Annotated in this window: 52 protein-coding genes (2 of these 52 only partly in view); 16 read left to right on the top strand and 36 right to left on the bottom strand. The window is 37.1% G+C overall.

Annotated features, from left to right (window positions below):
• The 6 genes in view from RHP76_RS23035 to RHP76_RS23010 are tightly spaced (at most 21 nt apart) and all read right to left on the bottom strand, a layout consistent with a single transcriptional unit that may run on beyond the window.
• Positions 1 to 64, bottom strand: the beginning of a protein-coding gene (locus RHP76_RS23035; protein WP_216445007.1) for a class I SAM-dependent methyltransferase. Its footprint begins 587 nt before the window's first position; the window shows 64 of its 651 coding nt (coding positions 1–64); the start codon lies at positions 62 to 64; the stop codon falls past the left edge of the window.
• Between the two features lie 2 nt (positions 65 to 66).
• Complete coding sequence (locus RHP76_RS23030; RefSeq protein ID WP_280212382.1) at positions 67 to 840, bottom strand: heme ABC transporter ATP-binding protein; 774 nt, start codon at positions 838 to 840, stop codon at positions 67 to 69.
• Positions 840 to 1,880, bottom strand: coding sequence for a FecCD family ABC transporter permease (locus RHP76_RS23025; RefSeq protein ID WP_120230506.1), 1,041 nt, complete (start codon positions 1,878 to 1,880; stop codon positions 840 to 842). Before RHP76_RS23025 ends, RHP76_RS23030 begins: the two co-directional genes overlap by 1 nt.
• Positions 1,864 to 2,742: a heme/hemin ABC transporter substrate-binding protein gene (locus RHP76_RS23020; RefSeq protein WP_288442309.1), complete on the bottom strand. Its 879-nt coding sequence runs from the start codon at positions 2,740 to 2,742 to the stop codon at positions 1,864 to 1,866. The genes RHP76_RS23025 and RHP76_RS23020 overlap by 17 nt, the downstream gene beginning before the upstream one ends.
• 21 nt (positions 2,743 to 2,763) lie before the next feature.
• A complete protein-coding gene (locus tag RHP76_RS23015; RefSeq protein ID WP_311229162.1) occupies positions 2,764 to 3,879 on the bottom strand; it encodes an HmuY family protein in 1,116 nt (371 codons plus the stop codon).
• 16 nt (positions 3,880 to 3,895) lie between these two features.
• The gene (locus tag RHP76_RS23010) at positions 3,896 to 6,001 is read right to left on the bottom strand and encodes a TonB-dependent receptor plug domain-containing protein (RefSeq protein WP_311229161.1); all 2,106 of its coding nucleotides are present in this window, start codon (positions 5,999 to 6,001) and stop codon (positions 3,896 to 3,898) included.
• A 95-nt stretch (positions 6,002 to 6,096) separates the two neighbouring features.
• Here RHP76_RS23010 and RHP76_RS23005 point away from each other — a divergent pair, with 95 nt between their 5' ends.
• Together RHP76_RS23005 and RHP76_RS23000 are read left to right on the top strand one after the other, a co-directional pair.
• On the top strand, positions 6,097 to 6,903 hold the full coding sequence (locus RHP76_RS23005; protein ID WP_120230503.1) for a T9SS-dependent choice-of-anchor J family protein: 807 nt from the start codon (positions 6,097 to 6,099) through the stop codon (positions 6,901 to 6,903).
• Positions 6,904 to 7,100: 197 nt separating this feature from the next.
• Complete coding sequence (locus RHP76_RS23000) at positions 7,101 to 8,393, top strand: T9SS type A sorting domain-containing protein (RefSeq protein ID WP_311229160.1); 1,293 nt, start codon at positions 7,101 to 7,103, stop codon at positions 8,391 to 8,393.
• Positions 8,394 to 8,565: 172 nt separating this feature from the next.
• On the opposite strand, the gene RHP76_RS22995 is transcribed toward RHP76_RS23000, so the two are convergent.
• The 3 genes from RHP76_RS22995 to RHP76_RS22985 form a co-directional block, all read right to left on the bottom strand.
• On the bottom strand, positions 8,566 to 8,856 hold the full coding sequence (locus RHP76_RS22995) for a putative quinol monooxygenase (protein ID WP_277694429.1): 291 nt from the start codon (positions 8,854 to 8,856) through the stop codon (positions 8,566 to 8,568).
• A gap of 88 nt (positions 8,857 to 8,944) precedes the next feature.
• Positions 8,945 to 9,832, bottom strand: coding sequence for a sulfite exporter TauE/SafE family protein (locus tag RHP76_RS22990; protein ID WP_062670991.1), 888 nt, complete (start codon positions 9,830 to 9,832; stop codon positions 8,945 to 8,947).
• Positions 9,833 to 10,113: 281 nt separating this feature from the next.
• The gene (locus tag RHP76_RS22985; protein ID WP_062670996.1) at positions 10,114 to 10,521 is read right to left on the bottom strand and encodes an RrF2 family transcriptional regulator; all 408 of its coding nucleotides are present in this window, start codon (positions 10,519 to 10,521) and stop codon (positions 10,114 to 10,116) included.
• Positions 10,522 to 10,672: 151 nt separating this feature from the next.
• Between RHP76_RS22985 and RHP76_RS22980 the strand changes: the two genes are divergently transcribed.
• From RHP76_RS22980 to RHP76_RS22970, 3 genes are all read left to right on the top strand, one after another.
• Positions 10,673 to 11,101 (top strand): DUF4268 domain-containing protein, encoded by a 429-nt coding sequence (locus RHP76_RS22980; RefSeq protein WP_062670998.1) that lies wholly within the window; start codon positions 10,673 to 10,675, stop codon positions 11,099 to 11,101.
• A 110-nt stretch (positions 11,102 to 11,211) separates the two neighbouring features.
• Positions 11,212 to 11,850, top strand: coding sequence for a hypothetical protein (locus RHP76_RS22975; protein WP_216445012.1), 639 nt, complete (start codon positions 11,212 to 11,214; stop codon positions 11,848 to 11,850).
• A 36-nt stretch (positions 11,851 to 11,886) separates the two neighbouring features.
• On the top strand, positions 11,887 to 12,705 hold the full coding sequence (locus RHP76_RS22970; RefSeq protein WP_062671001.1) for a DUF2314 domain-containing protein: 819 nt from the start codon (positions 11,887 to 11,889) through the stop codon (positions 12,703 to 12,705).
• A gap of 85 nt (positions 12,706 to 12,790) precedes the next feature.
• Here the strand turns inward: RHP76_RS22970 and gldG are convergent, their stop codons facing one another.
• The 5 genes from gldG to kbl form a co-directional block, all read right to left on the bottom strand.
• Positions 12,791 to 14,461, bottom strand: coding sequence for a gliding motility-associated ABC transporter substrate-binding protein GldG (gene gldG, locus RHP76_RS22965; RefSeq protein WP_216445013.1), 1,671 nt, complete (start codon positions 14,459 to 14,461; stop codon positions 12,791 to 12,793).
• Between the two features lie 4 nt (positions 14,462 to 14,465).
• A complete protein-coding gene (locus RHP76_RS22960) occupies positions 14,466 to 15,194 on the bottom strand; it encodes an ABC transporter permease (protein WP_062671005.1) in 729 nt (242 codons plus the stop codon).
• Positions 15,195 to 15,253: 59 nt separating this feature from the next.
• Positions 15,254 to 15,805, bottom strand: coding sequence for a CopD family protein (locus tag RHP76_RS22955; protein WP_062671007.1), 552 nt, complete (start codon positions 15,803 to 15,805; stop codon positions 15,254 to 15,256).
• 1 nt (position 15,806) lies between these two features.
• Entirely contained in the window at positions 15,807 to 16,277 is a 471-nt protein-coding gene (locus RHP76_RS22950; RefSeq protein WP_120230497.1) for a hypothetical protein, read from the bottom strand.
• Positions 16,278 to 16,449: 172 nt separating this feature from the next.
• A complete protein-coding gene (gene kbl, locus RHP76_RS22945) occupies positions 16,450 to 17,646 on the bottom strand; it encodes a glycine C-acetyltransferase (protein WP_062671009.1) in 1,197 nt (398 codons plus the stop codon).
• 158 nt (positions 17,647 to 17,804) lie between these two features.
• Between kbl and RHP76_RS22940 the strand changes: the two genes are divergently transcribed.
• A complete protein-coding gene (locus RHP76_RS22940) occupies positions 17,805 to 18,683 on the top strand; it encodes a cupin-like domain-containing protein (RefSeq protein WP_311229159.1) in 879 nt (292 codons plus the stop codon).
• A gap of 68 nt (positions 18,684 to 18,751) precedes the next feature.
• On the opposite strand, the gene RHP76_RS22935 is transcribed toward RHP76_RS22940, so the two are convergent.
• The 8 genes from RHP76_RS22935 to RHP76_RS22900 all read right to left on the bottom strand — a co-directional run bounded on the left by RHP76_RS22935 (position 18,752) and on the right by RHP76_RS22900 (position 31,141).
• Positions 18,752 to 20,683 carry a M1 family metallopeptidase gene (locus RHP76_RS22935; protein ID WP_311229158.1) on the bottom strand — a complete coding sequence of 644 codons (1,932 nt, stop codon included), beginning with the start codon at positions 20,681 to 20,683 and terminating at the stop codon, positions 18,752 to 18,754.
• Between the two features lie 83 nt (positions 20,684 to 20,766).
• Positions 20,767 to 22,236, bottom strand: coding sequence for a D-alanyl-D-alanine carboxypeptidase/D-alanyl-D-alanine endopeptidase (gene dacB / locus RHP76_RS22930; protein ID WP_062671015.1), 1,470 nt, complete (start codon positions 22,234 to 22,236; stop codon positions 20,767 to 20,769).
• Between the two features lie 161 nt (positions 22,237 to 22,397).
• Positions 22,398 to 24,845 carry a replication restart helicase PriA gene (gene priA / locus RHP76_RS22925; RefSeq protein WP_311229157.1) on the bottom strand — a complete coding sequence of 816 codons (2,448 nt, stop codon included), beginning with the start codon at positions 24,843 to 24,845 and terminating at the stop codon, positions 22,398 to 22,400.
• A gap of 290 nt (positions 24,846 to 25,135) precedes the next feature.
• On the bottom strand, positions 25,136 to 26,044 hold the full coding sequence (locus tag RHP76_RS22920; protein ID WP_311229156.1) for an AEC family transporter: 909 nt from the start codon (positions 26,042 to 26,044) through the stop codon (positions 25,136 to 25,138).
• Between the two features lie 192 nt (positions 26,045 to 26,236).
• Positions 26,237 to 28,705, bottom strand: coding sequence for a beta-mannosidase (locus tag RHP76_RS22915; protein ID WP_311229155.1), 2,469 nt, complete (start codon positions 28,703 to 28,705; stop codon positions 26,237 to 26,239).
• A gap of 119 nt (positions 28,706 to 28,824) precedes the next feature.
• On the bottom strand, positions 28,825 to 29,487 hold the full coding sequence (locus RHP76_RS22910) for a copper homeostasis protein CutC (protein ID WP_311229154.1): 663 nt from the start codon (positions 29,485 to 29,487) through the stop codon (positions 28,825 to 28,827).
• 20 nt (positions 29,488 to 29,507) lie between these two features.
• A complete protein-coding gene (locus tag RHP76_RS22905) occupies positions 29,508 to 30,062 on the bottom strand; it encodes a hypothetical protein (protein ID WP_123278035.1) in 555 nt (184 codons plus the stop codon).
• An 83-nt stretch (positions 30,063 to 30,145) separates the two neighbouring features.
• On the bottom strand, positions 30,146 to 31,141 hold the full coding sequence (locus RHP76_RS22900) for an isoaspartyl peptidase/L-asparaginase family protein (protein WP_062671028.1): 996 nt from the start codon (positions 31,139 to 31,141) through the stop codon (positions 30,146 to 30,148).
• 149 nt (positions 31,142 to 31,290) lie between these two features.
• Here RHP76_RS22900 and RHP76_RS22895 point away from each other — a divergent pair, with 149 nt between their 5' ends.
• The 4 genes from RHP76_RS22895 to RHP76_RS22880 all read left to right on the top strand — a co-directional run bounded on the left by RHP76_RS22895 (position 31,291) and on the right by RHP76_RS22880 (position 34,985).
• The gene (locus RHP76_RS22895; RefSeq protein ID WP_276834085.1) at positions 31,291 to 31,869 is read left to right on the top strand and encodes a Crp/Fnr family transcriptional regulator; all 579 of its coding nucleotides are present in this window, start codon (positions 31,291 to 31,293) and stop codon (positions 31,867 to 31,869) included.
• 230 nt (positions 31,870 to 32,099) lie between these two features.
• Positions 32,100 to 32,465, top strand: coding sequence for a DUF3302 domain-containing protein (locus tag RHP76_RS22890; RefSeq protein WP_062671030.1), 366 nt, complete (start codon positions 32,100 to 32,102; stop codon positions 32,463 to 32,465).
• Between the two features lie 5 nt (positions 32,466 to 32,470).
• Entirely contained in the window at positions 32,471 to 33,628 is a 1,158-nt protein-coding gene (locus tag RHP76_RS22885) for an HlyD family secretion protein (RefSeq protein WP_311229153.1), read from the top strand.
• 1 nt (position 33,629) lies between these two features.
• On the top strand, positions 33,630 to 34,985 hold the full coding sequence (locus RHP76_RS22880) for a TolC family protein (RefSeq protein ID WP_311229152.1): 1,356 nt from the start codon (positions 33,630 to 33,632) through the stop codon (positions 34,983 to 34,985).
• A gap of 59 nt (positions 34,986 to 35,044) precedes the next feature.
• Here the strand turns inward: RHP76_RS22880 and RHP76_RS22875 are convergent, their stop codons facing one another.
• The 6 genes from RHP76_RS22875 to RHP76_RS22850 all read right to left on the bottom strand — a co-directional run bounded on the left by RHP76_RS22875 (position 35,045) and on the right by RHP76_RS22850 (position 41,591).
• The gene (locus RHP76_RS22875; RefSeq protein WP_123278038.1) at positions 35,045 to 35,524 is read right to left on the bottom strand and encodes a DUF6691 family protein; all 480 of its coding nucleotides are present in this window, start codon (positions 35,522 to 35,524) and stop codon (positions 35,045 to 35,047) included.
• 26 nt (positions 35,525 to 35,550) lie between these two features.
• A complete protein-coding gene (locus RHP76_RS22870; protein WP_120230488.1) occupies positions 35,551 to 36,114 on the bottom strand; it encodes a YeeE/YedE family protein in 564 nt (187 codons plus the stop codon).
• 4 nt (positions 36,115 to 36,118) lie between these two features.
• Positions 36,119 to 37,534: an MBL fold metallo-hydrolase gene (locus tag RHP76_RS22865; RefSeq protein ID WP_311229151.1), complete on the bottom strand. Its 1,416-nt coding sequence runs from the start codon at positions 37,532 to 37,534 to the stop codon at positions 36,119 to 36,121.
• Positions 37,535 to 37,616: 82 nt separating this feature from the next.
• Positions 37,617 to 38,411, bottom strand: coding sequence for a sulfite exporter TauE/SafE family protein (locus RHP76_RS22860; protein ID WP_120230486.1), 795 nt, complete (start codon positions 38,409 to 38,411; stop codon positions 37,617 to 37,619).
• Between the two features lie 264 nt (positions 38,412 to 38,675).
• Complete coding sequence (locus tag RHP76_RS22855; protein ID WP_062671045.1) at positions 38,676 to 39,317, bottom strand: Crp/Fnr family transcriptional regulator; 642 nt, start codon at positions 39,315 to 39,317, stop codon at positions 38,676 to 38,678.
• 9 nt (positions 39,318 to 39,326) lie between these two features.
• Positions 39,327 to 41,591 (bottom strand): glycoside hydrolase family 20 protein, encoded by a 2,265-nt coding sequence (locus tag RHP76_RS22850; RefSeq protein WP_311229150.1) that lies wholly within the window; start codon positions 41,589 to 41,591, stop codon positions 39,327 to 39,329.
• A 227-nt stretch (positions 41,592 to 41,818) separates the two neighbouring features.
• On the opposite strand from RHP76_RS22850, the gene RHP76_RS22845 reads away from it, so the two are divergent.
• Entirely contained in the window at positions 41,819 to 42,628 is an 810-nt protein-coding gene (locus RHP76_RS22845) for a DUF4197 domain-containing protein (RefSeq protein ID WP_120230484.1), read from the top strand.
• A gap of 860 nt (positions 42,629 to 43,488) precedes the next feature.
• Here RHP76_RS22845 and RHP76_RS22840 read toward each other — a convergent pair.
• Positions 43,489 to 44,142, bottom strand: a complete 654-nt coding sequence (locus tag RHP76_RS22840; RefSeq protein ID WP_002980639.1) for a CoA transferase subunit B — start codon at positions 44,140 to 44,142, stop codon at positions 43,489 to 43,491.
• A gap of 124 nt (positions 44,143 to 44,266) precedes the next feature.
• Between RHP76_RS22840 and RHP76_RS22835 the strand changes: the two genes are divergently transcribed.
• Positions 44,267 to 46,069: an ABC transporter ATP-binding protein gene (locus tag RHP76_RS22835; RefSeq protein ID WP_120230483.1), complete on the top strand. Its 1,803-nt coding sequence runs from the start codon at positions 44,267 to 44,269 to the stop codon at positions 46,067 to 46,069.
• A 50-nt stretch (positions 46,070 to 46,119) separates the two neighbouring features.
• Here the strand turns inward: RHP76_RS22835 and RHP76_RS22830 are convergent, their stop codons facing one another.
• On the bottom strand, positions 46,120 to 46,821 hold the full coding sequence (locus RHP76_RS22830) for a CoA transferase subunit A (RefSeq protein ID WP_311229149.1): 702 nt from the start codon (positions 46,819 to 46,821) through the stop codon (positions 46,120 to 46,122).
• 381 nt (positions 46,822 to 47,202) lie between these two features.
• Between RHP76_RS22830 and RHP76_RS22825 the strand changes: the two genes are divergently transcribed.
• Positions 47,203 to 47,532, top strand: coding sequence for a hypothetical protein (locus RHP76_RS22825; protein WP_311229148.1), 330 nt, complete (start codon positions 47,203 to 47,205; stop codon positions 47,530 to 47,532).
• A 1-nt stretch (position 47,533) separates the two neighbouring features.
• A complete protein-coding gene (locus RHP76_RS22820; RefSeq protein ID WP_311229147.1) occupies positions 47,534 to 48,745 on the top strand; it encodes a toxin-antitoxin system YwqK family antitoxin in 1,212 nt (403 codons plus the stop codon).
• A gap of 173 nt (positions 48,746 to 48,918) precedes the next feature.
• Here RHP76_RS22820 and RHP76_RS22815 read toward each other — a convergent pair whose 3' ends face one another.
• Positions 48,919 to 51,657, bottom strand: coding sequence for a fibronectin type III domain-containing protein (locus tag RHP76_RS22815; RefSeq protein ID WP_120230481.1), 2,739 nt, complete (start codon positions 51,655 to 51,657; stop codon positions 48,919 to 48,921).
• A 295-nt stretch (positions 51,658 to 51,952) separates the two neighbouring features.
• On the opposite strand from RHP76_RS22815, the gene rplS reads away from it, so the two are divergent.
• Positions 51,953 to 52,309, top strand: a complete 357-nt coding sequence (rplS, locus tag RHP76_RS22810) for a 50S ribosomal protein L19 (protein ID WP_002980648.1) — start codon at positions 51,953 to 51,955, stop codon at positions 52,307 to 52,309.
• Positions 52,310 to 52,378: 69 nt separating this feature from the next.
• Here the strand turns inward: rplS and RHP76_RS22805 are convergent, their stop codons facing one another.
• Both RHP76_RS22805 and RHP76_RS22800 read right to left on the bottom strand, forming a co-directional pair.
• On the bottom strand, positions 52,379 to 52,846 hold the full coding sequence (locus tag RHP76_RS22805) for an SRPBCC family protein (RefSeq protein WP_311229146.1): 468 nt from the start codon (positions 52,844 to 52,846) through the stop codon (positions 52,379 to 52,381).
• A 184-nt stretch (positions 52,847 to 53,030) separates the two neighbouring features.
• Positions 53,031 to 53,813, bottom strand: a complete 783-nt coding sequence (locus RHP76_RS22800) for an AraC family transcriptional regulator (RefSeq protein ID WP_288442274.1) — start codon at positions 53,811 to 53,813, stop codon at positions 53,031 to 53,033.
• Between the two features lie 75 nt (positions 53,814 to 53,888).
• Between RHP76_RS22800 and RHP76_RS22795 the strand changes: the two genes are divergently transcribed.
• Positions 53,889 to 55,031, top strand: coding sequence for a multidrug effflux MFS transporter (locus RHP76_RS22795; protein ID WP_311229145.1), 1,143 nt, complete (start codon positions 53,889 to 53,891; stop codon positions 55,029 to 55,031).
• A 145-nt stretch (positions 55,032 to 55,176) separates the two neighbouring features.
• Here the strand turns inward: RHP76_RS22795 and RHP76_RS22790 are convergent, their stop codons facing one another.
• The 3 genes from RHP76_RS22790 to RHP76_RS22780 form a co-directional block, all read right to left on the bottom strand.
• On the bottom strand, positions 55,177 to 56,169 hold the full coding sequence (locus RHP76_RS22790) for an alpha/beta fold hydrolase (RefSeq protein ID WP_311229144.1): 993 nt from the start codon (positions 56,167 to 56,169) through the stop codon (positions 55,177 to 55,179).
• A gap of 90 nt (positions 56,170 to 56,259) precedes the next feature.
• Complete coding sequence (locus tag RHP76_RS22785; RefSeq protein WP_062671065.1) at positions 56,260 to 57,237, bottom strand: EamA family transporter; 978 nt, start codon at positions 57,235 to 57,237, stop codon at positions 56,260 to 56,262.
• Positions 57,238 to 57,363: 126 nt separating this feature from the next.
• Positions 57,364 to 57,671 carry the final stretch of a T9SS-dependent M36 family metallopeptidase gene (locus tag RHP76_RS22780; protein WP_311229143.1) on the bottom strand. Its footprint extends 2,323 nt past the window's final position, so the window shows 308 of its 2,631 coding nt (coding positions 2,324–2,631); its start codon lies beyond the right edge, outside the window; it ends in the stop codon at positions 57,364 to 57,366.

The raw sequence follows: 57,671 nt of genomic DNA, 5'->3' as shown, positions 1-57,671 counted from the left end.
TGCCTTTTTCACCCTGAGGATTGGCAAGATTCTGTGCGAGGATTTTGAGTTCTTCTTTTTCCATGGTTATCCAAAAATGATCATTGGGTTATTGGTAATAGGGTGTCCGCAGATGGTACAGGGAAAATTATAGGCATTACTGATATTTTCTTCAGTAAAAACTTCCTGTGGAGTTCCATAGGCAGAGACTTGTCCTGATTTCATTAATAAAATCTTATCTGCAAACTGTGCAGCAAGGTTCAGATCATGCAAAACAACAATAGCACTGTTGGCTTTTTTGGTGAAATTTTTGATAATTTCCAATGCTTTGTACTGATGTTTTATATCTAAATTATTCAACGGTTCGTCCAGAAAAACCAGTTTATGGGCAATTTCATTTTCAAGCTGTGCCATCACTCTTGACAGATGTACACGCTGCTTTTCTCCTCCCGAAAGGGTATTATATTCTCTTTCTTTGAGATGAAAAATATCGGTTTCGTACATCATATTGTTCATGGCTTCAAGATCTTCTTTTCCTGGTTGGGCATCAAAATAAGGATATCTTCCCATCATGATCACGTCCTTCACTTCAAGCGGAATATCATTGCTGTTATGCTGCGAGAACTTGGCTTTGTGTTTAGAAAGTTCCCGGATATTCCATTCTCTGATGGGTTTATCTTTAAACAGAACTTTGTTATTTCCGGATTTCACTTCATCTGCCAATACGCTCAGAAGACTTGATTTTCCTGCTCCATTGGGTCCCACAATGGCCAGGAATTCACCATATTCCAGTGAGACATTTACCCCGTCCAGAATTCGGAATTCTTTATGTTGATAATTAATCTGATGTGCCTTGATCATTACAGTGATTTTTTAAATTTAACCAAAATAGCGATAAAAATAGGGCCTCCCATTAAGGCTGTTAAAATCCCTATCGGCAGTTCTGACGGTGCCACAATACTTCTGCTGAAGGTATCTGCCGTTAATAACAAAATGCTTCCGCACATTGCCGATAATGGCAAAATAAAAACATAATTGGATTTGAATAAAAGCCTTAAAATATAAGGTACAATAAGCCCTACAAAACCAATGGTACCTGAAAATGCCACGCAGGTTCCCACCATTAATGCCACGGTGATGATGATCTGCTTTTTCAGTCTTTCCACATTGATCCCCAGATGCTGTGCATCTTTTTCTCCCAGCATCATTGCATTTAAGGCTTTTCCTTTGGGTAATAAAATGATGTAGGCGATGGTGATCACAATGGCGAGAATGATATTCTTCGTCCATGTTGCTGCGGCCAGGCTTCCCAGGTTCCAGAAAGTAAGATCTCTGAGCTGTTCATCTTTTGAGATATAGATCAAAAATCCGGTTATCGAAAACCCGATAGCCGTTATGGCAACTCCGGTAAGCAGCATCATCACTACATTGGTTTTCCCTCCGCTTGTTGAAATTCTGTAGACCAGCATCATGGATAAAAAAGAACCGATAAAAGCGGCTATTCCTACCAGTGAAAATTGTACAGCTTCAGGAAGATATTCTTTGAAATGTCCTCCTAAAACAATCGCAATGGCTGCCAGCAATGTTGCTCCTGATGTAAGTCCTATTAAATCGCCGGTTGCCAGAGGATTCTTGAAAAGTCCCTGAAGGCTCGTCCCGGAAACCGACAACATACTTCCCACTAAAATGGCCATGATAATCCTGGCTGCTCTTACGTCCCAGATCACATATTTATCACTCAGCGATAAACCGGGATCTTCTTTTATCAATTGCCACAGAGCCCTGAACGGAGAGTTTTCTCCGAAATCATAAACTCCTGTATTAAGTGACAGTACTGCTATAATGATAAGCAGTACCGCACTTATAATAAGATAAAAGTATAGTTTACTTTGTGCTTTCAATTAAAAGTTTGTTTAATCCTACTGCTGCTTCTCCTACTCTTGGTCCAAAACCTGATACCAAACCTCCGTCCATTGCAATGATTTTCTTGTTCTTACCTGCATTGGTCTGAGATACTCCCGGCATTTTTAGCGCACCTTCGTTTCCTCCTGCTCCCTGTAAACCGGTTTCAAAGAAGAATAATACATCAGGATTAGCTTTTACAACCGCTTCCGGTGTCAATGGTTTGAAATCTTCAAAATCGGTTACTGCATTTTCTCCCCCTGCAAGGGTGATCAATGAAGCCATTGGGGTACTTTTACCACTTACCATCAACATATTTCCTCGGGCGTAGATGAACAATACTTTTGGTTTTTTAGCGATAGGCTGTACCTGCTTAAGGTCAGCATCAATTTTATCGTTTAGTTTCTGATAATCTGTATTTCCTATAGCTTTTGCTACCTGCTCGATCAGTTTTTTAGTTCCTTCAACCGTATATTCCTGTTTAAAAACTTCGGTTTGAATCCCTGAAGATTTAATTTTCCCCATTAGTTCCGGATTGATATCTTTATCAGAAGCCAGAATCAAAGTAGGGTTTACAGCCATGATCGGTTCAATTGTCATTGATCTCATGTGGCCTAAATCTTTCGCTGTAGCTTTTAATGAGGCAGGATAGGTGCTGGTAACATCAGTTCCTACGATTTCTTTTTCGTGGCCTAAAGCAGCTACGATTTCAGTAATTCCTCCGTTTAATGTTACTATTTTATTGTTGGTTTTGGGTGCTTCTGAACTGGCTTCTGTTGTATTTTCTTTTGCTCCTGTCTCTGCTTTTTTGCAAGAATATACTGCTACAAGAACAGAAGCTGCAAGGATGAATTTTTTCATGATATACTATTATTTGATTATTTATAAAGGTTCGAATTCAAAATTGGTGTATCCTCTTTCTCCTTTTGTATTTTTCATGGTATTGAATCTCAGCTTGAAATAAAAGCCTTCAGCATCTTTCAATACAAAAAAACGGTCTGCATACACAAAAGGAACAGGATTGGATGCTGTACCGGTAGTGGTTCTCCATTTATCCCCGATAGCCCTCTGGTCATTGAAAACAAATTTTGAAGACTCTACATCTTTTAATTTAAATGCATTGTAAGCAGCATCAAGATTTCCTGTAACCGTTACCTGGTAAGCACCTACTCCATTCAAAGTATTGGTTGTTACAAAATCTGCATAAAAATAGCTTCCTGCACTGGTTGTAGGTCCCATGAACACTTCATTGGTAAATGTTGTGAATGCCAGATCCCATTTCTTTTTCTTTGGCTGAATCTTTACCGGCGTTCCTGTTTTCAGGTTGAAGAATGAGAAGCTGTATTCTGTATCTTTGGTAATGATATATTCTTTGATGTCTGCTTCTGCTGCATTCACGTCAGCATAACGGATTTTGTATCCATTCTGAGCTCTCAGGATCTGAATTTTTTTCCATCCTCTCGGATCACCGGACAATGAAACTGAACCTGCCCCGATATTGGCAGCAGAAGGTATTTCTCTCCCAAGATTGATCAGATAAACTGGGTTATCAGCATCATTTTCTTTGATGGCATCAATTCCTGAAGTCTGATTCAGGAAGTCACCATTAGGATTGTCAACATATTTCATATTGGCAGCATCAAATGTTCCTACCTGAGCAATATCTTTTAAACTTGAAATATCAGCTTCCTTTACTTTACTGATGTCTGATGCGTTGGGTATTTTGATCACCGTCATGGCAAGAGATCCGTTCATGATCACTCTGTAGGCATCGCCGCTGTAAAAACCAAGATCCCAGTCTGTCCTGCTGTTGACCGCCGGATTGGTGTAGTCACTTAAATCGATCCAAACCTGGTTAGGTTCTGTAGGGCCGCCAATTGGCACACTTACTTCAGATCCCGTCATAGGCGGAACCGGAACCGGATCTTCGTCTGCAGAAAGACAAGACTGTGTGGCTGCCATGATGGAAAGAACAGATACTATTTTTAAATACTTCATAATCGTAACTTATTATTTAAAATTGAAACATTAATCGGGCAAAATAGCTTCTGCCATAATATAAATTAACAAACCCATTGGCAGCTGTATGAGCTGAACCGGCCACTGCCGTAGAGTTTAATCTTGTTACATCAAATATATTTTTCACTCCTGCAGAAATTTCAAAATGTTTCTTCCAGAAAGGCTGGCTTACAATAAAATCCATCATATGGAAACTATCTATTTTTCCAAGGCGGAAGTCATTAGCTCCATCGGACACATAAATTCTGTCCGGACCTGTGAATTTGTAGTAAAGGGTAAAATTAGTGTCGGTACTTTTCAGTTTGTAAGTTGCTGAAGCGCCTGCCTGTACCAGATACTGAAAGTCTGTTGGGGAAGAAGATTTCAAATCAATCATCGATACTGATGTTCCGTTTACTGATCCTCTTAAAGACAGGGCAAACTGATCTTTTCTGAAATCTACATTAGCAGAGAATAGTAGATTTTTATAGGTATTAAGGTTCATATATTTATAGGTGGAAGGCTCCTTTACCATTACCATTTCAATCCTGTCACGTACATCGAGGTATAATGCGTCTACTCCATAAGCGATCTTCCAGCCATTATCTGCTGAAAAGTTCTGATTCCAGAAAAGTCCTGCAGAGAATCCCTTTTCAGGATTCAAGTCCGGATTTCCCTGTACATCATGGTTAAGATTCACAAAATAGGTGTACAACTCGTCATATTTTGGGAAGCGGTTAGCCGATCCCACCACTGCTCTAAGATTTGAATTCTCAGAGGTTTTATATCTTGCTGATAAAGAGTAGTTGTATTGATTATTAAAGTTTTCGCTAAGAGAAAGTCTTACTCCCGGTCTTAAAGAGAATTTGTCTGACACATTCCATTCTGCAGAAAGGAAATTGGAATAGGTGAAGATCTTTCTTTTTACCGCTTCACCAAAGAAATCTCCGGCAATTAAAGCAGCATAGCCATTGGTATAGTCTAATTCATATCCTAACTGAAAATCAAAAACTTTGCTGTCGAGGAAGTTGCTGAACATCCCTCTTGAATAGATGACATCGGTCTTATAATAAGACTTTTCTTCCTGACGGCTTTTGATTTGTCTGTTCGGGATATCGTAATTATAGTCGTAGTATTTCCTATCCTGGTTCTGATACGAGAAGTCTCCCATGTATCGGATATGTCCCAGATTAGTCTGAATATTGAACTGGTGAATCCATCGATCGGTGTTATATCTTCTGTCTCTGCTTTCATACGAAACACCGCCCAATCCATCATTAAGAGGATTTCTGTTTACTTCCGGATTATAGAAATTGAATTTTTCGTCAAGATAAGATAACTTGTAAAAGAATGTCGTTTTATTTTTGGTATATCTTAATAAAGCAGACGCATCATACTGATCTTTCGGGTTCCATTCATACCCTCTCTGGTTATCCTGCCCGAAATATTTGTAGCCTTTGCTTTCTCCTTCATATCCCATAAACTGATTATGGTTGAAATTGATACTGGCAAACCATTCATTGCTGATGTTATAATCTACATTAAGGTTCTGAATATGCCTTCCGTTTCCTCTTTTCTTAAGATCATAGTTGTCCCTTACTGTTTCTTCCTGTATCGAACTTCTAACACTGATCTTTTTTGTACTGTTTTTTTTGGTAATAATGTTGATAACCCCGGCAACGGCACCATTTCCATATTCAACCCCCATACTTCCTTTTACAATTTCTATTCTTTCGATATTGCTTAGAGTAATTTTGGTAAGGTCTATATTACTTCCCAGTCCTGTATCCCCTACTACCGGTATATTGTCTATAAGGATTTTCACATAGTCTCCGTTAAGTCCCATGATGTTGGCGGTGGAATTTCCTGAACGCGTATCCGGAGTGATCTGTATATTCAGACTTTGATTCAGAACCTCGGCAACATTCGTTGCTGCCATATTTTTGATCTGTTCTGCATCAATAACATCAACCTTATATATCGATTTGTTAATGGACTGTTGCATATACTGTCCTGTAATAACAACTTCTTCAATTTTCTTTTGATTAAGAGAATCCTTTTCTTGTGCATTTATCCATAAGGCCACGGATAACGATAGAACGGAAAGCACTTTCTTCTTCATAAGGGTACAAATTTTCAGCAAATATAAAACTTTATTTAGACTCATTAAAAATAATTATATATTTTTGTGGAATAATTCTAAATAAAAATAATCTCATGAAATTACAATTACTTTTAGGAGCTCTGATGTTTACAGCCTTAACGGCGAATGCTCAGGTATCTAACATCAATGAAAATTTCAACAATTTTACCGCTGGGAATACTACTTTCCCTCAGTTTGGATGGTCTGCCATCGTTGCACCAATAACCGGTGAGTTCCCTCCTGTACCTCCAAGAATGATTGTAGCAGGAGATTCCAACAGATTCGTTCAGTCGTATGCAGGAAACAATGCAACAGGTTCTTCTTATCTGATTACGCCGCAGATTGAGACTCCAACAGGAAATAAAACTTTGACTTTTGATACTACCCTGGTATCTCCATCTCCTGGTCCGGGAAGCATTCAGATAGGAGTAGCCTCCAACCCTGCAGACATGTCAACATTCGTTCCTGTAGGAAGCCCTATCAATGTATCGGTTATTGGTACAGTACAGAATATCAGTGTTAATATTCCGGCATCCACAGGCTCATACATTGTATTTAAGTTCACTCCTACTGCTACTCACGTAGCAATCCAGATAGATAATGTAGTGTATAATACAACTGCTTCTTTAGGCGTATCAGACAACAATAAATCAACAGAAAATTTCAGATTTGCCTTAAATTCTGATCAGTCTGCAATAGAATTCATTGTCAAAAAAGATCCTAAAAACATTCAGATCTATTCTGCTGCAGGACAAAAAGCAGCGGAAGGGAAACTGAACGGACAAAGATTTGATATCAGCACACTTCAGACAGGAGTATATTATATGAATATTGAAACAGCAGAAGGAAAATTCATTCAATCAAAATTCATTAAAAAATAAGGTTCATCAGACTATTATTGGCCTTTATTAAAGCCGGTAGGACTGTTCTTACCGGCTTTTCTATGCTTTGATTTTTATTATTTTCTGGTAGTGATTAAAATAAAAACACGATAAAAATCATGTTTTTATTTAGACTGATTAAAAATAATTATATAATTTTGTGGAATCATTCTAAATAAGGATTTAAAAAATAAATTATGAAAACAAAACTATTATTGGCATCAGTACTGGCACTGTCTGTTCAGCAGACTGTTTTGGCGCAGACTGACGCGTTGGGATATTCACAGGTCAATATGACCATGGGAAGCGGATATCAAAACCGCGTGTTTGTGAACCTTGCAGATGGTAATATGGTTTCTCAGCCAGCCAATACGTGGGATATTGCTTTTTATAGGAACTCAAACTATGCGTTCGGATCAAGAGTCAATGATGCTAAAGATATTGAAGTATTCACTGTATCAACCAACTTAGCAGACTGGGATAACATCAGCATCAGCAATGAAGCTTCATGGGGCGATCCTCTTTATAATCCGGACCAGACCACTGACTGGAGCCAGGGCGCTTTTGAACAGGGACCAGTAACCTCTCCAAACCCCAATATTCCTTCAACCGGCTGGGGCGTTTATAACCCGGTGAACCACCACATTCAGGGGAAAGCAATTTTTGTTTTAAAATATGCTTCAGGAACCTATATCAAGTTTGCCATTGAAGATGCTTTTGCAGGATATACCTTCAGATATTCAAAATGGAACGGGACTTCATGGGGAGCTACAGAAACCAGAACCATCGCCAATGGAACAGATGATTCATATTTCAACTATTTCTCATTTGATACCGGAGAAAAAGTTCCCAATCTTGAGCCTTCCAGAACGGCATGGGATTTCGTATTCACCAAATATTACACATTCTATATGGGTGTACAGATGTACCCGCTTTCCGGAGCGATTCAAAGTCCGAACGTAAAAGTGGCAATGGTTCAGCCTGAAACACAGCAAACAGCATCGTATGCAATTCCTGCTAATGCAAGTTTCTCATCTGCTATTACCACAGTAGGACATTCATGGAAAGGGATCGGGACAGTGAAAAATGATGTGGTCTACTACGTCAAAAAAGGAAATGATTACTACAGAATGTACTTCACAACCAATGGTGGTGCCAGTACAGGAAATATGTATTTCAAATACAAAAAGATCACGGAAACGTTAGGGATAACTGAAGTTGGAAAAAAAGCATCATTCGGTATTTATCCTAATCCAGCTACTGCGGATAAAAAAGTAACGGTTCTTTTTGATGTTAAAGAAAAAACAAGCAACAAAGGGAATGTAGAAGTGTATGACCTTACCGGGAAAAAGGTATATTCGGATGAACTTACAAACCAGGCAGGATTCTACAAGCAGGACCTGAACCTTTCTACACTTCCATCAGGAAATTACCTTGTAAAAATTACTTACGGTGGTCATTCGGAGACGAAAAAGCTTATCGTGAAATAAACTTTCTATTTTAATACTTTCTATTTTTTCTAATAAAAAGGCGGTTTCAGATTGTTGAAACCGCCTTTTATTTTTTCTTCATTAAAGAACTTAAAAATATATAAAACAAATAGTTATATAAGATTCTTCTTTAAATCATTAAATTTTTAAATCTTTAAACCCTTCAATACCATTAATATATTTTAAATCCTTTATAAACCTCTGCTGAGCTCTCCATAATTTTGGAAGCATCTTTACGGAAATCTAAAAGGTGATCCTGCCCATTATGCCTGTTGTGATGCTCAACACTTTCCCAAAGCTCGATCAGGAAGAAATTTCCTTTATTATCTTTATCTTCAATAAGATCGTACTGCAGACAGCCTTCTTCTTTTCTTGTTTCTTTCACAAGTTTCTGAAACAGCTCTACAGCGTCCATCAGATAATTTTCATTAAACTTAAAAAGTGCAATGATATGTAAATTCATGTTCTAATATTTAGTGATGTAAAAGTAAAATATTTTCAAAGCCAAATATCTTTTTAGCCCTTTTATTTTTCCACACCAAGTGTAATTTTTAATTAAAAACTGATTTATAAATAGTTATAGAACTCATCACAATCACCAGAGTTCCGATAATCACAAACATTTTCTTCACAGGAAGCCTGGCAGTAAGCATTGCTGAAAAAGGAGCGGTCACAATTCCTCCGATCAAAAGCCCGAGAATGATATTCCAGTGCTGGATTCCCAGGGTAAAGAAAAAGGTAACGGCAGCCGTGATGGTAAGAATAAATTTGGCCACTGTAGAGCTTCCTACGGCAAATCTTGGAGTGAAAGCATTTTTAATGAGTGTTCCGGTTACCAAAGGTCCCCAGCCTCCTCCTGCAAAGGAATCTATAAAGCCTCCTATCACACCCAGCCTGGTCAGATTGGTTTTTCTTTTCAGGGCTTTGCTTTGTTTTTCTTTAAATGCATTTGATAGAATCTGGAATCCGAGGTATAAAGTGTAAAAAGCAATGAGTGTTTTCGTGATCTTCGCATAATACTCTCCCAGATAAGTAAGACATACTGCACCAATAACAGCACCAATAACAGCCGGAATGGCGAGCTTTTTCACCAGACTTTTGCTTACATTTTTCAATTTAATGTGGCTGAGACTTCCTGCGGCGGTGGTAAAACTTTCCGCAGAATGAATACTTGCGCTTACAATATGCGGTGGAATATTGAGCAGCATAAGGGTTGTAGTACAAATAACACCATATCCCATTCCCATGGAACCTGCAACAATTTCAGCAAAAACACCTACCAGAAGCATCCAGTAAAAAATATAATTATCTTTTGCCAGAATGGTCTGCAGTTCTTCCAGATATCCGAGTTCGTACATGGAAAAAACAGCAATGGATATAATAGCAGCCGTCACCAAAAGGACATTCAACCTTACCTGAATTTTTCTTGAAATCACCATATTACAAGTGTTTTAATCCATACTCCTTCAGCATCGGGGCGTCATTGACAACTGAGGCATTTAAAGTTGTGATGTTCTCTGTAGTTCTGTGCGAGGAAATATTTCCGGATATAATACATGCAGCCACGGAATGCACTGCGGTAATAGAGGGTGTAAGCTTTTGTAATTCGGTTACCTCTTCTTTTGAAATCATAGTTTATTCATTTGAAGTAGTGCAAATATCTGATAAAATATTTATCCTACAAAACAAGTAGACTATTAATTCAAAAAAAAGGATCAGGTTAATCTACCAGATCCATTAAAGTTTTACTTTCCAGAATATTCAGAGAGGCATCGCGAACTTCTATCAGGACATCATGAAGCCCGCAGTGATCTTCATTGCAGTCATCACATTTTTCATAAAAATTGAGACTTACACAGGGAAGCATTGCAATAGGGCCGTTTACAAGACGGATGATCTTTGCCAGTTTCACATTTTCCGGACTTTCTTTGAAAAAGTATCCTCCACCCTTTCCTTTTTTACTGTCGAGAATTTCCGCTTTTTTCAGTTCAAGAAGGATGTTTTCCAAAAACTTTAAAGGAATCTTTTTATGTTCCGCAATTTCAGAAATAAGAATCGGGCCTTCATTTCTTTTTTCTACAAGATATGAAAGCGCCTTAAACGCATATTGAGATTTTTTTGAAAGCATTAGAGCAAAAATACGAAAATTGTTTAATATTTGAAAAAACCTGAAAACAGGAATAATAAACGAATAAAAAGGTAAGCTTGTCTATCCGTAATTTTACGGTTTTAGGTACCACACTTTTGCCTTTCTCCTATTAAATCATTATGTTTGCGCTATGTTCAGTAAACAAGAGGCACAGCAATTAAAAAAGGAATTTTGGACAGCTTTTGGAAGATCATTTCCCAGAAAATGGATTCTTTATGATACCAAAATCAAGGACATGGCATTTAAATTTTCTGCCGACAACAAAAAAGCAGAAGTTTCTCTGGATATCGAAATGAAAGATGAAATCTTCCGAAACGCTTATTACGAGAAGATCTGGTCTTTGGAAGATATTTTAAAAGATTTTATTGGAGATTTTCAGAAAGAAGAATATTTCACCCTTGAAAACGGTAAGGTCATCAGCAGGATATGGGTTGAAAAACATAATGTTTCTATTTTTAACAAAAACACCTGGCAAGAAATTTTTGAATTCTTTGTGGACAAAATGGACGGTTTTGAAAGGTTTTACTACGAATATGAGGATTTTATAAAGGATATATAGAATACTTACGAAATAAATACTACTTTACACTTCAGGTTAAGATAAAAAAGAAAACTTATCTTTGCCCTACCACTTAAACTAATAGATGAAACAAACTAACATGATTAAAAATGAGAAAAGTGTACAAAAACATTTTTGGAGAGATCATCTCCAAAAGTAATGCTGTGAAGCTGAGCGAATATCATCTGTATTATTATGAGGAAGGTTCCGATTTCCTGAAAGAAATTGAATTTATTAACGAAGACAGTGTTTATAACATCAATTATTTTTTAAGTGACGAAGAAGACGAAACTCAGGTAGTCAATTATCTTAAAGAAAAGTCTGACTTTTTTGATATTGAAAAAAAAGAAACCACCGAGGGCTTTATTATTTCTACCAATAAATTGTATTCCTTATCCGTAGATGAACTGCCTTTAATTTCTAAAACTGTTTTTAAAACAGAAGATCCTGAAAATTTTATCTGTTCACAGGTTATCGATAACGAAACCCATCAACCACAGCTTGAAAGAACCATAAAATGCTGGTATACCAACGACGAAAGCGGTGAAAAATATGCTGCCATAGAATGCAGCTATCAGGAAGACGGAAAACTGGAACTGGCTGTAGATAAAACACCCGACCCGGACAATGAAGAAAACTGGATTCATTATGATTATGACACTTTCCACAACCTTCAGGCACAGATCCCTAGCGACATCAGCTATTACAAAACAGCTGCCTTACTCCCAAAAGAAGCCTATCAGCAGTAATCTATATTCTTTAACACACCACAACCCGATTATTAAATGGAAGAGAACCCAATTTTTTTTGCAGACGGAAATGATCCGGAAATGATTAAAGCTTACAGAAAAGCTCAGGAAACCTTTAAGTATTTCTGGCGCGAACAGTCCTGGGAATACAGAAGAATCATTCCCGGACTTAATGTATCGTGCGTTAAAACGGCTTTTGAAGAACAGGATGAAGAAACCGGAGAAAGCCTGGTAGAACATATGTGGATTAATGAAATATTCTTTGACGGAGATCACGTGAGAGGATATTTGATTAATGAACCTAACAGCCTTAAAAGCATCCAGGTGGGTGATTATGTGGAAATCCCTTTAAGCAATATCAGCGACTGGCTTTTTGCCATCACTCCGAGTGTACAAAAACCCAAGGGACTTTCCAAGCTATTTTCATCATCATCTTCTCCACTTCCGAAAGCTTACGGAGGGTTTACCATCCAGAAAATGCGTGCTGACATGTCTGATGCAGAAAGAAAAGAACACGATAATGCCTGGCAGCTGGATTTCGGAGACTTTAATGATATCCTCGTTGTGAATAACCAGAAAGAAAATCCGGAAAATCTTATTGAACATCCGATGAGTAAAAATATGAAGGAAGAATTTGCAAAGTTTTTACAACAATATCCGGATGAACTTACCCAAACCGATGAAGACGGACTGACGCTTCTTCACAAAGAAACCATTGCCGGGAATCTAACCACTGTAAAAGTTGCTTTAGAAGCCGGAGCGGATAAAAATATCCAGTCTAAAAAAGGAAAAACAGCTTTGGATTATGCAAAACAGCTGAACTGGGAACACCTTATTCCTGTATTGGAAGGGTAAATTATTAATTAAGATGGTTACAACTCAATAATAAAGTTGTCAAAATAAAAATTCCGGAAGATTTTCTTCCGGAATTTTTTATGTTTTATCCAAATTTCTTTTTCCTTAGCCAGAAGAACAGTCCTCCGATAAGACCGATAATAGCCAGTGGAAGCAGTAAATTGATCCACTGCCAGGTCGATTTCTCTTCAGTGATTCTTTGCCTGTCGAGAAGTCTTTCTTCAATGTTTCTGTTTCTCAGTTCCATCAGATTGCTGTCATCAAGAAGATAATCTAAAGCATTTCTCAGAAACTGTTCGTTTCCAAACTGTTCGTTCGTTAACAGATCTACCCCTAATGGAAGTGGTTTTCCTTTGATTACTTTGTTCCTTCCTACATCTCCGTCTGCAATCACGATCATTTTGTTTTCCGGGCTGGAGGTTTTGAATCCAGGGTACGATTTTCTCTCAATTCTCGATGCATAGGCAGAATTGAATTTTCCTTCCAATGCAACAGCGAAGATCTTCGGTGTACTTGGTTTCTCCATTTGTCCAAGACTGTCTACGCTTGCAATTTCCTTCAGATCCACATAATTGGGAACCTGTTTCAATAAAGTTCTTTCACTCGATTCGAAAAGGACTTTTGTTTTGATATTCTTTCTTCCTCCTAAAGTATCAATAGAAGTCGGGAATTCAAATTTTACAGGGTTGATATTCTTTGTAACCGGATTATTATTTTCGGCAATTCCAAGCGGATAATAAGGCCAGGGTAAGCTTGTGTACTGAGGATTTCCACTCACTTCTCCTGTAACCAGCCTTAACAGGGCAAACTTTTTAACGTCTTTTACCAACGCGGGATTGATTCTCAGCCCGTAATTAAAAAAGAAGTCTGTCATATTGATATCGACAGGGAAAGGCATTACTTTTTTGGATCTTGTCAGCGTATCCATTTCAGCATTTACGGCATCAATCATCCAAAGGGTTTTCCCTCCGTTCATGATGTACTGGTCCAGAATTACTTTTTCATTATCTGTAAAAGCTTTTCTTGGTTTTGCAATCACCAAAGCACTCATCTGCTTTAATAGCGGAACATCTTCCAGTGAAAGTTCAGTCTGATTTTTAGGAATTATAGGTCCTGCATCATAGTTTTCCATTGCCAATTGTACAAATCCCTGGAATTCATCCGGATTCAATTCATCGTGGTTGACAAGAATCCCGATTTTCTTTCTCTTGGCAGCTGCAATATTTTTAATATTGGAAACAAGATTGTACTCCAGTCCTTCAATCGATCTTGTCAGCTGCTGATCGGCATCAATTCCGGCCTGCTGAACCACTAAAGGAATAGAAACCCCGTCATTTCCATATTTAATCACAGCGTAAGGGAAAAGCGTGATCTGTGAGATTTTCCCGTCTTTTACATCCGGAAGAATAGACGGCTGCATTCCCATGGCCATCAAAGTGTCCTGAGACATTTTTGTTTTAATCGGATCGATGAATTTAAAATCAATCTTCGGATTAATTTTTCTGAATTCTTCCAGCATGAATTTCGTTTCGCTTTGCAGCTGTTTGAAACTTGCCGGAAAGTCACCTTCCAGATACACTTCTACCGTCAGAGGCTTTTTAACAGACTCCAGTACTTTGATGGTGTTATCAGAAAGGGTATATCTTTTTTCTTTTGTTAAGTCTAATCTGATTCCCGAATAGGTCAGGATAATAACCAAAGGAACAATTGCAATTAAGAAAATTCCCAGTGGAGATTTAGCATTGAACTTCTTCATACTTCTACTTCTTTTTGTTAATAAAATGATTAGCCAATACTAATGAAGCGCCGATGACAAGTACAAAATACGCCACATCTTTAGCATCAATAAGTCCTCTTGTGAAGCCTAAGAAATGCTGATAGAAGCCAATATTCTGCAGGATAAAATCTGCACCTCCCAATAGTTTATAGCTCGCCAGCTGTTCAATTCCAAAATACATAATAAAGCACATGAAAACACCCAGCAGATAAGCCATAATCTGATTCTGAGAGAGAGAGGAAGCAAGAATTCCCACTGCTGAAAATGCTGCAATTAAGATAATCAGTCCGATATAGCTTCCGAAAGTCATTCCCAGATCAATATTTCCTGCAGGAACTCCCAAAACATATACCGTATAAAGATAAATTAATGATGGAATAAGACATAAAATTCCTACAATCCATACGGAAAGGAATTTACCTGTTACCAGTTCTGAAACTTTTAACGGTTGTGAGAAAAGCCAGTTTAATGTTCCGGTTTGCTGTTCTTCCGCAAAAGTTTTCATGGAAAGGGCGGGGATGATAAACATTAACAGCCATGGAACCAATACGAAATAGCTCTGCAATGAGGCCATTCCAATCTCAAAAATATTAGAATCGTTGTCGAAAAAGAACAGAAAAAGAGTCGCTATCAAACTGAAAGCGGCAATGATCACCCATGCACTCCAGTTTCCAAAGTAACTCCAAAGTTCTTTCTTTAAAATTGCAATCATAGTTTTTTTGTAAGATGTAGAAAGGATGCATGTTTCAAGACATACGCCCTACTGTACAATTATTTGTTTTTTTTATTTTTATTAACCAGTTTCACTGTCATCATAATCAGAAATACAAGAACGAAAAATCCTGCAATTAATTGCCACCAGTATTCGATCACCATTGATTTTAATATAACGGTAAATACCACCAGAAACAGAATGAACGTTGCAATTTCATTCGCCTGTCTCAGTTTGATATTGGCAATCGGCAGTGTATCTCCATGTAATTCTTTTAAATGAAGGACTTTTTTCCAGCACCAGTAATGGTAGATGGCAAGCCCGATCAGGAAGGTCAGTTTCAAATGAAACCACGGCATTTTCATCAGCCCGGTATTTAAAAAGATCATGACCAATCCGCAAACTGCCATGATTATCCCCGCAGGAACGGTGATAATATTCCACAGCCTTCTGGCCATAAAAGTGTACTGCTCTCTCAGAATTTTCTTTTTTTCTTCCGGAAATTCATCGGTATCTTTATAGTATACGAAAATCCTCACGAGGTAAAAAATTCCCGCAAAGTAGCTTACCATAAAAATAATGTGCAGCGCTTTGATTATTGTATAAAGCATTTTAATAAATAAATTTATTGATAGAAATAATTTTACAGTCCTGGTCGAAATTCTTCAGTACATCAAAAAAAATCTTTTTCATATCCTTTACATTATTGTAATAAGAATATCCCATAAAAATAGCCAGCCCAAGAGAGATCAATATAATTCCATACGTGGTTCCAGAATTTTCATCCGTATAAAAAGGAACAAAAATCCCTAAAAGAAGAACAAGAATGAGTACATCAAAATATTTAACTCCAATGGATACTTTAAGAAGCTCTTCATTATTTTTGTCTGAAACAAATTTTCCTATAAAAGACAAGTATTCATTCCCCATCACTTTTACTTCAAATCCATCATCAGTTACTTCACCTTTAAATTTTTTGCCATTATAATCAGGAAAGCTCTTAAATATACTTTCTTCAATGTTAGATAGTATTGCTTTTTTTGGCTTCGAAAAGACAACCTGATATTTGGACCTTAAAAACATATCAATTTTAATCAGGCACAAAGATAAGTTTTTATCTAATTCTTAAAAATAAATTTCTTTTGATCAGGAAAATATAAGTAAAATAGATTTTATATAAAAAATAGTTCGGCTCGGGGCAGCAAAGCTGCCCGAGCCGAACATTATATTTTCATTGCTGTTACTCATTCAACGATTAAGAGATCACTCCTAATTCTTTTCCAACCTTTTCAAAAGCAGCAATCGCTTTATCCAGATGTTCTCTGGTGTGAGCAGCTGATAACTGCACTCTGATTCTTGCTTTTCCTTTCGGTACCACAGGATAGAAGAATCCGATAACGTAGATGCCTTCATCCATAAGCTTTTCAGCCATTTTCTGAGAAAGTGGTGCATCGTAAAGCATTACCGGAACAATGGCAGCATCTCCATCAGGAATATCAAAACCTTTTGCTTTCATTTCCGTTCTGAAATATTCTGCATTTTCCATTACTTTATCACGGAGAGAAGTATCATCAGAAATCATATCCAATACTTTCAAAGCAGCTCCTACGATACCCGGTGCCAGAGAGTTGGAGAATAAATAAGGCCTTGAACGCTGTCTCAGCATATCAATGATCTCTTTTTTACCGGAAGTAAATCCTCCTAAAGCTCCTCCTAAAGCTTTTCCTAAAGTAGAAGTAATGATGTCTACTCTACCCATTACTTCATTAGCTTCGTGAGTTCCACGACCTGTTTTTCCGATGAAACCTGTTGCGTGAGAATCATCTACCATTACCAAGGCATCATATTTATCGGCAAGGTCACAAACTCCTTTTAAGTCTGCTACGATACCGTCCATTGAAAATACTCCGTCCGTAACGATGATTTTAAAACGGTGATTTTTTTCAGAAGCTGCAATCAACTGAGCTTCCAGATCAGCCATATTATTGTTTTTATATCTGTATCTCGCTGCTTTACACAAACGAACACCATCAATGATTGATGCGTGATTCAGCTCATCTGAAATAATAGCATCTTCTTCTGTAAACAATGGCTCAAAAACACCTCCGTTGGCATCAAATGCTGCTGCGTAAAGAATAGTATCCTCAAGACCTAAGAAATCAGCAATTTTTTTCTCCAAATCCTTGTGAATATCCTGTGTTCCGCAGATAAAACGTACAGAAGACATTCCGTATCCGTGAGATTGGATCATTTCCTGAGAAGCTTTCATCACTTCCGGATGGTTGGATAATCCCAGATAATTGTTCGCACAGAAGTTCAAAAGCTTTTTTCCGTTTGCTTCTATTTCTGCGCTCTGCTGAGAAGTGATAATTCTTTCTCTTTTGTAAAGTCCGTCATTCTCAATATTCTGAAGTTCGTTCTGTAAATGTTGAAGGTATTTTTCAGAGATCATTTTTAGTAATTTTTTAGATGTGCTAATTTACTAAAAAGGCAGTAAAATAAAACCTTTTATATGCTTAATTCTAAAAAATGAATATAGATTTCAGTTTTAACATTATTAGTCTACAAATTTAGTAGGATAATATTTATATTTGTTTAAAATTTTAATGCATGAGATTAAAGCCGGTACAAAAAATAAAGATGATCAGTTCAGGAACCTTTATCAATAACCATATGAAGCCGGGAGTTCCGGTTATTATTGAGGACTTTGTGCATCCGGAGAGTCCAGCTTTCAAAAAGTGGAATTATGAGTATTTCAAAGAAATTGCAGGAGATCATAGGGTGAATATCTACGGCAGTGAGCTTGATTCCCTGGACAGGGTAGCCAGTGATCCTATTGCACAGACTACATTTTCAGAATATCTGGATCTCATCCAATCTGCTCCCACTGAACACAGGCTTTTCTTATTTAATTTATTAAAAATAAAACCTGAATTGAAGAATGATCTCATCTACAATGATGTAACGAATGGTAAAATACTGAAATGGCTGCCATTTATGTTTTTTGGAGGAGAAGGTTCTGTCACCAGAAATCATATTGATATTGACATGTCCCATGTTTTTATCACCCAATTTCAGGGAATCAAAAGAATCTGGCTCTTCCCGTGGGAACAGTCTGATTTTATGTATAAACTCCCCTACAACTTCCACAGTCTGGCTCAAATTAAAAATCCAGATTACAGAAAATATCCGGCGCTACTTTATTTAAATGGTTATGAAGCTGTCATTCATCCTGGCGAAACCCTTTATATTCCTTCCGGCTGGTGGCATTATATTCAATATGATACGGAAGGTTATTCGATATCAGTAAGAGCGCTGCCGTCAAGTGCCCTTGAAAAATGGCGTGGATTTAAAAATCTGGTCATTACCAGACATTTTGATAATCTCATGAGAAAAGTGTTCAAAGAAAAATGGTTTGAGTATAAAGTGAAAACAGCCAGAAAAAGGGGAGCCAGAGCAGCAAGAAAACAAAGAAGCTTTCAAATCTGAAAGCTTCTTTTGTGATATTTTGATTGATTTTGGTAAAAGTAATCATTCATACTTTACCGTTTTTCATTTTAATGTTTGATAAATTTAATATTCTTTTCATCAATCGTAATGAAATAAGCTCCCGGAACCAATTCTGCTATTCCAATCGCTTTACCTGGATGATATGTTCCTTTTCCTACCAGTTTTCCGTCTATGGCATGAATCGTAAAGTCCATAGCCTTATTAATTCCTTTCAGATTAATTTCATTTTTTGAAGGGTTCGGATACAAACCAAATTCTTCTTTCTCAACAGAAGAAACACTTAATGTATTATCCTGAACAACAGTAGAGTTCTTCTCAAGAATCTGGTATTCATAATTAAACTGAACACTTGCGATCGGGAATGTTACCGATTGTAAAAAGCTTTGGTTATTGGATGTATTATTAAGAACAAAATAAGCAGTCTGACCTGCAGTTCCGGTTACTTTAATAGGTAAAGGCATTTCAAAAAAGCTAACGTTAGCACTGCTTTGCGTCTGAGAAACTTTAAATAAAGCTTGATTTCCGCCCTGCATCCACTTGATGGTGTAAGAAGGATATCCTTCGCCATAAACCCAGTCATTGAAAAATTCTGTAAAGTCTTTTCCGGTAGACTGAAGCAAAGAAGCGTTAAAATCAGCAGTACGTGCGTAGCTGTAGGCAAGGTTCGGTCTTGCATGATAATCTTTAAGTGCCTGATAAAATGCAGCATCACCTAAAATCCACTTCAGCATTCTCAAAACATATCCTCCTTTAGCATAAGACAATCTGCTGTCAAATATCCTGTTGATGCTGGAAAGTCCGGAATCCGGGACATACACAGTTCCTATTGTACTTGCAGTAATGTAGTTAGATTGACCTTGTAAGTAATTCAAAAATTCTGTATTGGTCATCAATAGTTTTTCATTGGCAAGGTGTTCTCCAAAAGTTGCAAAACCTTCATTCAGCCAGATATCATTCCATGCACCACAGGTTACTTTATCTCCAAACCACTGGTGAGTAAGCTCATGGGCAATCAGCTGCTTGCTCCATCCACCCATGGAAGACATGGTCTGATGCTCCATTCCTCCACCATACATAAATTCCATGTGTCCGTATTTTTCATTACGGAAAGGATAAGTCCCAAAATAGGTTTCAAAAGTATCCATTACCTGCTTTGTCCAGTTGATATTCGCAATGCTTGTTGCATTTGAATTTGTGGACGGATAGATATAGTTGACAAAAGGAAACGGAGGATTTCCAATGGTATCAGTAAGTTTAACAAAATTGGTAATCGACAGTGCTATCAGATAAGCCGGCGTAGGATACATTGTTCTCCAGAACGTCAGTTTAGTGCCCCCGGTAGGAAAAGTCTCAGACATCAGTTTTCCATTGGCTGCCACGCTGTAGTTTGATGGAGTTGTAATTTTAAAATCAAATCTTTCAATTTTATCATTTAAACTCTGCTTTGTCGGAAACCAGTCCTGGGCGCCATAAGGTTCATTCAAAGTAGAAAGAACCGGAGTTCCGCTCTGAAGAGCAGTTTTGAATGCATCATTACTTGTGGACGGTGCTCCAGCATAATAAATGGTAAGAGAGTCCAGTGTATTGGCAGGAATGGAAGCCGGAAAATCAATTTTCAGTTCTTTTGAAGGAAGCTGCTGAAAGCTTGTAATGTTAGTTCCGTGGTATTTCACCTGAGAAACTGTTAACGAGTTGGAAAGATCAAAATAAATGCTTCCCATATTTTGATTAGGTTTAAAATGCGAAGTTACCGAACCGGAAATATTATACACCGCAGGATCCAGGCTCACATCCATTCTCTGATACTGCAAGTCGTAATTCAGCGTATTGGGATTGGTATTCCCGATATTCATTTTTTGAGTGAAGGATTTTTTCTCTTTTTCAACGAGTCCCTTCATATCAATGTTTTGTTCTTGCTTCTGGCTATAGAACTGTTGGGAAAATAGAAATCCCAACACCAAAAGGTACAATTTTGTCATGTTTAGAAAAATTTAATCAAATATAAAAAAAACCTTTTAATCAATGATTAAAAGGCTGTTATAATATATAAAATAAAAAAATTTTAAAGATCTAATGCGGGTTCAAGAATTTTTTCCATTCTTTTCTTCACCATATCTACTGATCCGGAATAGTTATTCACCATTAAAGAAAAAACTAACGTTTTTCCTGAATTGGTTTTCAGATAACCAGCTAATGTTTTTACTTTGTTCAAAGTTCCTGTTTTCGCAAAAACCTGTCCGTTACCTCCTGCATTGAACATTCTTTTCAATGTTCCGGATTGTCCTCCGATAGGCAAAGAAGTCAGATAAGATCTGTAGTATTTCTGATCCATCAGAGAAGTAAGAAATTTCACCTGGGAAATCGGGGTTACGTTATTACTTCTTGATAGTCCGCTTCCATCTATATAGTTAAGACCAACCATATCAAAACCGGCATCTTTCAGGTGATTCGTCACCACTATTCTTCCGGATTCTGAAGTCTGGTCACCCATTTTCTGATATCCTACCGTTCTCAGCAAAGCTTCTGCCAATGAATTGTCACTGTGCTGGTTGGTATAATAAATAATATCATTTAAAGTAGGTGATTTATACGCTGAAAGCATTTTTCTGTTTTCCGGCGCAGCATCTGTCATTTTCGGAGTTACTTTTCCGGTAACAGGAATTCCGCTTTTCACCAGTGTTGTTCTGAAAGAGTTGGCAAGATAAGCCGGTGCATCAGGAAGTTTGGTTGTTAAAACTCCGTTTCCTTCGTATTTGTCAGCATACACCATCTGATGATTGTAAGGAGAAACGTAGAAGAATTTTTTTTCTGTAGAGAAACCTCCTTTTTTAACGATCAGTTTTTCGTTGGCCGGGTTGATATCGCGGGTACTTCCTGCAGGCAGATAATAATTATTGTTTTCCAACCATACAACATTTTCCGGAAGCACTGAAATATTGCCTTTGAAAAGCGCTGTCTGAATGATAATATCACCATTTACCTTTTTGATTCCCTCTCTTGAAACACCGCCTACGAAATCTGAAATAATATCTCTATAAGATGCTGCACCAGCTTTGTTGGTTCCCAAAGAAGGGTCTCCGCTTCCTATTACATAAAGATTTCCATTCAACACTCCATTTTCATCTATTGTTCCTGAGTACTCCAGCTGAGTCATCCAACGGTAGTTTTCACCCAGCATATTTAATGCTGTTTCCGTTGTAAGCAGTTTGGTAGTAGAAGCAGGTACTAAAGGAGTATTTTCGTTGTACGAAGAGATTACCTTCTTCGTTTTAGGATCATACACTACGAATCCCCAGGTTGCATTTTTCAGCACAGGATCCGCCATCATTGTGTTTACATTAATGTCTACCAGTTCTTTTGCTGACAAAACAGTTTTCTCCACCATCGTGGTAACGGGTGAAGGCAGGTTTAAACTGCTTTTCTGATTGTCATAATTCTGGGAATAAAGAACGGTAGATACGGTAGATTGAGCCAGGAAAAGACCAGAAGCCAACACCGCCGCACTTGAAATATATTTTCTGAAATTTACCATCTATCTTCTTTTTGTTCTGTAGTTTTGACTCTATAAAAAATGAAAGGTTAAATCATTCAGTAAAAGAGCCAAACACTTAATCAACGTCCAAAAGTAGAAATTATTGTTATATAACGGACCACCGCCCCGTTATAAAAGAGTGTAAAGTTTGTTAAAAATTGTTAAAAATCAACAAAAACATCTTTTTTAATGCTTTGATACGCAGTGATTTCATCAAATTCTTTCAAACTTATCAAAACCATGTTTTTGAATTTCTCATAGTTTTTCCCACGGGGAAGCTTCAGCATAATCTGGAACTGATAGAAGTTATTCAGTTTTGCAATCGGTGCTCTTTCCGGACCTAAAACACATTCTTCAGGAAGATATTTTCTGAGGATAGAACCCAGAAATTGTGATGCCCGATCAGCTTTATCCTCTCTTCTGTGTTTCAATTCAATCATGATCAGCTTAGTGAAAGGCGGATAATGGAACTTCTGGCGTTCGGTAAGGATATATTTATAGATCTTGGCAGGATTATTCATCTTGATCAGCTGAAATACGGAATGATCAGGATTAAAGGTCTGAATAAGGATTCTCCCTTTTCCGGAAACTCTTCCAGCCCTTCCCGAAACCTGTGTGATCAGTTGATACGCTCTTTCTTCCGCTCTGAAATCCTGTACATATAATAAGGAATCCGCTTTAGGAATTGTCACCAGTTCAATATGATCAAAATCCAGTCCCTTGGAAATCATTTGGGTTCCTACAATAATATCTGTTTCTCCGTCTTCAATCTTCTCGTACAATTTTTCGTAGGCGAATTTTTTGCGCATGGAGTCTACATCCATCCTGTCTACTTCATTTTCCGGAAACAATTTGGTAACCTCTTCATGAATCTGTTCTACACCTACTCCTCTTTCGTTCAGCTTTTCAGAATTACATTTCGGGCAGATTTTCGGTTTTGAAGCTCTTTGCCCGCAATAGTGGCATTTCATTTCATTTGCCGCTTTGTGATACGTCATGACCACATCACAATTAGAGCAGTAGTTCACATAGCCACAGCTTTCACATTCTATAACATTGGAATAGCCACGACGATTGTGTAAAACGATTGCCTGATTCTTTTCATCCACCGTTTTCTTAATCTCTTCGATAAGCTTCAGAGAAAAGTTCCCTGAAACCTTTTTAGATTCCTGAGCTTCCTTGAAATTGATCAGTTCATATTCCGGCAGATTGACATTCCCGAATCTTTCATTCAGGAAAACGTATTTCATTTTATCTTTCCTGGCACTGTAGTAGCTTTCAACAGAAGGGGTAGCTGATCCCAAAATCACTCCTGCGTTATACAGCCTACCTAAAACCAGAGAAGCGTCTTTAGCGTTAAAATAAGGGGAAACTTCCCTTGGTCTGTACGCAGAATCATGTTCTTCATCAACCACAATAAGCCCAAGATTCCGGTAAGGTAAAAACAAAGTATTACGGGTTCCGATCAGAATACGGATGTCGTTCTGCTTAATTCTTCTCCAGACTTCTACCCTTTCAAAATCGGTCAGTTTTTGATGATAAAAACCGAGCTGTCTTCCATACTTCTTTTCTAATCTCTGGGTGATCTGTTTGGTAAGCGAAATTTCCGGAAGCAAAAACAAAACATTCTTTCCATCACGGACGCACTCATCAATTTTCTCTAAATAGATATGGGTTTTCCCTGATGAAGTAACGCCATGAAGCAGAACATTCTTCCCTTCTTCAAAAGCTTCATCAATTTCAGCTTTTGCTATTTTCTGCTGTTCGGAAAGCTCTTCAAGTTCCTCGATTTCTCCTTCATAGCTTTCAATCCTGTCTTTCTGCATAAAGTATTCCTCCACAAGGCCTTTGTCTGCCAAAGGTTTGAAGTGGGAACTTCCAAAATAACCGTCCTCAAACAGTTCAGATTTTTTGATGGGAACATCCGGATGTTCCGTCTGTTTTTCCAGAATAAGAAGGAAAAGATCTTTCTGTTTCTGCGCTCTGTTCAGTTTTAAAAGAATATCCGTAAGATTTTGATTGGCCAGAACCTCATCATTAATTCTTACGTAAGCCACTTCTTTGGCTTTATACTTTTCAGCAATTTTCTCATCAATTTCAATATACTGAAGGTCAATAAGAGAATTGATGGTTTTGATGATATCTTTTTTAGGAATAAAAGCTTCAATATCCGTCAGATTGATCAGCTGTCGTACTTCCAATGCCTGAACCAGATACATTTCATTAACATCCAGATTTTCAAAATCTATAATGGCTCCTGGTTTTAGTTTTAAATAGGTTTCACTTTCCAGTTTTAAAGAAGAAGGAAACGAAAACCTGTAAATTTCTCCGAGGCTGCACAAATAGTATTCCGAAAGCCAGTTCCAGAAATCAATCTGCTCCTGAGGAAGAATCGGTTGATCATCCAGCATGCTGATGACTTCCTTGGCTACAAAGTTTTCCGGTGCATTATCATGAAGCTCAAAAACGATTCCCGTATAGATCTTCTTCCCGCCAAACGGTACCAGAACACGCATTCCAGGCTGGATTTCAGACATCATTTCCTGAGGAACTTTATAAGTAAAAGATCCTTTCAGGTTGAGGGGTAAAACAATTTGAGCGTATTGCAAGGGAAATATTTAAAGTGTAAAATTAGAATTTTCCTAAGAGAACTGCAACTTTGTGGAGATTCTTTAGTAATCTTTAACCAAGAACCTGAAACTGCATTCAATTATTTACTTTCTCCTTATTTTTGTCCATTCCGTAGTAATGTAACCCATTCAGATATTTTTTAATGTCTAGAATTACATTGATCAAAAAACAATGATATGACAGGCTGGATTCCTGCGGAATGACAAAGTGTGTAGATAAAAGAACAACCACAAATTCAGAAAGGATCGAAGAAAGGATTCATGAATGACTAAAAAAGAAGTTCTGTAATATGATACCAGAATGCAGACGTAATAAATCCTACAATGATACTGACTCCAATGATCAGGTTGGTCAGTTTTGAGTTCAGCCTGAACTGTTCTGCAATAATACTTGAAGTAACCAAGGTTGGCATCGCTGCTTCAAATACTGTAATTTTAGCCACATCTCCTTTTATTCCGAATAACAGAGCCATTCCCAGAACAATTGCGGGTGCCAGAATCAATTTATAAAGCATGGACATCGACATTTGAGGAATCAGTTTTTTCCATCCGTTGAATTTCAGCTGTAATCCAACAGAAAACAAGGCTAACGGACTTACCGTTGCTGCCAGCTTATCAAAAAATGGTTCCGCAACAGTAAAATCAATGAACTGAGACAATACCAAAGCTGAAATACAGCCAATTAATGGTGGAAATGTTATTAATCTCTTTAAAATAAATGCTGCACTCACCTTTCCTGATTTACTTCCTCCTTTTACTGCAGCAATAATTCCGAGGGTTGAAAGGGCAAAAAACATGGTCTGGTCACAGATAATGGCAATACTCAAAAGTCCTTCGCCATAAAAAGCACTGATCAATGGAAATCCGATGAAAGAGGTATTACTATATCCGCTTGCCAGTTCTAATGTACTTCTGGAACGCCTTGAATATCCCCTGCTCTTACTGTAAAACATCATAAAAAAGAAACAGAACACAGAAATTAAAAATGTGGCTGCAATCGGGAACAGCATTTCTGTTGTCCATTTTACTTTGGGCAGATATTTAAACGAAACTGCCGGAAGAGCAAGATAAAGAATCCAGGTATTGATGCCTTTGTGAGCATCGGGGTGGATAGATTTTGTTGCTTTGAATATCATTCCTGCAATGATACACACTGCAATCAGAACAAAATTTACCATAACTGTAATAAAATATGAGGCAAATTTACGGCTGATTTTTGAGTTGGAAGGGTAAAATTTATATTTTTTTCGGTAGAATTTCTAATGAAACTTTCCAGTATTATACCTTACAGGTTTTGAAAACCTGTAAGGTTGGGAGATCTACCTTCCGGAAATTCATAACTGCTTGAAATAATTTTTTCAGAATATATTTTACTTCTTTATCACCTCCCAAAGACTCATCACCTCTATATTTTCCAAAGGTTTTGAAAGGGTAATTCTTTTTGAAGTTCCCGGAAGCAGGTCAAAGAAATTATCGCTGAAGTGAGTATCGCCGATTAAATAAATGTCCTTAGCCAGCTTATCTGTTGAAATTTCAATTTCAGTGGGTGATATTTTCCTGATTTTAATATCAGGTTGTAAGAGTTTCAGATCTTTTGGTTTATTAAAGAAGAACAGCTTTTCGAATTTTGCATCTTTTTCGGAACTGACCTTTAAAACAGTTGCGGACAAATCAAACTGACCCAGTTCTGATTTAATGATACTTCGTATTTTCTTACTTACATCAACTTTTACATTATCTGACTGACTGCTTTTCCAAAGTATTTTTCCTTTGAAATCAATCAATTCAAATTTTGTCTCTGTTTTCAGTTCTTTCAGGAGATCGCTTATCAGATAGACATCATAGCTTTTTTCGGTTTCCGCTATTGATACCAAAACAGGTTCAAAGCTTCTTTTCGCCTGATAATGGAAGGCTTTCCAGTTTCCAAGATAATCAATGGAAGACCAGGAAACTACCGGCCAGCAATCATTCAGCTGCCAATACAAAGTTCCCATATTGTAAGGCTTTGCACGGCGGTGAGCTTCAATAGCAATCTGCATTCCTCTTGCCTGTAACAGTTGTGAAACGTAGTTGTATTGTGTAAAATCTGTTGGAATTTTATAATCACGCTTCAGATATTCATTAATGATGTTCCAGCCACGGGCGTGCTTTTCGTGAGCTTTAATGGTTGGATTCTGAAGGCTTAAATCCGGAGTTCCGGAGAACATTGATTTTGTAGTTTCAAGGCTAGGTGTACCCTGAAAGCCATATTCAGACATGAAACGCCCTACTTTTTCGTTGTAAATTTCAAAAGGCTGCTCACCCCACCAAACGCCCCAGTAATGAGAATCTCCTTCGGTAAGACTTTCTTTATGTCCCCAACCAATGGAGGGAGAACTTGGCCAATATATATTTTTATCCGATTTCAGATTTTCTGCTAATGCATTAGGAATTACCTCATGAAACAGCTTCTTATAATCTTTCCAAACCTGAAGAGAGTCATTTTTTGAATATTTAAACTGTTTCTGATAGCCCCAGTTGACAATCGCTTCATCAATTTCATTATTTCCGCACCACAAAGCAATGGACGGATGATTCTGAAGTCTGTTCACCTGATCTTTTACTTCTTCTTTTACATTGTTTAAAAATGCTTCATCTGCCGGATAAAAGCTTCCCGCAAACATAAAATCCTGCCATACTAATATCCCGTTTTCATCACAGGCTTTGTAAAATTCATCATCTTCATAAATACCTCCGCCCCAGATACGAATCATATTCATATGGGCATCTTTGGTATCTTTGATCAGTTTCTGGTATTTTTCTTTGGTCATCCTAGGTGAAAAACTATCTCCCGGAATCCAGTTTGTTCCTTTAATATATAATGGCTGTCCATTCACTTTAAAATAGAATGATTTTCCCTTTTCGTCTTTTTCCTGAACCAATTCTACCGTTCTTAATCCTATTCTGAGATTTTTAGCATCAATGTTTTTCTGATCTTTAGCTAATTTTACTTCAAAATCATAGAGATGAGCCTCACCACGCCCGTTAGGCTGCCAAAGCTTCATTCCGCCAGTTTCGTAAGGAACAGAGACTGTATTGATTCCTTTTTTCAGAGATACTTTTCTGTGGGTTTTATTAAGATCTAAGGTATAGTCTCCTGCATTTTCAGCATAAATTTCTATGTCAAAATGTAAGTCTGTAGAAGCTCCAGAGGTGCTTTTCTGAATATCTTTAACAGTTATAATTCTGGCGTTATTCCAGAATTCCAGCTGAACATCTTTCCAAATTCCTGCCGTAACCAATCTTGGTCCCCAATCCCAGCCAAACTGATATTGTGCTTTTCTCACAAAACTTCTTGGTGATTCCGGTAGGGTGAACGGAATTTTTTTCGCTAATTCATTTCCGGTATTCACTGCAGATTTAAACTTAATCTGAACTGTATTTTTTCCTGTTTTCAGATATGGTTTCACCGGAATTTCCCATTTCCTGAACATATTATCTGTTTTCTTTAACAGTTTTCCATTAAGATAAATTTCTGAAAATGTATCCAGACCGTTAAAAACAAGATCAATATTGTCGTTCTTTAGTTCATGAGGTGAAATAGTAAATGAGGTCTGATAATCCCAGTTCTCATTTTCAACCCATTGTACTTTCTTTTCATTTTCATCGTGATAAGGATCGGGAATCACCTTGTTATTCATTAAATCCAGATGAACGGTTCCCGGAACTTTTGCAGGAAGCCAGTTTTGATCTTTTGAATTTTTAAACTGCCAGTTCTCCAAAGACAAGCTTCTTTGTGAAAACTGCGCGGAAAGGGTATTCTGCATAAAAAGGAAAACAAAAAGGATCGTTTTATTCATCAATAAATTTGTTTTGAATTGTTATCATACCAGCGATTTTGTCATTCCGAGGAATGAAGGAATCTCTATTTTATCAGTCTAGATTCCCGCTACGCTTGGAATGACAACCAGAATGCATATTATTTATTCTTCAATGCAACCACTTCATCCGGGTTGGCAAAAGCCCCACCATCCGTAATGGCTGAAGAATGGAAGTAACCCGCATGAGTAAATGCTCTAATCTCTTCAATATTGGATGAACGCAGACCACCTCCAACAAGGATTTCTATTCTTCCACTGGAAAGTTCAACAAGTTTCTTAAGATTTTCTTTTCCTTCAGATACATTCGGTTTCTGACCGGAGGTAAGAATGGTTGTAAAACCACATTCGATTACTTTTTCCAGAGAATCTTCTAGACTTGCAGCACGGTCAAAGGCACGGTGAAAAGTACATGGAAGCGGTTTTGCCAATTCGACTAAAACTTTATTCTGCTCTATATTAATCTCATCATTTTCATCCAGGATACCGAATACAAAACCATCTGCATGTAAAGATTTTAAATGAACCAAATCATTTTTCATCTGCTCAAATTCCGAATCCGAATAGGTAAAATCTCCACCTCTTGGACGAATCATCACAAAAATCGGGACCGTAATTTTTTCACGAAGCTTCTTCATGGTTTCGAAATCCGGAGTAGTTCCACCTTCACTGAGTCCATCACATAATTCGATTCTGTCTGCCCCATTTTCAAAAGCAATTACTGCTGATTCAGGATTAAAACAAGCTATTTCTATTTTTGACATTGTATTGTATCTATTAAATTTTATTTCGGTTCGTCTTGCCATACATCCGCAATCAGAAAAGAACCGTTTTCTTTTACTACTTTTATCACAGAGGGATATTGAGCTTTGAAGCCATCATCTCTCAATACTACATTGAATATATATTCATCCCTTGAAGACGACTTCAAATCGCAACTTTCTACTTCAATACTGTTCCAATCCTGAGCAGAGATCAAAAATCCTATGCCGACTCCAGCTTTACTGGTATCAAACTTAGACTTCCATTTATCCTGAAATTCTTTGTCGGTAAGACTTCCGTCTACATCCAGATTAACATTTGTTGCATCAGTTTTATAATCAAAATAATCTTTTGTGGTGATCTTCTGCATATTCTTTTCTTCACTTCCAATATCAGCTTTAAAATAGTGGACAATACTTTTTTCCAACCATTTTTGGGCTTCTTCAGCTTCATTGGACTCATTATGCAAAACTACTTTTTCTTTTATTGGCTGGATTTCACCATCTTTTTTTATCTCCTTCTTTTCTTCCTTGCAAGCAATAATCATAAACAAGGAAGCGATAATCGTTCTTTTCATATTTGTTTTATGTTTTGGCTAAAGCCAATGGGTATCTTTTATTTGTTTAAATGGGCTGAAGCCCATTTCTATTGAATTTTTAATTATTTCAAAGCAAATTCAGGAGTTTCAAGGCGGTTTCCTTTCTGATCATAAACGGCAAAGTTGAATCCATCCTGAATACAATAAGATCCATATTCTCCCTGTTTATTGATGGCTATAAAACCTACCTGAATATCTTTCAGATTTTTATTTCTTCGCTGATTGATTTTTACAATTCTCTCTACAGCTTCTTTACAGGCTTCCTGTGGATTTCTGCCCTGTCTCATCAACTCAACCACAAGATGGGTTCCCACGGTTCTTATCACTTCTTCACCATGACCTGTTGCTGTAGCTGCTCCCACTTCATTATCTACAAACAAACCTGCTCCGATAATTGGGGAATCTCCTACCCTGCCATGCATTTTGAAAGCCATTCCACTCGTCGTACAGGCACCGGAAAGATTTCCTTGGGCATCCAAAGCAATCATTCCTATGGTATCGTGATTTTCAATATTGGCAATGGGTTTATATTGGCTGGTCTTTAACCATTCTTTCCATTCTTTTTCTGATTCGGGAGTGAGAAGATTTTCTTTTTTAAAACCTTGTGAAAGGGCAAACTGTAATGCTCCGTCACCAACCAGCATAACGTGTGGTGTCTTTTCCATGACAGCTCTGGCTACAGAAATAGGATTTTTAACATATTCCAGGCAGGCTACAGAACCGATATTATAATTTTCATCCATGATACAAGCATCCAGCGTTACCCTTCCGTCTCTGTCCGGACGTCCTCCATATCCTACACTTCTTTCTTTTGGATCTAATTCTACAAGACGGACTCCTTTTTCTACAGCATCCAAAGCTCTTCCTCCTTTTCCAAGGATTGTCCAAGCTTCTTCGTTGGCTTTTAATCCGAAATTCCAGGTGGAGAGTACAATAGGTTTGTTGACGATTTTTTTACTTTCAGGCAGATTTCCGGCCATCACATCTAAAGGATTAATGGTAAGGGCTGCTGTGGCAATTCCCAGTTTTTTAATAAAACTTCTTCGGTTATTGTTCATTGTATGTCAAAATTATTTAATACAAAGCAAATATCTTAAAAAAATTCGTTGAAAGTCTTATGGCTTTTTCACTATTTTTTCTTTCCTATTTTTTCTTATTTTTATATTGGTTATTATAATGAATATTTATGTTTAAAACGTTTAGAAGAATGGATTGCTTTAAGGAATTATCTGATGAAGAAATTCAGGTCCTTGCAAGCATCAGTACTCCCAAACTTCTTCGGAAAAAAGAAAAACTTTTAGAGCCTGGCCAGCCATTTAACCATTTATTTATATTGACAGGTGGTCTTCTGAGATTTTTCTTTGATGATGAAAACGGAGTTGAAATCAATACTTTTCTGCCCTCAGAAAAAGAGGTTGCTTTTATGGAAAGCCCGGAATCTTATTCCCCGGAAGGCACAAAAAAATATACCATACAGGCTGTCATTGATTCTCAAATTTTTCTTTTTAATAAAGGCGAATTTGAGCAGACTGCATTTCAGCATAAAGGAATTTACAATTTGTACTTAAAATCTTTAAAGCAGATTATCAGCATCTTATCCGCACGTACAGAACAGTTTTGCAAAAGTTCTCCGCTTTCCCGCTATGAAGATTTCCTGAGCAGCCATCCGTTTGTGTGTCAAAATGCAAACAGAAAGTATATTGCCAATTTTTTGGGTATTACCCCTAATTCTCTTTCCCGTATAACTGCCCGTGACAATAAAAAAAAGAATCAAGGAAAAAAATAACTTAAGAATATTTTTAATTATTCTGTTCAGTATAATTTTGTCCGGTTAAAAACTTGTTCTTCACCAATAAAAAAACCAAATGAAAAAAAATATAATCATCTTCCAAGCAATACATCTTATAGAATAGTCTTTACATCTTAAAAGAGTAGTATGTGAATGTCCGGGTTTTCATCCGGGTATTAATCTGTATTTTCTTAAGTCAACATTTTATTACCATTTTATACCAATTTATGCAAAGAATAACCACCATTCTCTGCCTGTTATTAGCATGCAATTTTGTGCAGGCCTCTACAGGCAATGTTGAAGACAAAATAGCCGACGGAGCATCCTGGCTTATCTTATTTGTATTGCCTATTGCAGGGATTTATCTCTTCTGGAAAGTTCATATTTACCCGGAAAAAGTAGCAGAAAAGAAAAACCATCCCCAGCTGAATGCTATCAAAAGTATGTGTCTTCTTTCTCTGATCTTTGGCGGTCTTTTATGGCCGGTTGCCTTAATTTGGGCCAACTATGACTATGGAAACCAGACGGCTCCTGAAAGAGAGAAAGACAACACAGATTTGCCTGAAGAAGAATTAAAACCTATCGAAAATTAAAAAACATGCTGGAATTACTAGTTGCAATATATGCCGGAATATGCTGGCTTCTTATTAAAAAATTAAAACTGATCCCGTGGACATTTACCACACAGGTAATCGTATATTCATTGCCTATATTCGGATCTATCGCTTTGATATTAAGTTTAAATTATTATTGCCCTATTACCTCTGATGTAAAGGTGGGAAACAGAAGTGTGGATATTACTACGCAGGTTTTGGGAAAGGTGAAAAAAGTATATGTGAGTACCAACCAGGAAGTAAAAAAGGGAGATACTTTATTTGTACTTGACAGGGAACCTTATATACAGGAAATTAAATCACTGGAAGCTAAGCTGAGCAGTATGAAAGCTACTGTACATTCTTATGATGCAGATATTTCGGCTTCCAGAAAAAATATTTCTGCATTACAGTCTCAGCTTGATCTAGCCAACAAAAGAGTAGCGCAATATCAGGAGCTTGTACAGGCAGGAGCAGCCAACAAGTTCGATCTTGAACAGGCGATCACGAATGTCCGCGATCTTCAGTCAAGAATCAGTGCTGCACAATCACAACAGCAGTCTTTGGAAACAAAGTCCAATGCTTCTTATGGCGGAGAAAATTCATCAGTATCTGAGATTCAGGCTAAGCTGGATCAGGCAAAATGGAATCTTTCCCAGACCGTTGTTTTAGCACCAACAGATGGGATAATTCCGAATGTGCAGCTGAATGAAGGAGCTATTATGGCCCCATTCAAATCAGCATTTGTTCTGATTCAGAAGCAGCAGTCAGTTATTGGATTTTTTGCTCAGAACGAGCTTGAATCTGTAAAAAATGGAAATGAAGTAGAGCTTGCTCTTAAAACAGAACCTGGAAAAGTGGTAAAAGCTAAACTTGAATATGTAATTGATGCTACAAGCCAGGGAATCATGAATAATGCAGGAGGAATGCTGGGTGGAAATGTTTCTACGGCAGGACTTCCTGATACTGCAAGACAATTACCTGAGACCGATGGAAAATTGATTGCCAAGTTTGTATTGGAAGATAACCAGAAACAACTTACAGTGGGAGCAAGAGGAATGGCTGTGATCTATTCTGATCATATTAAACCTCTTCATCTTATCAGAAAAGTAATGGTGCGAATCAACAGTAAAATCAACTTCCTGATTCCTAAACTTCATTAACATGTATAAAAAGTTAGTTTTATTGAGCGTGCTCACTGTAAGCTTAAGCTCATGCATCGGTTATAAAGAAGCTACGAAGGAAAATATAAATGAGCTCAAAGAAAAAAGTGAAATTGCTTCTCATATACAAATTCCGGATGACTGGATCAATGATCTTAAGACCTCACAGCTTGAAGCTTTGATTAATGAAGGAATGTTGTATAATGCAGATCTGATTATTGCCAGAGAGAAGCTTAACCAGATTGAGCTGGCAATGGAAATTGCCGGAAGCGACCTTTATCCAAGCGTAAGTGCTGTAGCCAACACTTCGAATAATCTGGTTAGTGGCAGCCAGGTTCAGCGTCTTGCGTTAAAAGCCAATTGGGAAATTGACCTTTGGGGCAAAAATAAATCTTCACAGATGGCCAGCACCAGCAGCTATTTTTCTGCAAAACATCAGAATACACTGCTTCATCAGTCTATTGCAGGAATGATTGCCAAAGCTTATTATCTGAATATTGCAGGAAACATTCAGGAAAATAAGATTGAAAGCTATATTCAGAAGACCAAAGACCTGGAAAAACTCTACATTATTCAAAAGAAAGTTGGAACGGCAAATGCTATTGATGTGTCCAATATTTCTGCCGAAATTATTTCCCTGCAGGGTTATCTTGAAAAGATTAAAAATGCCAATATGCAGTCGAGAAGGTCTCTGGAGCTTCTTACCGGAAAGTATCCGGAGGGAAAACTGGCAACCCAGAATTTCTTTAATTCTGTAAAAAGCAGTATTCCTGAATCTTTTCCTCTGGAGCTTCTTGAAAACAGATCAGACATACAGGCGAGTCATTTCCAGATCGAAAAAGCTTTTTATGAAGTACAGGAAGCTAAAGCGGCAAGACTTCCATCATTAAATATAAGCTCATCGCTTGGGAGTGCAGGAAGTAATGTGGAATCTATTAATTCTTTATTTTCCAACCCTTTAATAAAAGTGGGCGGAGGATTAGTTTCTCCTCTATTCAATGGTGGAAAGCTTAAAAAGAATGTAGAAGTAAAAAATTCTCAGCAGAAACAAGTCGTTGAAGAATATTCTAAAGCTGTTCTGAATGCATTGAACGAAGTGGAATCTTCTTTAGCAAATCTCCGTTCTATTGAAAAACAGATGACTTATACAACTAATGCTGTCAATGAACTGAAAAACAATATTTCTCTTACTGAAAAACAAATAAAGGTCGGTACCAGCAACAGTTTTGTACTGATTCGTAAACAAAGGGACCTATTGAAAAATGAAATGAACCTCATCAATCTGGAACTTCAGTACAGAATAGAGCGTATAAATCTTTATATGGCTTTAGGTGCGGAGAACTTCATTTATTCATAATTTTTATACTTGAGAGACTGCAGATTTTTTCTGCAGTCTTTTTTATAATTTATCTGATATTAATGAGGCAGTTTATCTCTGAAATATCCATATACCCATGTTCCGGCAATTGCACTTAACAAAGTAACAGATACTGCTAAAGCTCCTGTTCCAATCTGAGCAAAAAGAGGTCCGGGACAGGCTCCGGTAATGGCCCAGCCAAAACCAAATATCAATCCTCCATAGATCTGACCTCTATTAAACTTTTTAGGTGCCAGAGTAATAGGTTCCCCATCAATTGATTTTACCTTAAATTTTTTAATCAGCCACACTGAAATCATTCCTACCAATACGGCACTTCCAATGATTCCGTACATATGGAAAGACTGCAGACGGAACATTTCCTGTATCCTGAACCAGCTGATCACTTCTGCTTTCACAAAAATAATCCCGAAAATAATTCCAGCGGCGAGGTATTTCAGATTGTGATACCATGGATGGTTAGCCGTACTTTCGTTTACACAAGTGGTATATATATATTGTTCTTTTTCTTTGATCATAATGCAATTCTCTTTTTAAATTATACTTATAGGGAAAGGATGATAGGCAAAATAAGGTTAGCCATTAAAAAGCCACCAATCATAAAACAGACTGTTGCCACCAAAGAAGGCCACTGTAAGTTGGAAAGTCCCATGATTGCATGACCGCTCGTACATCCGCCCGCATATCTTGTTCCAAAACCAACCAAAAACCCACCCACTACCATCATAATAAATCCTCTCAGGGTCAACAGGCTTTCGAAATTCATCAGTTGTTCCGGAACCAGATTACTGTAATTTGTGATTCCATATCCTGCCAATTCTGCTTTCAGATTGGGATTGACTGTTATTTCATTAGGATTCACTAAAAATTGGGATGTAATCAATCCTCCGAAGAAAATCCCCAGTACAAAAAATAAATTCCAGGCCTCTTTTTTCCAGTTGTATTTGAAAAAATTTACATTGGCAGGAATACAGGCTGCACAGATATGTCTCAGCGAGGAACTGATTCCAAAGGATTTATTTCCCATAATCAATAAAGCAGGAACGGTAAGTCCAATCAATGGTCCGGCAACATACCAAGGCCAGGGTTCTTTTATAATTTCTAACATTTTTTTATTTATTTAAAATTTTAGTCTGACACACAAAATCACTTTTAGGAATCTCTGTAGAGCTAATTGCTTTAAAACCTCCTTCAATTTCTGAAAAGTTTCTGTATCCTCTTGCCTGAAGAATGCTTGCTGCCATTGTACTTCTGTAACCGCTACCACAATGCATGTAGAAATGTTCTGTTGGTTTTATCTTATGAATCCATTCGTTGATATAGGCCAGAGGTTTGCTGTAAGCTTCATGAATATGTTCTGCGTTGTATTCACTTTCTTTTCTTATATCAATGATTTTGGCTTCTTTTTCTTTGATTTCACTTTCAAACTGTTCCGCAGAGATGCGATTGACAAAGTCTGTTTCTTTTCCGCTTTTTTTCCAGCTTTCAAAACCTCCATCCAGAAAACCTAAAATATGATCGAATCCTACTCTGCTCAAACGAGTTACCGCTTCTTCTTCATATCCTTTTTCAGTAACCAGCAGAATAGGCTGGCTGACATCAGCAATTAAAGCTCCTACCCACGGGGCAAAATCACCATCCAATCCTATATTGATAGACTGTGGGATAAAACCTTTGGCAAATTCACGATTGGATCTTACATCTAAAATCAAAGCACCTGAGGCTTCAGCAATTTCCTCAAACTGTTCAGGAGAAAGAGCGTGCAACCCTTTTGAAAGTACTTCATCAAAACTACTGTACCCTTTTTTATTCATCATCACATTCATTCCGAAATAAGCTGGCGGAGGCAAAAGCCCATCTGTTACTTCTTGTATAAAACTCTGTTTATCCTTTTGATTCAAGGCATAATTGGTTCTTTTTTGATTTCCCAATGTATCTACGGTTTCTTTCTGCATATTTTTGCCGCAGGCTGAACCGGCTCCATGAGCGGGATAAACCGTAATATCATCTTGTAAAGGCAGAATTTTATGATACAAACTATCATATAAAAGACCTGCCAGCTCTTCCTGAGTCATATTTGCTCCTTTCTGTGCCAGATCAGGACGGCCTACATCTCCAAGGAACAAGGTATCACCGCTAAAAAGAGCCTTTTCATTACCATTTTCATCAATCAAGACATAACACGAACTTTCAAGCGTGTGTCCTGGTGTATGAAGAACTTTAATTTTAATATCTCCTAGTTCAAATATCTGTTCATCTTCTGCAATAACAGCATCAAACTCGGGATTGGCTGTCGGTCCATAAACAATTGAAGCTCCGGTTTTAAGGCTTAAATCCAGATGTCCGCTGACAAAATCTGCATGAAAATGAGTTTCAAAGATGTACTTCAATTCTACTCCATCGTCCTTCAGTCTGTTGATATAAGGCTGTGTTTCTCTTAAAGGATCAATAATTGCGGCTTCGCCGGCTGAAGTAATATAGTAAGCACCCTGTGCAAGGCATCCTGTATAAATCTGTTCTATTTTCATTTTATTTTATTTTGATTTGTTATCTGATACAAATTTCCAGCTTTCTGCTTTCCCGTACAGCTACTTTTGTTACATAAGAACATTAAAGGAAGATTTCTTTTGTAATGATATAAATACCCATGATCAGGATAAACCACCCAAATGCAGGTTTCAGTTTTTTGCCGTCTATCTTTTTTGATAGTTTTGAGCCCATTATAATTCCTGCAACAGCAATCACCGTAATAGAAACCAGCAGTTTCCATTCTATTTTCACCTGGTTTACTGAAGAGAGGAAACCGATTAAAGAATTGAAAGAAATAATCATTAAGGAAGTTCCTATTGCAGTTTTCATGGGCACTTTTAATAGATTCACTAATGCCGGGATAATCATAAAACCGCCTCCTGCTCCTACCAATCCAGTTAAAACACCTACTATTGAACCCTGTCCTGCTGCCAGAAAAGCACTATTCTTATTCGTAATGCATTCTAAAGATTCTTCTGAAGAATTTCTTTTTATCATTTTATAGGAAGCCAGAATCATTAAGCCTGCAAAAATCAGTAGTAAAAAAATATTTTTGGTAACCGTAAAGTTCTGTATCTGGAATACGTTTTCAGGAATTAAAGGAAGAAGATATATTCTGGTCAGAAAGATAGAAATTACCGAAGGAAGTCCGAATACCAAAGCCATCTTAAAATTAACCAATCCCTTTTTAAAATAGGATACAGAGCCTACAAGACTGCTGATTCCCACTACAAAGAGAGAATATTCTGTTGCCAGAAAAGCATCAATCCCGAAGAGATAAACAAGTACGGGAACCGTGAGAATACTTCCTCCACCTCCTATTAAACCGAGAGAAACTCCTATTAAAACTGCGGCTGCATATCCTATAATTTCCATTTTTATTCAACTAATTCTGATGCAAAAATGGGAATGCGGAAAGAAAGCTACAGCTACTTTTGTTACATAAGGAGATTTTTTAACACAAATGAAGACTAATGGTTTCACAAAGGACACAAAGAATTTAGAGTAATTCCGCTTCTTTGAGATTGCTTCACCTTTGCTTCGTAATGGCTTTAACTACCCCGTCAAAAATTCTTTGAACTTTTGCCACCCTTCCAAGAAAGGGAAATATGAGTATTTTTGATTAAATTGAGAGAGAATTTATGAGTTCAGGGCTTTCAGGAGGGTAATTTTATTTCTGCCTAACATGAGTTTTCCGTCTTCTTCCAGTTGCTTCAAAAGTCTTGACACCACTACTCTTGCGGTTCCCAGCTCATTGGCAAGCTGCTCATGAGTGGTATGAATGGTTTCAGAGCCAGTGAGTTCAGATTTTTTCTGCAATAGGTTGAGAAGTCTTTCGTCTACTTTTTTGAAAGCGATGGCATTGATGATATCTAATAGCTCTTCAAATCTTTTATGATACAGTCTGAAGATATAATCCAGCCATTCCGGATGTTCTTTGATGAATAAAGAAACTTTGTCTACGGGTAAGAAAAGTATTTCTGCATCCTCTTCTATCTCTGCTTTTACAATACTTTTTTCATTATGCATACCGCCCAGAAAAGACATGATACAGCTTTCTCCGGCTTTGATGTAGTATAATAAAATTTCACGTCCGTCTTCTTCTGTTCTGATCACTTTCAGCATTCCTTTCATCACAATAGGAATGGAACGGATGGAAGCATTTTCATCTAGAATAATATCTCCTTGATGGTAATTCTTCGTTATACCATATTGATACAGTTTTTCTACCAATTCTGGTGATGATGAGAATTCTGAAGAAAGTATCGTGTCGTTCTGCATTTTTTTATTCTAATTTACGCCAATTTCATCAACAAACAGCCATGCTTTGGAATCTGCACCAGGATTTCCTGCCGGAATAATGCCTGCATTTTCAATAGTTACTTTCAGATATTTCGCGTTCTGCGTTCCTACATTCACTTTGATTTTTCCGCCGGCCTTCTGAATTTCAGGCGTGCCGATCTCTTTAATCAGTTTGAAATTCTTATTATCATCAGAAACAAAAATCTTTGCAGATTTAGCCAGATGAATCCAGCTTCCTTTATTTTCAAGGGTATTGAAATACACTTCTGAAAAAGTTGTTTTCTGCCCCAAATCTATTGTTGCCACTACATCTTTTCCCTGAAAGCCCAGCCATGTTTTACCCAGTTTTTTTACATTTCCGATAATACCATCTACTAAGGTGAAAGCACCTCCAAAAGAATAGTTTTCGCTAGGTTGTTGTTCTAAAGTTATCTTTTTTCCGGTAGTCTTTGAAATGATAAATTGCTGTGTAGACACGGCACTTTTCAACTGCCCCTCTTCAAAATAAGCTGATTTAATGGTTAAAGAATTAGGAATCTCAACTGCCGTCTGATACGTTTTAGAATTGATGGAAGGGTTTGTTCCATCCAGCGTATATCGGATACCGTTTGAATTCTGCGAAGTAGACAGTTCATAAGCAATGCCGTTATTGGAAGGAATTACTTTTCCGGTGATGTTATAAATGCTTCTTGCATAGTTGACCTTCATACCATCCAGAACTTTAAACTGGTTAATCACTCTGTTTTCAAATTCTTTATAGTTCTTAGGATATGATGTTCCCCATCCTACTTCAGAAAGTGCCATTAATCTTGGGAAAATCATGTACTGTACCTGCTTAAAATCTAAAATATATTCTGTCCACAGATTCGCCTGAACACCCATGATGTACTTAGCCTGCTCTGCATTCAGTTCGGAAGGAACAGGATTGTAAGCGTATACTTTTTCTAAAGGCGTAAATCCTCCAAAAGCATTAGGTTCAGACTGTGGATCTCCCTGATAATGGTCAAAATAACAGTAGGCACCAGGAGTCATGACGGCAAAGTGTTTTGATTTTGCAGCTTCAATACCTCCATTCACGCTTGTCCAGCTCATCACAGCGGCGTTGGGAGCTAATCCGCCTTCTAAAATCTCGTCCCAGCCTATGATTTTTCGCCCTTTACTGTTAACATATTTTTCAATCCGATGAATAAAGTAGCTCTGTAAGCCGTGTTCATCTTTTAAATTATTTTTCTTAATCAGCTCCTGGCAGTGCGCACATTCCTTCCATCTTGTTTTCGGGCACTCATCACCTCCAATATGAATGTATCGGGAAGGGAATAATTGGATTACCTCATCCAGAACATTTTCAAGAAACGTAAAAGTTTCATCTTTCGGGCAGAAAACATCATCAAAAACGCCCCATTTTGTAGCAGGTTCAAAAGGACCTTTGGTACATGCCAGTTCAGGATATGCAGACAGTGCGGCCAAAGCATGCCCAGGCATTTCAATTTCAGGGACCACAGTAATGTGTCTGTCCTGAGCATATTTCACCACGTCTTTTATTTGTTCCTGTGTATAAAAATAAGGACCGTAAGGTTTTCCATCAAACGTGTTATCCACATAGGCTCCAATCATGGATTCTTTACGTTTTGAACCGATCTGAGTAAGCTTAGGATATTTTTTGATTTCAATCCTCCATCCCTGATCATCCGTTAAATGCCAATGGAAAGTGTTCAGTTTATACATCGCCAGATAATCGATATACTGCTTCACTTCATCTACTGTGAAAAAGTGGCGGCAGACATCCAGGTGCATTCCTCTCCATGCAAATTTCGGCTGATCTTCGATTTTCATAGCCGGAATATTCTTTCCTTCTTTATACTGTTCAATAAGCTGGATCAAAGTTTGAAGAGCCAGAAAGTATCCTTGTTTAGTGTAAGACTTTATATGTATCTGTTTTGGAGAAATTTCTATGGAGTAATACTCTTTTTTCTGTTCAGAATCTGCTCCTGATGCCTGAGGAATTATAGAATTCGTTAAATGAATTTCACCACCCTTCTTAGCATATTGAAATTCCACCTGAGAACCTATTCTCTTTTTGAAATATTCTGTTTCCTCTTTTGGCAGATCACCACTTAATACGAAAGCTTTTGGTATTGCAAATTCACCCTGTAAAAGTTGAACTTTTTGAGGATAAGGGATTAGATTTAATTTATTTTGGGCAAAAATCATGTTTGAAATCAATACAAAGAGTACTAGAAAAGTCCGTATCATGAGATGGGGTTAAGGTTTGAGCTAAGATAATTATTTTTCAAAACTCTTTGAGCCTTTTTAAAAACAAATTAAATACCCTATTTCAGACTCCTGTAAAATGAATAATTTACAGTTTGCAATCATTCTATATAGATATTATTCTATTAAATATGGGATATTGTGGTTTGCTTTTTGATCAATGTAGTCGACTTAAAAAAATTAAAGGTTTAAATTTGTAAAAAAATAAGATGAAAAAAAATATTTTTCTGGCAGCCGCTTTATTATTTTCTTTATCAGCTCAGGCACAAATTTTTGATATTATAAAATCTGCTGTTAAAGACAAAACAGGTGTAGATCTTAATGTTCCTGTTAAAAATAATGGTACGGTAACTTCTACTAAGACGACGACTACCACTTCAGGTAATTCATCTGCCAATATTGGAAACCTTACTTCAAGTCAGATTTCTTCAGGATTAAAAGAGGCCTTAAGTATGGGCGTAACGGATGGAGTAAAAAAACTAGCGGTAACGGATGGTTTTTTCAAGAATGAAGCCGTAAAGATTTTAATGCCTGAAAAATTAAGAAAAATTGATACAACACTACGTTCCATCGGAATGGGAAGCCTTGCTGACGAAGGCGTAAAATTGTTAAACAGAGCTGCTGAAGATGCCGTAACAGAAGCTGCACCTATTTTTACAAATGCTATTACTTCTATGACGATTACAGATGCCAAAAACATTTTATTAGGGAGTAATAACGCCGCAACAAGTTATCTTCAGGGAAAAACCCAGACTCAGCTGTTCAATGCCTTTCAACCCAAAGTAAAAGCTTCTTTAGGGAAAGTAGGTGCTGACACCCTTTGGAAAAACCTGATTTCAAAATACAATACGTTTACCGGACAGGCTGTTACTACAGATCTTAACGAATATGTTACTACAGAAACCATTAATGGAGTTTTTAAAATGGTAGCAGATAAGGAAAGCGGAATCAGAAATACACCTGCCATGAGAACTACAAGTATTTTGCAGAAGGTTTTTGGAGCGCAGGATGGGAAATAAATAAGATTAGACTAAATATATAAAAGCTGTTTCATGATGAAGCAGTTTTTTTATGTTTAATTTCTTTTGTCTTGAAACAAAAGAAACAAAAGTTCAAGACCTGGACCTCTCCGCTAAAAATAAGTCCTGTTCTCTAAAAATTCTAAACTTGCGCGAATCATTATTTCTTTATCGGTTCTGATTTAGCCTCGCGCTTCGGACAAAAGAATTTTCTTAACGTTCGCAGAACTTATTTTTTTGACGCTGCGAGTTCCAATGTCAGTTTTAGGTAGTAAATAGAACTATTTGTTTGTGTCTAAATGAAGAAAGGACCGTTTTTTATTGTATTATTTTCTTTTGTCTTAAAACAAAAGAAACAAAAATTCAAGACCTGGATCTCTTCGCTAAAAATAATTCCTGTTCTCTAAAAATTCTAAACTTGCGCGAAATCATTATTTCTTTATCGGTTCTGATTTTGCCTCGCGCTTCGGACAGGAGAATTTTCTTAACGTTCACAGGACTTATTTTTTTAACGCTGCGAGTTCCAATGTCAGTTTTAGGTAGTAAATAGAACTATTTGTTTGTGTCTAAATGAAGAAAGGACCGTTTTTTATTGTATTATTTTCTTTTGTCTTAAAACAAAAGAAACAAAAATTCAAGACCTGGATTTCTTCACTAAAAATAAGTCCTGTTCTCTAAAAATTCTAAACTTGCGCAAATCATTATTTCTTTATCGGTTCTGATTTAGCCTCGCGCTTCGGACAAAAGAATTTTCTTAACGTTCGCAGAACTTATTTTTTTGACGCTGCGAGTTCCGATGTCGTCTTTAAAAAGTTTCGGCCTCACTTTGTGAGGCCGAAACTTTTTTATTTATTATCAGATTAGAACTGCATTTCAGGAATCTCTCCTTCAATAATCAGATCTGCTTCTGTTGCTTTGATAATATCTTCTACTGAAACTCCCGGTGCTCTTTCCACCAGCTTGAATCCTGCCGGAGTTACATCCAGAACGGCTAATTCAGTAACTACTTTTTTCACACAGTTTACACCCGTTAAAGGAAGTGTACATTTTTTAAGAATTTTACTTTCTCCTGCTTTGTTTACGTGCATCATGGCTACAATAATATTTTCAGCAGAAGCTACAAGGTCCATCGCACCTCCCATTCCTTTTACCATTTTTCCGGGAATCTTCCAGTTGGCAATATCTCCGTTTTCCGAAACTTCCATCGCTCCAAGAATGGTAAGATCCACTTTCTGACCACGAATCATCCCGAAACTGAAGGCAGAATCAAAGAATGAACCTCCTTCCAGAATAGTAATAGTCTGTTTTCCGGCATTGATGATATCAGCATCTTCTTCTCCTTCGAAAGGAAAAGGGCCCATACCCAATACTCCGTTTTCACTCTGGAATTCTACGGAAATACCTTCCGGAACATAGTTGGCAACCAAAGTAGGAATTCCAATTCCCAGGTTTACATAATAACGATCTTTCAGTTCTTTTGAAATTCTTTTGGCAATTTGTTCTTTTGTAAGCATAATAAAAACTTAGACTGCAATTTAATTATTTTCACTTGAATACAAAAGAGCTTTGTTGTATTCAATAATTAACACTGTTAGTTAAAATAATATCTGTAATTTTGTTCTATTATTTTTTAATAGAATGAAAATACTTTTTAGATATCTAAAACCTTATCAGTGGCTGATAATCATCTCTTTATTTTTGGCTACTGTCAATCAGGTTTTTTCTTTATTTGCTCCGGCGATCACAGGAAATATCCTTGATCAGCTGGTTACCCATCCCAACTTTTTTGATAAAGAAAAGCTATTGCCCAGAAGCCTGAATGAATATTTATACGGAAGTTCTGTATATCATGGGGCTTTTTACTTTTTGGGGCTTCTTATCGGAACTGCAATGGTAAGCAGAATTGCCAAAGCTTTTCAGGATTATGTAGTCAGTGTGATTACTCAAAAGTTTGGAGCGAAAATATTTACAGACGGCTTAAAGCATTCGATGGCACTGCCTTATCAGGAATTTGAAGACCAGAGAAGCGGTGAAACGCTGTCTATTTTAACAAAAGTAAGAGAGGATACGGTAAAATTCATCACGAATTTCATTAATATTTTCTTCGGAATTCTCGTCAGTATTATTTTTGTCTCGGTGTATGCGATCCGTTTACACTGGTCTATTATGCCGGTTTATATCTGTGGAATTTTCTTTATTGCCATTGTTACCAATTTATTGAGTAAGAGAATCAAAGTGATCCAGAAAAATATTGTAACGGAAACCACCGCTTTAGCCGGAAGTACTACTGAAAGTCTTAGAAACATTGAAATTGTTAAAAGTTTAGGATTAACCAATCAGGAAGTAATCCGTTTAAATAACAATACGTATAAGATTCTTGGCCTTGAACTGAGAAAGGTAAAAAGCATCCGTTCTTTGAGCTTTATTCAGGGAACAATGGTCAATTTTCTTCAGCAGATGATTACTCTGACTTTATTGTATTTAATTTTTAAGAATATTGTTACACCAGGTCAGTATTTATCTCTGATGTTTTATGGTTTCTTTATTTTCGGACCAATGCAGGAAATTGGAAACATTATTATTTCTTATCGTGAGGCAGAAGCTTCTCTTCAGAATTTCGACCGTTTGATGAAAAAAGAGGTAGAAGAAAAACCTCTTCACCCGAAACAAATCGGGGCTATTGAGGAACTGGAATTCAAACATGTTTCATTCAAGCATCAGTCTGCGCAGTATAAAGCTTTAAATAATATTTCTTTTGATCTTAAAAACGGTGAGACCATTGCTTTTGTGGGACCGAGCGGTTCCGGAAAAAGTACCCTGGTGAAACTATTGGTTGGATTGTACAGACCTCAGGAAGGGAATATTTTTTACAATGGAATCAATGGAAAGGAATTTGATTTTGATGAGCTGAGAAATCAGATTGGTTTTGTAACACAGGATACCCAGTTATTTGCGGGAACTATTAAAGAAAACCTTCTTTTCGTTAATCCATCCGCTACGGAAGAGAAACTAGCAATTGCTTTACAAAAATCAAGCTGTACAGCATTATTGGAAAGAGCCGAAAAAGGAATTGAAACCGTAATTGGTGAAGGAGGTCTTAAGCTGAGTGGCGGTGAAAAACAAAGAATTGCCATTGCAAGAGCACTTTTGAGAAAACCTCATCTTTTAATTTTTGATGAAGCTACTTCTGCACTGGACAGTATTACCGAAGAAGAAATTACCACGACCATTAAGGACATTTCGAAAGAAAGGGAACAGATCACCGTTCTCATTGCGCATCGTTTAAGTACGATTATGCATGCTGATAAAATTTATGTTCTTGAACGCGGACAGATTGTAGAAACGGGTTCTCACGCCAATCTCATTGACGAAAAAGGGTTGTACTACGCCATGTGGAGACAACAGATCGGAGAAAGAAAAACACTTACTCCCCAAGCATAAAAAAAGCGCTGAACATCGATTCAGCGCTTTTTGTTTTTATTGTTTTGAACTTATTCTTTAGTTCTTACAGTTCTCTGCTCAATTCTTTTTTCAAATTTTTCTCCCTGGAAAATTCTCTGAACCATGATTCCCGGAATATGAATTTCGTTCGGATCTAATTGCCCCGGTTCTACCAGTTCTTCCACTTCAGCAATGGTAATTTTTGCCGCACCTGCCATCGGGTGGTTGAAGTTTCTTGCTGATCCTTTAAAAATAAGGTTTCCTGCATGATCGCCTTTCCATGCTTTTACGATAGAAAAGTCTGCATCGTAAGCGTGCTCCAGAATATGAGGTTTTCCTTTGAATTCTTTTACCTCTTTCCCTTCTGCTACTTCAGTTCCATACCCTGCCGGTGTGTAAAAAGCTGGGATTCCGGCCTGGGCAGCTCTGCATTTTTCAGCTAAAGTTCCCTGAGGAGTAAGTTCTACATCCAATTCACCTGAAAGCATCTGTCTTTCAAACTCAGCATTTTCTCCTACATAAGAAGAGATCATTTTCTTAATCTGTCTTTTGTGAAGCAGTAATCCTAATCCGAAATCATCTACTCCTGCATTGTTTGAAATACAGGTAAGATCTTTCACATCGCTTTCCACCAAAGCATTGATTGAGTTTTCAGGAATACCACAAAGTCCGAATCCGCCAAGCATCAGTGTCATTCCATCAGTAATTCCTTCGATGGCCTCCTTTGCATTTTTTACTCTTTTATCTATCATGAAATATTAGATTTTTCTGTTGGCTAAATTTAATAAATTTTCTTGTATATCCTATGAGGGGAAACATTACTGAATTTGATACATTTTTTAAAAATCGATCTGAAACTTTTAAAAACATCATAATCAAAACATTACATCAAAAACTGAACAAGTCTGTTCATTTTTTATCTTATTTCTCATCAATTTCATCTATATTTGCCCTCTCAAAGCCGGAAATACTGTTTTTCAGTTCCGGCGGAAATTTAAACACAACTTTAATGTAGAAATTATTTTATGGCAGATCACTACTGTCCTCATCACTTCTTTTGACCACTATGAAGGTCTCTTTCAATATCTGCCATCTCACTAATCATATAAAAATATCAAAGCTTACATAAAAACATGAAAAAATTATTTACCTCAGCATTACTTGCACTGGTACTCAGCATCAATGTATGCGCACAGGAAAAAACGTATTTCGATGAAAACTGGGAAAAAACTACTCAGGACAATATGGAATATTACCGTGAAACGATTCCTAAAGGAAAGCTTACTCTTATCAAAGATTTCTATAAGGACGGAAAGCTCCAGATGGAAGGACTGGCTTCAGACACTACTCCTAGCAGTGAGGTTTTTGAGGGAAAAGTAACCTGGTATACTGAAGAAGGAAAGGTTCAGAATTTTTGCCACCTATTCCAACGGACAGCAGATTGGTCCGGCACAGACTTATGATATGAATGGCAGGCTGACAGAAGATGTGGTATATAAAGCTGACGGAAGTTTTTCAGGAAAAATGTTCAGTTATAAGGATGCTGAGGATGGAATGGACTTTAATATTGTGGTGGATTACGAAAACTCTACGCCTGTAAAAACAATCGTTTATGATGATGACATTAAAGGGATCAGAAATGAAACCATCATTGATAAAGACAGTAATACCGAAACAAAATATTACGGTGAAAAAGGAAAATATCTGGGCAGCAACACTACCTCCGGTTCGGGTGAAAATATGGTAGTAGATTACTATTCCAGTCCCATGAGGATCTCTAAGATAGAAAAATACAGAAAGGACGGCAGTGTAAAAGAAGGCGTCATTTATAGCAAAAGCGGAAAGATCTTACAGGAACAGAAAATGAATAAAAAAGATGGCTATAAAACCACTTATGATGAGTCGGGTAAAAAAATAGCCCATCTGGTATACCAATATGATAAGGAAAATGATATTTATAATCCAATGGACGGGGATGATTACCATCTGGCTTATGAATATTCACAGATTTCCTCTATTGATACTTATGAAAAAGGCTCAAAGGTAACCAGTAAATATTTTGATGAAGACGGAAAGTTATCCTCCGAGCAATTTTTAAAAGATGATCTTATCCAGGAAATCAAATATTATTCACCGGATGGAAAGCTGAAATCTACATTAACATACAAAGATGGTATCCCTTATAATGGTACTACTTATGAAGGTTTTAGTGAAACTGTTTATAAGGAAGGTATTATCATAAATATCAAAAACTTTTTTGAGGGTGACAATACAAAACTGAGTTTTGAAAAAAAACTGAACGCTAAACAAACAGGCTATGATGCAACCGTTTACGATCCCAAAGGCACTATTCTATATACATTTACACAACCTATCACTGAAGACGGGGAAGATTATTCCTTCACAGCACAAATCACACAGTATGTAAAAGGAAAGCCTGCCAATAAGTCTTCTGTAAAAGCAGGTGTTATTCAAAGTGGAAAAATCAGAATAAAAACATGGGATGGAGCTAAAGAACTTGAACGCAGCGGGAAATGGATCTTATTAAAACTTTATAATATGGATGGAAAGCTCATTCAGGAAACTAAAACGCTGGCCGATACTCAGGAGGAAAATGCTTCTGCCGAAAACCAGACGCTGATTAAAGAGGATGATCTGCACCATTTATTTGACTAATTACCACAACTATATATCAAGGCGGTTTCATTTTTTTGGAACCGTTTTTTGTTTAACCACAAACGGGCACAGATTTTCACAGATAATTATGGAAAATTATACTTTTTTACATCCATAAAAAAGAGGCTATCATTGCTGACAGCCTCTCCGTTATAATTGTGTTTTAATTTACCTTACTGAATGATCAGCTTTAAAGTAAACAGTTTTCTTCCGTGTACTTTTACATAGTAAACGCCTGCCGGAAGATTTTCATTCACCAAAGAGAAACGTTGGTTATTGATATTTTTCGATACATACAATAATTCTCCTGAAGCTGAAACCAATTCAATTTTTTCAATCGGATAATCACTTTTAATAAAAGTAGGCTGTCCCGGTTTGGTTGGATTAGGATACAACACTACATTTTTCTCTGTACTTCTTGTTTCTTCCGTTCCTAAAGTAGGTGAAGCCACCTGGAATTGTACTCTGTTCGAAACTTCTGTGTAGGAATCATTGGTAAACATCACCATGTAGTAATTTCCCGGTGTTGCAGGTACTGCTGTTCCCTGAATAGTTTTTGTTCCCTGAGTTATTCCGTCAAAATAGGTATAAGAAACAAAATTATCATCCGGTGTCTGAACACTCTGAGGATATATTCCCAACCAGTCTTTGATGATTCCCGGAGAATCCGTCCATGAAGCCGTAATATTTTCACCCAAGGTATAAACAGGTTTGTTGATCCAAAGATCAGTAACGATATCTCCTACTTTGAAGAACGCCTTCTCCCCGATTCCGTTATATCCGTCTTCCAATAAATACTGAGCATAATAATACCCTTTTGGAAGTCCTGTGAAATTAAGAGTTCCTGATGCAGTTGTTACATAGCTCCATTTGATAGAAGCTGTAGTTCCCGGAGTTTGTCCCATTTTGTAAATTCCGATCCAGTCTTTCTGTAAGTTGGGTCCGTTTGTAAAATTAATAGTAACGGTTCCTCCCACAGGATACGTATCAGCAGTAGTCTGCAGCTGTACTTTCGGTCCTACATAGAAATTTTTTCTTGGAGTGATTTCTGTATAGCCGTTGTTGGCAAAAAATCCTGCAAAATACTGACCTTTAGTAGCCAGACCATTATTGAAAGTTACTGTTCCTGCAGTCTGCCCGTTCGTATAAATATAACCTTGTGAAGTGGTAGAAGCAGGAGTCTGTCCTTTTTTATAGATTCCTACCCAATCCTGCTGATTTCCCGGACCACCTGTAAACGTAGCCGTAATTGCTTCATTTTGCGCATATTCTGTTTTGTTTAAAGTAAATGTAGGATTTGACACTACACTTCCTGTAATTTCGAACTGCTTCACATCACTCCAGTCGCTCCACTCAAGGTTTCTGTCTCTGTAACGTGTTTTTACATAATAGATTCCGTTGGGAATAGAATTCGCTGCCAATGTCGCTTTGGTGATGTCTACTCCATCATTCAGGTTTTTCGTTTTATCAGGAGTTCCGTTTCCGTCTTTTCCGAACCAGTTTTCAAAATCGCGGTAAAATTCCTTTTCAATCACAGAGAAGTTCGAGGCTTTACTGATCTGGAACTGTGTTGTATTTAAAAGCTCTCCGTTAGAAGATGAAAATGCACTTCCATTTAATGTCAAAGGTAAAGTAATGGGTCCTGAGAACGTATTGGTAATGGATGGTTTTGCAGGTTTAGGTTGATTTTTATATCTGTGGAAAGAATCTACCAACACATTGTTTTTCTTATTGTAAATTCCACCGATTGAATAACATTCGACATCTACTTTTCCGGTTGGGACATCTACTTCCACGATCTGATAGGTCCAGTCTGTCAAAGTTTTCTGAACATCGTCAAAATCCTGTTCATTAGACATTCCCCAATACTGATCCCATGCAGTTCCTCCGGAAATAATCTGGTAATTCGGTGTGTTTTTAAGCTGACCTCTGTGGTATAAATGATGGTGGGCTCCCACGTGCATTAAATATTTATCAGAAGTTACCAGAAGCGGTACTGCATTTTCTCTTACCCATGTAGAAATATCTCCTACATACTGCTCAGCCTGATACGGTCTGTGGCTTAAGGAAATAATCCAGTCTACCGTAGAATCATTGTTGGCCGCCGTTAAAATCTGCTGAAGCCATGTCTGTTGTGCTGATCCTGTATGTTCAGAACTTAAGCTCACAAATAATACATTTCCTGCCTGCTGGGCGTAATAATTTTCATTTCCTGAGCTTATACCTTTATAACTGATTTCATCAATATAAAAATGAGCATAGTAAGAATTCATTCCCATCGTTCCGTAAGTTTCATGATTTCCTACCGTTGTCTGAATAGGCAGATAAGGTGATAATTTGATATTCTTTTTAAAGTGAACATTTTCATAATGGTCCAATGTACCTACGTCTACCTGGTCACCTACCATAAAAGTAAGCGCAATATTATCTGACGGATCTGAAGCAGCTCCGAATTTTTCCTTTAATTTTTTATAGGCATTCAAAGTAAGCGTATCATATCTCGGTTCTGCTTTGATCTGGTTGTCCCCCATAATAAGGAAGCGGATCTTTCCATTGGCAGTTACCGCCTGTCCCGGTAAAGGAAGTGTTCTGAAATTATAAACGGCAGACTCGCTGGTTCCTGTTTTGATCTTATAATAATATTTGGTATTCGGCTGAAGGTTAGTAATCTTTGCTGTGTGGTAATAGTAATTGTTGTTGTATCCCGTATCTGAGAAGATGTTGGTAGTTCCCGTTACGGTAACATTCAGATTCGCTGGAGAATCTCCGTAGATCACTGTTGTTTCATTATTGGAAGCTGTTTTCCAATTGACGATCATAGAATTCGGAGTCGGGTTTTGTAAATAAGGGAACAAAGCCTGCCCGAAAGCCATTTGGACCGCGAAACAAAAAAAGAAGAAATAATGTTTCATAATCGTTTTCGTTTTAAAATAACATATAGAATTTCGAATTGTAAATCAACTATTTAAAAATCCTTGCTAAGATTTTTTACTTCGGGCAAAAGTAGAGTTCCCATATAAACTCTGTCTGATGGTATTTTAAAGAAACCGTTAATTTTTCAGCGAAACCGGAATGAAAAAATTATAGTTTTTAGCACATTAAATATTTGGTGTATTCAAAAACTATTTTGTACATTTGCAACCTGTTATTCAACCTCTGACGAAGAACGTGTAAGTTGCTTAGCTTTAACATTTTATTTTATTAATAATGGATTTATTAAAGTACGTACAAGACAAGTACATTGCGAAAAAAGAATTCCCTGAATTCAAAGCAGGTGATACAATTACTGTGTATTACGAAATTAAAGAAGGACAAAAGACCAGAACTCAGTTCTTCAAAGGAACAGTTATCCAATTAAGAGGTACTGGTTCTACAAAAACTTTCACTATCAGAAAAATGAGTGGTGATGTAGGTGTAGAAAGAGTATTCCCTATTAACATGCCTGCACTTCAAAAAATCGAAGTTGATAGAAGAGGTAGAGTTAGAAGAGCTAGAATTTACTACTTCAGAGACCTTAGGGGTAAAAAAGCAAGAATCAAAGACGCTGCTTACAAGAAGAAATAATTCAGACAACAATACATACAAAAAGAGGCTGTTTACGTGTAAACAGTCTCTTTTTTGTTTCAATATTTTTTACTTTTTATAGGGAACTCCTTCTCCGGTTTCCAGAAATTTTTTCAGACTGCCTATAAATTGCAGCCAACCATTGGAGCAGATCTCATAGCATTCAACAGCCGGGTTCAGACCGATATGAGTAAGTTTTATCTGGCAACCCCCTTTCTTTTCCTCTATTTCCCATACAATTGTTGTTCCGATCCATTCTGTTTGGTTCTTTAAATCGGGAAGAGCAATTAATGAGTCTTCAACAGACCATACAACTTTTACATTGGCGGTTAATTCTTTCACACGCATTGTTTTGTGAATCTGATCTCCAAATCTTATGGTGAAAAGATTTCCCTCCTCCGAAGATGAACCTTCAAACAATTCAGTCCACCAAAGAGGAATTTCATGAGTCAAAGCATGGTACATTTTATCTACAGTAGTGTTGATCTCAACTATATGCATGTAATTCTCAACGTTACTGGTAATCATTGTTTTCATAAAATATATATTAGGTAATACAATTTTATGAAATTTACTATGAATCAGGCTTTTCATAAGACAAGAAATATACATTGCAATTCTTGAATAGAAGTCTTTTTGAAATTTTATATTATTACAATCCTGTCAAGGTTTAAAACCTTGACAGGATTCACAATCAGTACTTTAATCAGTTGCAAAAAGACTATTCATTCTTCATAAGATATTGCAAAGGTGTTGAACCTGTGTGTTTTTTGAAAAACTCAATAAAAGCACTGTCTGATGAAAAGTCAAGGATATGCGACACCTCTCCTATTGAATTACCTTCTACCAAAAGTTCAATAGACCGCTGTAACCTCCATTGCTGTCTCCAATCCTGATAAGACAGTCCGGTTTCTTTTTTAAAAATACGGCTGATCGTTTTCTCCACTGCTCCGGTTTTTTCTGCAAGATTTTTCAACATTGGAGGTATAGACTGACGTAGCGTCCACTCTTCAACGATTCTCTTAAAACGTCTGTCCTGCGGCATTTTAAGTTCCAGTTTTTCTTCCTGAGCCCTTTGCATTTCATCCCAGAATACGTTTAAAAGATTGGTTTGGTCACTTTTAAGAGCTGACCATTCCCAAAAACAAATCCTTTCTATGATTTCCTTTAACAAGGTGTTGACATGAAGAACTTTCAGATCTGATTTTATATACTTTTGGGAATAATCTTCATCAAAATAGATGGATCTGTAGGCTACAATGTTTCTGAAATTCACACGATGAACTTCATGGGCAGGAATCCAAAGCATTCTGAACGGAGGAAGAACCAACTGTCTGTCAGAAGTAGTCACTGTCATACAGCCTGATGGCGCATACAACAACTGAGACTTTGTTTTATGAAAATGAAAACCGGAATCATGCAATACCATATCAGAAGCTATTCCAATTACATTTTCGTGAAGGGTATCTGCATTAAAACTTTCATTTTGCTTCAGTATAGCCATGTCCTATTTTTGATACTTTTTGTTTTTACATCATTATAAATATACATGGATTTTTTGGAAACTTTGCAGAAAAAAATGAAAAAGACAAATCCTATCTGGCTGCTGACTCTACTTGTGATGCTTCCTCAGTTTGTAGAAACCATCTACAGTCCAGTTTTACCAATGGTACAGGAGAAATTTGAAGTGAATGAAGAATCAGTTACCTTAACGATCAGTTTATATTTTATAGCATTTGCTCTGGGGGTAGCATTCTGGGGTATTCAATGCGACAGGATCGGAAGAAAAAAATCAATGGAATATGGTCTCATTACCTATGGAATCGGAACCCTGGCAGCTGTTTTTACTTCTGATTTTATGATTCTTCTTACAGCCAGGATTATTTCAGCATTTGGAATTTCAGTGGGTTCCATTGTGACTCAAACCATTTTAAGAGACAGCTATGACAAAGATAATCTGAGTAAAGTATTTTCCTGGATCGGAATCGGCTTATCTGTAAGCCCTGTAGTAGGAATGATTACCGGTTCGGTATTGGCTTCTTCCTTCGGATATCCGAGTGTATTCATCACATTATGTATGCTGGCAATCCTATTCTTCATGCTCTCCCGACAGAAAATTTCGGAAACCCATCATTCGGAAAAGGAAATCAGCATGAATATTTTGATACGTTTGCTCAAGCGGATGCTCTGTGATCAGGACATCATCAGATGCTGTTTATTAATCATGAGTTTCAATGTTTTATTATTTTCATACTATTCGCTGGCTCCTTTTATTTTTAAAGAAAATCATTATTCGTCTTATGTCTTTGGGTACAGCAGTATGATACTGGCAACAGGTACATTTGCAGGAGCAAAAATTAACAGATACCTGTTATTCAAGAATATACAACCTAACTATTTAGTAAAAGCAAGTATATGTATAGCATTTATCGCCTCTATTTTCGTATGGATTCTGATAGGTACAGGTATATACTTTTTAATTCCTTATTTCTTCATTGTGATGGCATTCAGCATGGCTATTCCTAATATTTTGAGTACTGCCCTCATTCATTATAAAAGTGAGACAGGAAGTGCCGGAGCTTTATTGGGATTGATTTATTATATCCTGATAGGTTCAGGACTAATAGCGATTGGTTTTATACAGAACCTGGGAATTGCGTGTGTCTTGTTTTCTGGAATTGGAGTTTGTACTTTATTGCTGTTTGGGAACAAAAAGAATTGATTTTGAAACATTAAGTTAATGAAGTTAATAAGAATAGTTAAGTTTCATCAAAGATGAAAAATTAAGCAAAATGTTTATAAAGCTTATTATTTTTACTCACTTGCAAAAACTTAATGTTTCCAATATTTTATATTTTAAAATTAATTTATTGTATAAAATCATACAGTGCTTCCATGAACTTAGGGTAGACCTCGATATGCGGAAGATGCCCTACATTTTCAATTTCGACAAGCTTTGAACCCGCAATTTCACGTTGAGTTTTCTTTCCCAATTCCTGATATTGCCCCATTTTAGGTTGAAGTTCTTTAGGAGCTCTGTCCTTTCCTATTGCGGTTCTGTCTCTTGTTCCAATGATAAGCAAGGTAGGAACTTTGATATTTTTAAACTCATAACATACCGGCTGATTGTAAATCATATCCGAAGTAAGTGCAGCATCCCAAGCTACCTGAGGATAATCTTTATGAAGAGTCCATCCTGCGATTAAGTCAAGCCAGGGTTGATATTCTTCTTTCCATTTGTTGTCGTAATAGAATTTAAGCTGATAATTCTTATACGTTTCAGCTGTATTTTTAAGTTCAGACTGATAAGCCTGGTCAATGGTCTGGTAGGCTGCAAAAGTTTTATAATCTTCCAGCCCGATCGGGTTTTCAAGAATCAGTTTTTGTACTTTCTCAGGATATAGTAACGTAAATCTGGTTGCCACCATTCCTCCCATTGAATGTCCCAATACTATGGTTTTATCAATTTTCAATACATCCAGAATTGCCTTTGTATTTTCTGCCAGTTGCGAAAAAGAAAATTGGTAAGTATGAGGCTTTGAAGATTTTCCAAATTCTATCTGATCAGGAATCACTACCCGGAATCCTTTGGCAGAAAGGTCTTTTGCTGTTCTTTCCCAGTACGCTCCATTAAAGTTTTTGCCGTGGAGAAGCATGACCGTTTTTCCGTTCGGTTTTTGCGGTCTTACATCCATATAAGCCATTTTCAAATCTTCGCCCTGAGACTTGAAATTGAGATAATGTACTTCGTAAGGGTATTGATAATCAGACAGCATTGCATCCAGAGGTTTTACCTGTGAAAACATAAAACCGGAGACTGTCAAAGAAAAAACAGTCATTATATTTCTGAAATGTTTCATGAAACGTTTATTTTAAAGATAAAATTAAAAAAAACCGCTCCAAAAGGAACGGTTTCAACTGTTATTTTTAGTTAAATATTTTTTAGACAATTATGCCATTGAAACTTCTTTTTCTTTTTTTGAAGGTAAATTCATCAAAACAATGGCAAAAAGAATCAGAACAATTCCTACCCACTGGATCAGAAATACTTTCTCTCCAAGTAAAACAAAGGCCATGGTTACGGAAACCGGAAGTTCCAATGATGAAACGATACTTCCAAGTCCCAATCCTGCATTGGGAAACCCAACATTGAATAAGATGGGCGGGATAATAGTTCCAAAAAGAGCCAGTACAAATCCATACGTGAGAAATATTGAATAATTAAATGAATGGATATGCTCTGTATTATCAGTAAAATTCAGGTATAATGATTTTAAACCATCAAAATACATAGGCCCTATCTGGGCAAAGAATAAGAATGCAAAAACTACAACAGAACCACCTGCCAGCATAATAATACTCTTTCTGAAAACCGGAAGATGAGTAGCCAGTGTGTTTGAAGTAAACATCGTCAAAGTATAGGAAGCTGCTGCCATCAGTCCCCAGAAAACCCCATGCCAGTCCAGTTCTATTTCCATATTAATAAGATTTGTTGCCAGAACCGTTCCCAATAATACAATAACCACAGAGACCACTTTTCTTGTATTAGGCAGCTTTTTTGTAATAATACTCTCTACTACCACACTGAACCATACCGACTGCATCAATAATACAATAGCAATGGAAACATTGATATATTGTACGGCAATATAATAAAATAAACTGGTACCTCCCAAAGAAGTTCCTGCAAGCAAGAGCATTCTTACTTCTTTAGAACTTGGCATTGATAATTTCTGCTTTGAGGTTATGGTCTGAATAAAGTTGAGGATCAAAAGTCCTGTCAAACCTAAAACGAATTGGGAAGTAGTAACTTCTGAGGTTGTAAAACCATCATGATAAGCCATTTTCACAAAAGTGGCTAACATACCGTATATACTAGCTCCAATCCCTACAAATAAAACACCTTTTAGTATATTTTTCTTCTTCATAATTTTTTTAACAGCCTGCAAAGGTACGACATATTAATTTAATCATTCTGAAGTGTCATGGTAATAGATAAATAAAATCGCCACAAGCAAGCTTGTGGCGATTTTGAGATTGTTTATAAAAGTAAATTATTTTTTAACCATTACTTTCGAAGCAGCTTCGAAACCTAGTCCTTTGATTTTAACCATATAAGTTCCGTTAACAAGATTGCTTGTAGAAATTGCTTTCTTAGCATCCGGTGAGATTTTATCTTCTGAAGAAACCAGCTTACCAGACATATCGTAAAGTTCTACACTTACTTTTCCAAGAGTATTGCTTGGGAACTTAATATAGAACTCGTCCTTGGCAGGATTTGGATAGATAGAAACATTATTGTTCTTATCTGCATTTACATCATTAGTAGCCAACAAACATACCTCCGGAACATTAAAATCCT

Origin of the sequence: Chryseobacterium sp. SG20098, from assembly GCF_031844745.1 — a bacterium.
In the GTDB taxonomy this organism is placed as follows: Bacteria; Bacteroidota; Bacteroidia; order Flavobacteriales; family Weeksellaceae; genus Chryseobacterium; species Chryseobacterium cucumeris.
This window is presented reverse-complemented; position numbering and strand designations above follow the sequence as displayed.

Excerpts from the sequence above, each read along its gene's own strand:
- RHP76_RS23030 (WP_280212382.1), bottom strand. The coding sequence starts at position 840 with ATGATCAAGGCACATCAGATTAATTATCAACATAAAGAATTCCGAATT.
- RHP76_RS23020 (WP_288442309.1), bottom strand. The coding sequence starts at position 2,742 with ATGAAAAAATTCATCCTTGCAGCTTCTGTTCTTGTAGCAGTATATTCT.
- RHP76_RS23015 (WP_311229162.1), bottom strand. The coding sequence starts at position 3,879 with ATGAAGTATTTAAAAATAGTATCTGTTCTTTCCATCATGGCAGCCACA.
- RHP76_RS23010 (WP_311229161.1), bottom strand. The coding sequence starts at position 6,001 with ATGAAGAAGAAAGTGCTTTCCGTTCTATCGTTATCCGTGGCCTTATGG.
- RHP76_RS23005 (WP_120230503.1), top strand. The coding sequence starts at position 6,097 with ATGAAATTACAATTACTTTTAGGAGCTCTGATGTTTACAGCCTTAACG.
- RHP76_RS23000 (WP_311229160.1), top strand. The coding sequence starts at position 7,101 with ATGAAAACAAAACTATTATTGGCATCAGTACTGGCACTGTCTGTTCAG.
- RHP76_RS22995 (WP_277694429.1), bottom strand. The coding sequence starts at position 8,856 with ATGAATTTACATATCATTGCACTTTTTAAGTTTAATGAAAATTATCTG.
- RHP76_RS22990 (WP_062670991.1), bottom strand. The coding sequence starts at position 9,832 with ATGGTGATTTCAAGAAAAATTCAGGTAAGGTTGAATGTCCTTTTGGTG.
- RHP76_RS22985 (WP_062670996.1), bottom strand. The coding sequence starts at position 10,521 with ATGCTTTCAAAAAAATCTCAATATGCGTTTAAGGCGCTTTCATATCTT.
- RHP76_RS22980 (WP_062670998.1), top strand. The coding sequence starts at position 10,673 with ATGTTCAGTAAACAAGAGGCACAGCAATTAAAAAAGGAATTTTGGACA.
- RHP76_RS22975 (WP_216445012.1), top strand. The coding sequence starts at position 11,212 with ATGAGAAAAGTGTACAAAAACATTTTTGGAGAGATCATCTCCAAAAGT.
- RHP76_RS22970 (WP_062671001.1), top strand. The coding sequence starts at position 11,887 with ATGGAAGAGAACCCAATTTTTTTTGCAGACGGAAATGATCCGGAAATG.
- gldG (WP_216445013.1), bottom strand. The coding sequence starts at position 14,461 with ATGAAGAAGTTCAATGCTAAATCTCCACTGGGAATTTTCTTAATTGCA.
- RHP76_RS22960 (WP_062671005.1), bottom strand. The coding sequence starts at position 15,194 with ATGATTGCAATTTTAAAGAAAGAACTTTGGAGTTACTTTGGAAACTGG.
- RHP76_RS22955 (WP_062671007.1), bottom strand. The coding sequence starts at position 15,805 with ATGCTTTATACAATAATCAAAGCGCTGCACATTATTTTTATGGTAAGC.
- RHP76_RS22950 (WP_120230497.1), bottom strand. The coding sequence starts at position 16,277 with ATGTTTTTAAGGTCCAAATATCAGGTTGTCTTTTCGAAGCCAAAAAAA.
- kbl (WP_062671009.1), bottom strand. The coding sequence starts at position 17,646 with ATGATCTCTGAAAAATACCTTCAACATTTACAGAACGAACTTCAGAAT.
- RHP76_RS22940 (WP_311229159.1), top strand. The coding sequence starts at position 17,805 with ATGAGATTAAAGCCGGTACAAAAAATAAAGATGATCAGTTCAGGAACC.
- RHP76_RS22935 (WP_311229158.1), bottom strand. The coding sequence starts at position 20,683 with ATGACAAAATTGTACCTTTTGGTGTTGGGATTTCTATTTTCCCAACAG.
- dacB (WP_062671015.1), bottom strand. The coding sequence starts at position 22,236 with ATGGTAAATTTCAGAAAATATATTTCAAGTGCGGCGGTGTTGGCTTCT.
- RHP76_RS22920 (WP_311229156.1), bottom strand. The coding sequence starts at position 26,044 with ATGGTAAATTTTGTTCTGATTGCAGTGTGTATCATTGCAGGAATGATA.
- RHP76_RS22915 (WP_311229155.1), bottom strand. The coding sequence starts at position 28,705 with ATGAATAAAACGATCCTTTTTGTTTTCCTTTTTATGCAGAATACCCTT.
- RHP76_RS22910 (WP_311229154.1), bottom strand. The coding sequence starts at position 29,487 with ATGTCAAAAATAGAAATAGCTTGTTTTAATCCTGAATCAGCAGTAATT.
- RHP76_RS22905 (WP_123278035.1), bottom strand. The coding sequence starts at position 30,062 with ATGAAAAGAACGATTATCGCTTCCTTGTTTATGATTATTGCTTGCAAG.
- RHP76_RS22900 (WP_062671028.1), bottom strand. The coding sequence starts at position 31,141 with ATGAACAATAACCGAAGAAGTTTTATTAAAAAACTGGGAATTGCCACA.
- RHP76_RS22895 (WP_276834085.1), top strand. The coding sequence starts at position 31,291 with ATGGATTGCTTTAAGGAATTATCTGATGAAGAAATTCAGGTCCTTGCA.
- RHP76_RS22890 (WP_062671030.1), top strand. The coding sequence starts at position 32,100 with ATGCAAAGAATAACCACCATTCTCTGCCTGTTATTAGCATGCAATTTT.
- RHP76_RS22885 (WP_311229153.1), top strand. The coding sequence starts at position 32,471 with ATGCTGGAATTACTAGTTGCAATATATGCCGGAATATGCTGGCTTCTT.
- RHP76_RS22880 (WP_311229152.1), top strand. The coding sequence starts at position 33,630 with ATGTATAAAAAGTTAGTTTTATTGAGCGTGCTCACTGTAAGCTTAAGC.
- RHP76_RS22875 (WP_123278038.1), bottom strand. The coding sequence starts at position 35,524 with ATGATCAAAGAAAAAGAACAATATATATATACCACTTGTGTAAACGAA.
- RHP76_RS22870 (WP_120230488.1), bottom strand. The coding sequence starts at position 36,114 with ATGTTAGAAATTATAAAAGAACCCTGGCCTTGGTATGTTGCCGGACCA.
- RHP76_RS22865 (WP_311229151.1), bottom strand. The coding sequence starts at position 37,534 with ATGAAAATAGAACAGATTTATACAGGATGCCTTGCACAGGGTGCTTAC.
- RHP76_RS22860 (WP_120230486.1), bottom strand. The coding sequence starts at position 38,411 with ATGGAAATTATAGGATATGCAGCCGCAGTTTTAATAGGAGTTTCTCTC.
- RHP76_RS22855 (WP_062671045.1), bottom strand. The coding sequence starts at position 39,317 with ATGCAGAACGACACGATACTTTCTTCAGAATTCTCATCATCACCAGAA.
- RHP76_RS22850 (WP_311229150.1), bottom strand. The coding sequence starts at position 41,591 with ATGATACGGACTTTTCTAGTACTCTTTGTATTGATTTCAAACATGATT.
- RHP76_RS22845 (WP_120230484.1), top strand. The coding sequence starts at position 41,819 with ATGAAAAAAAATATTTTTCTGGCAGCCGCTTTATTATTTTCTTTATCA.
- RHP76_RS22840 (WP_002980639.1), bottom strand. The coding sequence starts at position 44,142 with ATGCTTACAAAAGAACAAATTGCCAAAAGAATTTCAAAAGAACTGAAA.
- RHP76_RS22835 (WP_120230483.1), top strand. The coding sequence starts at position 44,267 with ATGAAAATACTTTTTAGATATCTAAAACCTTATCAGTGGCTGATAATC.
- RHP76_RS22830 (WP_311229149.1), bottom strand. The coding sequence starts at position 46,821 with ATGATAGATAAAAGAGTAAAAAATGCAAAGGAGGCCATCGAAGGAATT.
- RHP76_RS22825 (WP_311229148.1), top strand. The coding sequence starts at position 47,203 with ATGAAAAAATTATTTACCTCAGCATTACTTGCACTGGTACTCAGCATC.
- RHP76_RS22820 (WP_311229147.1), top strand. The coding sequence starts at position 47,534 with ATGAATGGCAGGCTGACAGAAGATGTGGTATATAAAGCTGACGGAAGT.
- RHP76_RS22815 (WP_120230481.1), bottom strand. The coding sequence starts at position 51,657 with ATGAAACATTATTTCTTCTTTTTTTGTTTCGCGGTCCAAATGGCTTTC.
- rplS (WP_002980648.1), top strand. The coding sequence starts at position 51,953 with ATGGATTTATTAAAGTACGTACAAGACAAGTACATTGCGAAAAAAGAA.
- RHP76_RS22805 (WP_311229146.1), bottom strand. The coding sequence starts at position 52,846 with ATGAAAACAATGATTACCAGTAACGTTGAGAATTACATGCATATAGTT.
- RHP76_RS22800 (WP_288442274.1), bottom strand. The coding sequence starts at position 53,813 with ATGGCTATACTGAAGCAAAATGAAAGTTTTAATGCAGATACCCTTCAC.
- RHP76_RS22795 (WP_311229145.1), top strand. The coding sequence starts at position 53,889 with ATGAAAAAGACAAATCCTATCTGGCTGCTGACTCTACTTGTGATGCTT.
- RHP76_RS22790 (WP_311229144.1), bottom strand. The coding sequence starts at position 56,169 with ATGAAACATTTCAGAAATATAATGACTGTTTTTTCTTTGACAGTCTCC.
- RHP76_RS22785 (WP_062671065.1), bottom strand. The coding sequence starts at position 57,237 with ATGAAGAAGAAAAATATACTAAAAGGTGTTTTATTTGTAGGGATTGGA.